The sequence below is a fragment of the Streptomyces sp. NPDC048734 genome, from assembly GCF_043198675.1.
GTDB lineage: Bacteria > Actinomycetota > Actinomycetes > Streptomycetales > Streptomycetaceae > Streptomyces.
The window spans coordinates 363861-420924 of the sequence record NZ_JBICUZ010000002.1; the positions used below are offsets into that span (position 1 = coordinate 363861).

The 57064-nt window shown below is 72.3% G+C and carries 50 protein-coding genes (1 of these 50 running past the window's edge); 25 read left to right on the forward strand and 25 right to left on the reverse strand.

Features of this window, described 5'->3' with window-relative positions; genetic code table 11:
* Window positions 1-158 precede the first annotated feature (158 nt).
* The gene (locus ACGFQC_RS06865; protein ID WP_363092623.1) at window positions 159-1484 is read right to left on the reverse strand and encodes an Nramp family divalent metal transporter; all 1326 of its coding nucleotides are present in this window, start codon (window positions 1482-1484) and stop codon (window positions 159-161) included.
* Window positions 1485-1924: 440 nt separating this feature from the next.
* On the opposite strand from ACGFQC_RS06865, the gene ACGFQC_RS06870 reads away from it, so the two are divergent.
* The gene (locus ACGFQC_RS06870) at window positions 1925-3295 is read left to right on the forward strand and encodes a M14 family metallopeptidase (RefSeq protein ID WP_363092624.1); all 1371 of its coding nucleotides are present in this window, start codon (window positions 1925-1927) and stop codon (window positions 3293-3295) included.
* Between the two features lie 9 nt (window positions 3296-3304).
* Here the strand turns inward: ACGFQC_RS06870 and ACGFQC_RS06875 are convergent, their stop codons facing one another.
* On the reverse strand, window positions 3305-3883 hold the full coding sequence (locus ACGFQC_RS06875; RefSeq protein ID WP_363092625.1) for a hypothetical protein: 579 nt from the start codon (window positions 3881-3883) through the stop codon (window positions 3305-3307).
* Window positions 3884-4037: 154 nt separating this feature from the next.
* Complete coding sequence (locus ACGFQC_RS06880) at window positions 4038-4448, reverse strand: RidA family protein (RefSeq protein WP_363092626.1); 411 nt, start codon at window positions 4446-4448, stop codon at window positions 4038-4040.
* 156 nt (window positions 4449-4604) lie between these two features.
* On the opposite strand from ACGFQC_RS06880, the gene ACGFQC_RS06885 reads away from it, so the two are divergent.
* Both ACGFQC_RS06885 and ACGFQC_RS06890 read left to right on the forward strand, forming a co-directional pair.
* On the forward strand, window positions 4605-5882 hold the full coding sequence (locus ACGFQC_RS06885; protein ID WP_363092627.1) for an amino acid deaminase: 1278 nt from the start codon (window positions 4605-4607) through the stop codon (window positions 5880-5882).
* Window positions 5883-5892: 10 nt separating this feature from the next.
* On the forward strand, window positions 5893-7509 hold the full coding sequence (locus tag ACGFQC_RS06890; RefSeq protein WP_363092628.1) for a D-aminoacylase: 1617 nt from the start codon (window positions 5893-5895) through the stop codon (window positions 7507-7509).
* Window positions 7510-7531: 22 nt separating this feature from the next.
* Here the strand turns inward: ACGFQC_RS06890 and ACGFQC_RS06895 are convergent, their stop codons facing one another.
* Window positions 7532-8443: a serine protease gene (locus ACGFQC_RS06895; protein ID WP_363092629.1), complete on the reverse strand. Its 912-nt coding sequence runs from the start codon at window positions 8441-8443 to the stop codon at window positions 7532-7534.
* Window positions 8444-9407: 964 nt separating this feature from the next.
* Window positions 9408-10061 carry a hypothetical protein gene (locus tag ACGFQC_RS06900; RefSeq protein WP_363092630.1) on the reverse strand — a complete coding sequence of 218 codons (654 nt, stop codon included), beginning with the start codon at window positions 10059-10061 and terminating at the stop codon, window positions 9408-9410.
* Window positions 10062-10185: 124 nt separating this feature from the next.
* Between ACGFQC_RS06900 and ACGFQC_RS06905 the strand changes: the two genes are divergently transcribed.
* From ACGFQC_RS06905 to ACGFQC_RS06935, 7 genes are all read left to right on the forward strand, one after another.
* Window positions 10186-11397, forward strand: a complete 1212-nt coding sequence (locus ACGFQC_RS06905; RefSeq protein ID WP_363092631.1) for a pyridoxal phosphate-dependent aminotransferase — start codon at window positions 10186-10188, stop codon at window positions 11395-11397.
* Between the two features lie 113 nt (window positions 11398-11510).
* Window positions 11511-11924 (forward strand): hypothetical protein, encoded by a 414-nt coding sequence (locus ACGFQC_RS06910; protein ID WP_363092632.1) that lies wholly within the window; start codon window positions 11511-11513, stop codon window positions 11922-11924.
* A 95-nt stretch (window positions 11925-12019) separates the two neighbouring features.
* Entirely contained in the window at window positions 12020-12604 is a 585-nt protein-coding gene (locus ACGFQC_RS06915; RefSeq protein WP_363092643.1) for a Uma2 family endonuclease, read from the forward strand.
* Window positions 12605-12731: 127 nt separating this feature from the next.
* Window positions 12732-13808 (forward strand): hypothetical protein, encoded by a 1077-nt coding sequence (locus tag ACGFQC_RS06920; RefSeq protein WP_363092633.1) that lies wholly within the window; start codon window positions 12732-12734, stop codon window positions 13806-13808.
* Window positions 13809-13825: 17 nt separating this feature from the next.
* Window positions 13826-15001 (forward strand): toxic anion resistance protein, encoded by a 1176-nt coding sequence (locus ACGFQC_RS06925; protein ID WP_363092634.1) that lies wholly within the window; start codon window positions 13826-13828, stop codon window positions 14999-15001.
* Window positions 14998-16563, forward strand: a complete 1566-nt coding sequence (locus ACGFQC_RS06930; protein ID WP_363092635.1) for a VWA domain-containing protein — start codon at window positions 14998-15000, stop codon at window positions 16561-16563. Before ACGFQC_RS06925 ends, ACGFQC_RS06930 begins: the two co-directional genes overlap by 4 nt.
* Entirely contained in the window at window positions 16550-17152 is a 603-nt protein-coding gene (locus ACGFQC_RS06935; protein WP_363092636.1) for a hypothetical protein, read from the forward strand. Before ACGFQC_RS06930 ends, ACGFQC_RS06935 begins: the two co-directional genes overlap by 14 nt.
* 191 nt (window positions 17153-17343) lie before the next feature.
* On the opposite strand, the gene ACGFQC_RS06940 is transcribed toward ACGFQC_RS06935, so the two are convergent.
* Entirely contained in the window at window positions 17344-19167 is a 1824-nt protein-coding gene (locus ACGFQC_RS06940; protein ID WP_363092637.1) for a phosphoenolpyruvate carboxykinase (GTP), read from the reverse strand.
* A 303-nt stretch (window positions 19168-19470) separates the two neighbouring features.
* Here ACGFQC_RS06940 and ACGFQC_RS06945 point away from each other — a divergent pair, with 303 nt between their 5' ends.
* Entirely contained in the window at window positions 19471-20184 is a 714-nt protein-coding gene (locus ACGFQC_RS06945; protein WP_363092638.1) for a hemolysin III family protein, read from the forward strand.
* Between the two features lie 282 nt (window positions 20185-20466).
* Window positions 20467-21198 carry a Mut7-C RNAse domain-containing protein gene (locus tag ACGFQC_RS06950; protein ID WP_363092639.1) on the forward strand — a complete coding sequence of 244 codons (732 nt, stop codon included), beginning with the start codon at window positions 20467-20469 and terminating at the stop codon, window positions 21196-21198.
* On the opposite strand, the gene ACGFQC_RS06955 is transcribed toward ACGFQC_RS06950, so the two are convergent.
* Both ACGFQC_RS06955 and ACGFQC_RS06960 read right to left on the reverse strand, forming a co-directional pair.
* Complete coding sequence (locus tag ACGFQC_RS06955; RefSeq protein WP_393287907.1) at window positions 21195-23687, reverse strand: galactose oxidase-like domain-containing protein; 2493 nt, start codon at window positions 23685-23687, stop codon at window positions 21195-21197. The genes ACGFQC_RS06950 and ACGFQC_RS06955 overlap by 4 nt on opposite strands.
* A gap of 68 nt (window positions 23688-23755) precedes the next feature.
* Complete coding sequence (locus tag ACGFQC_RS06960) at window positions 23756-25162, reverse strand: glycosyltransferase family 39 protein (RefSeq protein ID WP_363092640.1); 1407 nt, start codon at window positions 25160-25162, stop codon at window positions 23756-23758.
* A 778-nt stretch (window positions 25163-25940) separates the two neighbouring features.
* On the opposite strand from ACGFQC_RS06960, the gene ACGFQC_RS06965 reads away from it, so the two are divergent.
* Both ACGFQC_RS06965 and ACGFQC_RS06970 read left to right on the forward strand, forming a co-directional pair.
* The gene (locus ACGFQC_RS06965) at window positions 25941-27167 is read left to right on the forward strand and encodes a glycosyltransferase (RefSeq protein WP_363092920.1); all 1227 of its coding nucleotides are present in this window, start codon (window positions 25941-25943) and stop codon (window positions 27165-27167) included.
* Window positions 27164-28354, forward strand: a complete 1191-nt coding sequence (locus ACGFQC_RS06970; RefSeq protein ID WP_363092890.1) for a glycosyltransferase — start codon at window positions 27164-27166, stop codon at window positions 28352-28354. The genes ACGFQC_RS06965 and ACGFQC_RS06970 overlap by 4 nt, the downstream gene beginning before the upstream one ends.
* Window positions 28355-28994: 640 nt before the next feature.
* Here the strand turns inward: ACGFQC_RS06970 and ACGFQC_RS06975 are convergent.
* The 3 genes from ACGFQC_RS06975 to mca all read right to left on the reverse strand — a co-directional run bounded on the left by ACGFQC_RS06975 (window position 28995) and on the right by mca (window position 32617).
* Window positions 28995-31028: a thioredoxin domain-containing protein gene (locus ACGFQC_RS06975; RefSeq protein WP_363092891.1), complete on the reverse strand. Its 2034-nt coding sequence runs from the start codon at window positions 31026-31028 to the stop codon at window positions 28995-28997.
* 490 nt (window positions 31029-31518) lie between these two features.
* On the reverse strand, window positions 31519-31764 hold the full coding sequence (locus tag ACGFQC_RS06980; protein WP_363092892.1) for a hypothetical protein: 246 nt from the start codon (window positions 31762-31764) through the stop codon (window positions 31519-31521).
* A complete protein-coding gene (gene mca, locus ACGFQC_RS06985) occupies window positions 31757-32617 on the reverse strand; it encodes a mycothiol conjugate amidase Mca (RefSeq protein WP_363092921.1) in 861 nt (286 codons plus the stop codon). Before mca ends, ACGFQC_RS06980 begins: the two co-directional genes overlap by 8 nt.
* 181 nt (window positions 32618-32798) lie before the next feature.
* Between mca and ACGFQC_RS06990 the strand changes: the two genes are divergently transcribed.
* Entirely contained in the window at window positions 32799-33197 is a 399-nt protein-coding gene (locus ACGFQC_RS06990; protein ID WP_363092893.1) for a DUF4307 domain-containing protein, read from the forward strand.
* A gap of 171 nt (window positions 33198-33368) precedes the next feature.
* Window positions 33369-33869: a transcription elongation factor GreA gene (gene greA, locus ACGFQC_RS06995; RefSeq protein ID WP_363092894.1), complete on the forward strand. Its 501-nt coding sequence runs from the start codon at window positions 33369-33371 to the stop codon at window positions 33867-33869.
* A gap of 97 nt (window positions 33870-33966) precedes the next feature.
* Here the strand turns inward: greA and ACGFQC_RS07000 are convergent, their stop codons facing one another.
* The 3 genes from ACGFQC_RS07000 to ilvA all read right to left on the reverse strand — a co-directional run bounded on the left by ACGFQC_RS07000 (window position 33967) and on the right by ilvA (window position 37277).
* On the reverse strand, window positions 33967-34824 hold the full coding sequence (locus ACGFQC_RS07000; RefSeq protein WP_363092895.1) for an ABC transporter permease: 858 nt from the start codon (window positions 34822-34824) through the stop codon (window positions 33967-33969).
* Window positions 34821-35810: an ATP-binding cassette domain-containing protein gene (locus tag ACGFQC_RS07005; protein ID WP_363092896.1), complete on the reverse strand. Its 990-nt coding sequence runs from the start codon at window positions 35808-35810 to the stop codon at window positions 34821-34823. The genes ACGFQC_RS07000 and ACGFQC_RS07005 overlap by 4 nt, the downstream gene beginning before the upstream one ends.
* A 237-nt stretch (window positions 35811-36047) precedes the next feature.
* Window positions 36048-37277: a threonine ammonia-lyase gene (gene ilvA, locus ACGFQC_RS07010; RefSeq protein WP_363092897.1), complete on the reverse strand. Its 1230-nt coding sequence runs from the start codon at window positions 37275-37277 to the stop codon at window positions 36048-36050.
* Between the two features lie 163 nt (window positions 37278-37440).
* Between ilvA and ACGFQC_RS07015 the strand changes: the two genes are divergently transcribed.
* The 3 genes from ACGFQC_RS07015 to ACGFQC_RS07025 all read left to right on the forward strand — a co-directional run bounded on the left by ACGFQC_RS07015 (window position 37441) and on the right by ACGFQC_RS07025 (window position 38837).
* Complete coding sequence (locus ACGFQC_RS07015) at window positions 37441-37947, forward strand: MarR family transcriptional regulator (protein ID WP_363092898.1); 507 nt, start codon at window positions 37441-37443, stop codon at window positions 37945-37947.
* A 141-nt stretch (window positions 37948-38088) separates the two neighbouring features.
* Entirely contained in the window at window positions 38089-38592 is a 504-nt protein-coding gene (locus tag ACGFQC_RS07020; RefSeq protein ID WP_363092899.1) for a sigma factor-like helix-turn-helix DNA-binding protein, read from the forward strand.
* Window positions 38589-38837: a hypothetical protein gene (locus ACGFQC_RS07025; protein WP_363092900.1), complete on the forward strand. Its 249-nt coding sequence runs from the start codon at window positions 38589-38591 to the stop codon at window positions 38835-38837. Before ACGFQC_RS07020 ends, ACGFQC_RS07025 begins: the two co-directional genes overlap by 4 nt.
* A gap of 21 nt (window positions 38838-38858) precedes the next feature.
* Here the strand turns inward: ACGFQC_RS07025 and ACGFQC_RS07030 are convergent, their stop codons facing one another.
* Entirely contained in the window at window positions 38859-40013 is a 1155-nt protein-coding gene (locus ACGFQC_RS07030) for a cystathionine gamma-synthase (RefSeq protein ID WP_363092901.1), read from the reverse strand.
* 130 nt (window positions 40014-40143) lie between these two features.
* Here ACGFQC_RS07030 and ACGFQC_RS07035 point away from each other — a divergent pair, with 130 nt between their 5' ends.
* The 3 genes from ACGFQC_RS07035 to ACGFQC_RS07045 all read left to right on the forward strand — a co-directional run bounded on the left by ACGFQC_RS07035 (window position 40144) and on the right by ACGFQC_RS07045 (window position 42972).
* Window positions 40144-41262, forward strand: coding sequence for a hypothetical protein (locus ACGFQC_RS07035; protein WP_363092902.1), 1119 nt, complete (start codon window positions 40144-40146; stop codon window positions 41260-41262).
* Between the two features lie 175 nt (window positions 41263-41437).
* The gene (msrA, locus tag ACGFQC_RS07040; RefSeq protein ID WP_363092903.1) at window positions 41438-42160 is read left to right on the forward strand and encodes a peptide-methionine (S)-S-oxide reductase MsrA; all 723 of its coding nucleotides are present in this window, start codon (window positions 41438-41440) and stop codon (window positions 42158-42160) included.
* Window positions 42161-42378: 218 nt separating this feature from the next.
* Window positions 42379-42972, forward strand: a complete 594-nt coding sequence (locus ACGFQC_RS07045; protein WP_363092904.1) for a DUF4291 domain-containing protein — start codon at window positions 42379-42381, stop codon at window positions 42970-42972.
* A 142-nt stretch (window positions 42973-43114) separates the two neighbouring features.
* Here ACGFQC_RS07045 and ACGFQC_RS07050 read toward each other — a convergent pair whose 3' ends face one another.
* Both ACGFQC_RS07050 and ACGFQC_RS07055 read right to left on the reverse strand, forming a co-directional pair.
* Window positions 43115-43675 (reverse strand): hypothetical protein, encoded by a 561-nt coding sequence (locus ACGFQC_RS07050; protein WP_363092905.1) that lies wholly within the window; start codon window positions 43673-43675, stop codon window positions 43115-43117.
* Window positions 43676-43919: 244 nt separating this feature from the next.
* Window positions 43920-44963: an NAD(P)-dependent alcohol dehydrogenase gene (locus tag ACGFQC_RS07055; protein ID WP_363092906.1), complete on the reverse strand. Its 1044-nt coding sequence runs from the start codon at window positions 44961-44963 to the stop codon at window positions 43920-43922.
* 168 nt (window positions 44964-45131) lie between these two features.
* Between ACGFQC_RS07055 and ACGFQC_RS07060 the strand changes: the two genes are divergently transcribed.
* A complete protein-coding gene (locus ACGFQC_RS07060; protein ID WP_363092907.1) occupies window positions 45132-46046 on the forward strand; it encodes a helix-turn-helix transcriptional regulator in 915 nt (304 codons plus the stop codon).
* Window positions 46047-46179: 133 nt separating this feature from the next.
* On the opposite strand, the gene ACGFQC_RS07065 is transcribed toward ACGFQC_RS07060, so the two are convergent.
* The 4 genes from ACGFQC_RS07065 to ACGFQC_RS07080 all read right to left on the reverse strand — a co-directional run bounded on the left by ACGFQC_RS07065 (window position 46180) and on the right by ACGFQC_RS07080 (window position 50348).
* Window positions 46180-46863, reverse strand: a complete 684-nt coding sequence (locus ACGFQC_RS07065) for an ABC transporter ATP-binding protein (protein WP_363092908.1) — start codon at window positions 46861-46863, stop codon at window positions 46180-46182.
* 37 nt (window positions 46864-46900) lie between these two features.
* A complete protein-coding gene (locus ACGFQC_RS07070) occupies window positions 46901-48352 on the reverse strand; it encodes an ABC transporter permease (protein ID WP_363092909.1) in 1452 nt (483 codons plus the stop codon).
* A 136-nt stretch (window positions 48353-48488) separates the two neighbouring features.
* Entirely contained in the window at window positions 48489-49736 is a 1248-nt protein-coding gene (locus tag ACGFQC_RS07075; protein ID WP_363092910.1) for an Ig-like domain-containing protein, read from the reverse strand.
* A 234-nt stretch (window positions 49737-49970) separates the two neighbouring features.
* Window positions 49971-50348, reverse strand: coding sequence for a hypothetical protein (locus tag ACGFQC_RS07080; protein WP_363092911.1), 378 nt, complete (start codon window positions 50346-50348; stop codon window positions 49971-49973).
* A gap of 109 nt (window positions 50349-50457) precedes the next feature.
* Between ACGFQC_RS07080 and ACGFQC_RS07085 the strand changes: the two genes are divergently transcribed.
* Together ACGFQC_RS07085 and ACGFQC_RS07090 are read left to right on the forward strand one after the other, a co-directional pair.
* Window positions 50458-50805 (forward strand): LAETG motif-containing sortase-dependent surface protein, encoded by a 348-nt coding sequence (locus ACGFQC_RS07085; protein WP_363092912.1) that lies wholly within the window; start codon window positions 50458-50460, stop codon window positions 50803-50805.
* 42 nt (window positions 50806-50847) lie between these two features.
* Window positions 50848-51645, forward strand: a complete 798-nt coding sequence (locus ACGFQC_RS07090) for a hypothetical protein (RefSeq protein WP_363092913.1) — start codon at window positions 50848-50850, stop codon at window positions 51643-51645.
* 63 nt (window positions 51646-51708) lie between these two features.
* Here ACGFQC_RS07090 and hutH read toward each other — a convergent pair whose 3' ends face one another.
* The 4 genes from hutH to ACGFQC_RS07110 all read right to left on the reverse strand — a co-directional run.
* A complete protein-coding gene (gene hutH, locus ACGFQC_RS07095) occupies window positions 51709-53247 on the reverse strand; it encodes a histidine ammonia-lyase (RefSeq protein ID WP_363092922.1) in 1539 nt (512 codons plus the stop codon).
* Between the two features lie 142 nt (window positions 53248-53389).
* Window positions 53390-54532, reverse strand: coding sequence for a GGDEF domain-containing protein (locus ACGFQC_RS07100; protein ID WP_363092914.1), 1143 nt, complete (start codon window positions 54530-54532; stop codon window positions 53390-53392).
* An 82-nt stretch (window positions 54533-54614) separates the two neighbouring features.
* Window positions 54615-55415 (reverse strand): enoyl-CoA hydratase-related protein, encoded by an 801-nt coding sequence (locus ACGFQC_RS07105; protein WP_363092915.1) that lies wholly within the window; start codon window positions 55413-55415, stop codon window positions 54615-54617.
* A gap of 1187 nt (window positions 55416-56602) precedes the next feature.
* Window positions 56603-57064: the end of an adenylate/guanylate cyclase domain-containing protein gene (locus ACGFQC_RS07110; protein WP_363092916.1), read on the reverse strand. The gene runs 666 nt beyond the window's last position; 462 of the gene's 1128 nt are visible here — the last part of the coding sequence; the start codon falls outside the window, past its right edge; the stop codon is at window positions 56603-56605.

Sequence of the window (57064 nt, forward strand, 5' to 3'; positions counted from 1 at the left end):
CGGGGCGAGCGGGCACCGCCCGCCAGGATCGGCCGCCGGGGCGAGCGGGCACCGCCCGCCAGGATCGGCCGCCGGGGCGAGCGGGCACCGCCCGCCAGGATCGGCCGCCGGGGCGAGCGGGCACCGCCCGCCGGGATCGGCCGCCGGCCGGACGCGGCTCAGAAGAACTCCGACCACGGCTGGTCCGCGACCTGCTTCACGCACAGCACCAGGAACAGCAGCCCGGCCGTCGCGAGCATCCCGTTGCTGAGCCGGCCGTTGCGCCATTCGGCGGGCGTACGGGCCGAGTTGAGCAGCCAGATCAGGGTCAGCGCGAGGAAGGGCAGGAAGGCCGCGCCCAGCACGCCGTACAGGATGACCAGGCGGAAGGGCTGGCCCTGGAAGAGCAGGACCATCGGCGGGAAGGTCAGCCACAGCAGGTACAGGCGGAATGGCCGGGAGCGCTCGCGCCGGCCGGAGGCGACCTCGGCGCCCGTGGCCCGCGCGCCGCCCCGGTGGCGGGCGACGAAGTCGGCGAACATCAGGCTCACGCCGTGCCAGACGCCGATCAGGGAGGTGAAGGAGGTGGCGAAGAAGCCGATGAGGAAGAACGTGGCGGTGGCCGAGCCGTACTCCGCCTCGAGGATGTCGCCGAGCTGCACGAGTCCCTTGTCGCCGCCCGCGATGGCCACGTTCGCGGAGTGCAGCAGTTCGGCGCCGACGAACAGCATCGCGACCACGAAGACGCCGGTGGTGAGGTAGGCGACGCGGTTGTCGAGCCGCATCACCTTCATCCAGCCGGTGTCGGTCCAGCCCTTGGCGTTGACCCAGTACCCGTAGGCCGCGAGGGTGATGGTGCCGCCGACGCCGCCGATCAGGCCGAGGGTGTTGAGGACGGAGTCCTTCTCGTCGGGCAGGACGGGCAGCAGTCCCGCCAGGGCGTCCGCGATGTTCGGCGTCACGCGGACCGCGAGGTAGACGGTCACCACGAACATGACGCCCACCAGGACCGTCATGACCTTCTCGAACACCGCGTACTTGTTGAACCAGACGAACACCAGGCCCACCAGCCCGCAGGCGATGGCCCACCACTCCAGGTCCATCACGCCGGGGAACAGGGCCTGCAGGGGCAGCGCGCTGGACGACATCGCCGCCGCGCCGTAGACGAAGCCCCAGACGACGACGTAGACGAGGAAGAACCACGTCGTCCAGCGGCCGAGGCTCGCCCAGCCGTCGAACAGGGTGCGGCCGGTGGAGAGGTGCCAGCGGCCGGCCGCCTCCGCGAGGGAGATCTTGACCAGGCAGCCGAGGACCGCCGCCCAGAGCAGGGTGTAGCCGAAGTTGCTGCCGGCGATGAGGGTGGCGACCAGGTCGCCGGCGCCGACGCCGGTCGCGGCGACGACGATGCCGGGACCGATGTGACGCCAACTCGACTTACGGGGAGTGGGTTTGTCGCTGCCGGATGATGCCTCGGTGTCAGTGGGGTTTCCCGTGGTGTCCGCCATGCCCCTCAAGAAAGCCGAAGCGGGCGGGTCCGGCAAGGGGCCGTACCCGTCCGCGCGCGCTACTCACACCCACGGGTGCACTTCGCCGGGCCCGCCGCGCGGGACCGGTCACGCGTACGCCACACGGCCGGTCACGCGTACGCCGCGCGGCTGCCGTCGGCGCGTCAACTCCCTTCCGCGCACGGCCGTTCCGTACGATTCCGGCCATTCGACTCCTTGGCCACCCTTGACCTGGCCATGTCATGCCCCGACGATGAGCGGCACCCCGCACCCGTGCACGGCGAGCACACGGCACCGCAGACACACCGCGCCACAGGCACACCGCACCGCAGACACACCGCACCACGGAAGCACCGCACCGCACCTCGCACGCAGCTCCACACCGCTCCATCCCCCACGTGTCCGGCGATCCCGGACTTCTGGAGAACCGAGGAGAACCCATGCGACTCCGCACACGCGGCGCAGGCCTCATCCGCGGCCGCGGCCGCGGCGGCAGACGAACCGCCGCGCTGGCCGCCCTGATGGCCCTCGCCCTCGCCGCGCCGATCTCGGCGACGGCCACGAACGCGGCGGCCGACGGCGCCGTCAAGGCGGCACCCTCCGCCGACGACATCCGCCAGTACGAGATCCACGTCCACCACAGCACGCCCGAGATGCGCACCGCGATCGCCGGGGCCGGGGTGAGCGTGGACGAGGCCGACGAGGAGACCGTCGTCGTCTCCGGCCGCGCGGACCAGATCAGGAAGCTGCGCGCGCAGGGCTACGAGGTCGCCGCGCTGGGCGCCGCCCCGGACCGCACCGCCGAGGGCGAGACCCGGCTCTACGACTTCCCGTCCGCCGACTCGCGCTACCACAACTACGCCGAGATGACCGCGGAGATCGACCAGCGCATCGCGGCCTACCCGAACATCATCAGCAAGCGGGTGATCGGCACCTCCTACCAGGGCCGCAACATCGTCGCCGTCAAGATCAGCGACAACGTGGGCACCGACGAGGCCGAGCCCGAGGTGCTGTTCACGCACCACCAGCACGCCCGTGAGCACCTGACCGTGGAGATGGCCCTGTACCTGATCCGCGAGCTGGGCGCCGGCTACGGCACCGACTCCCGCATCACCAGCATGGTCAACAACCGCGAGATCTGGATCGTGCCCGACATCAACCCGGACGGCGGCGAGTACGACATCGCCACCGGCGCCTACCGGTCGTGGCGCAAGAACCGTCAGCCCAACTCCGGCTCCACGGCCGTCGGCACGGACCTCAACCGCAACTGGGCCTACCGGTGGGGCTGCTGCGGCGGCTCCTCGGGCTCGACGTCCTCCGAGACCTACCGGGGCACGGCGGCCGAGTCGGCGCCCGAGGTGAAGGTCGTCGCCAACTTCGTGCGCAGCCGGGTCGTGGGCGGCGTCCAGCAGATCAAGGCGGGCATCGACTTCCACACCTACAGCGAACTGGTGCTGTGGCCCTTCGGGTACACCACCGCCGACACCACCACCGGGATGACCGCGGACGACCGCAACGCCTTCGCCACGGTCGGCCGTTCGATGGCCGCCAGCAACGGGTACACCCCGGAGCAGGCGAGCGACCTGTACGTCACGGACGGGTCGATCGACGACTACCTCTGGGGCACGCACAAGATCTTCGCGTACACCTTCGAGATGTACCCGGGCTCGGCGGGCGGCGGCGGGTTCTACCCGCCCGACGAGGTCATCGAGCGGGAGACCGCGCGCAACAAGGACGCGGTGCTGCAACTGCTGGAGAACTCGGACTGCATGTACCGCTCGATCGGCAAGCAGGCCCAGTACTGCGGCTGACGGCGCCCGCTAGTCGGCCTCGGGCTCCGCGTCCGGGCCGGCGTCGGACCCGGTGTCCTCGCGGTCGGCCTCGTCCTCGAAGTAGGCGTCGAGGACCGCGTCCAGCTGCTCGTCCCACTCCTTGAAGCGGCCCCTGGCCGTCGCCTCGATCTCGATCGGGTACCAGCGGCGGTCAGGGGTGTGCACCGTGACGGTGAACCGCTTCCCGAACCGCGGGGTCTCCGTCTCGATCGCGCCGATCTCCTCCCAGCGGAACTCGCACTCCTCCTCGTCGAGGCGGAGGCGGACGCCCCGGGCGTCGGCGACGATCCGCGCCCGGCGGTCGGCGGCCTCGAAGACGGGACCGTCCGGCGTCGCCGCCGGCTCCTCCGGCTCCGGCTCCTCCGACTCCCCGGCCGACGCGGTCGCTTCGGCCGGTGCGCCGTCGGAGACGTCCGGGTCGGTGACCGCCCCGTCCTCCTCCGCGTCGCCCTTCGGCCTGGCGTCCTTCGGCTCCGCGGTCACGGGCGAGGTGAGCCCGGGGATGAATGCCGGATCGAATCCGGCGCCCTCCAGGGGCTGGCTGCTCGAACCTATGCGCTGCTCCACAGCGGGCAGTATGGTCGACGATCCTGTGCCGGACACAGCCAGCCCCCAACTTCGTTATGAGACTCCTACACGCGAGCAAGCGGCCGCGGCTGGACGAACAGGCCCAATACGGCCGCCACGGCGAAGCCGGCGACGGACAGCACCGTCCTCGGGATCAGCCCAGGACGGCGAGCGCGTCGATCTCGACGAGGAGGCCCGCGGGGAGACCGACGCAGACGGTCGTGCGCGCGGCGGGCGGGGCGGTGAGCGCCTGCTCCTCGAAGTAGGTGTCGTAGAGGTCGTTCATCTCCGCGAAGTGGTCCACGTCCGTCAGGTAGACGCGGATCATCATCACGTCGTCCCAGCTCGCGCCGCCCTCCTCCAGGACCGCCTTGACGTTGGCGAGGGTCTGGAGGGTCTGCTCGCGCAGGGTGGGGCCGGCCGGTGCGGGGGGCCTGCCCTCCTCGGCGGGCAGGAAGCCGACCTGCCCGGCGACCTGGAGGATGTTGCCCTTGCGCACGCCGTGCGAGAACTTCGCGGGCGGAGTGGTGTGGGTCTTCGGCGTGAGCGCGGTCTTGTCGGCCATGGTCGTACGGTGTCCTTCGCTTCAGGTCCTGCCGGAGTACTCGCCGCTGATGTCGTCCGCCGATGCCGTCCGCGGTGCGGCGCACCCGCGGGAGCGGGGCGAGGAGTTCGTCGGCGGTGTCGCGCACCGCGCAGCACACTACTTCTGGAGGCTCGTATGGCCCTCGGTCCCGGGACCGAAGCGCTCGCGCGGCTCGCGCGGGAGCGCGTCGACCACCGTTTCAAGGGCCTGCCGCCGGACGCCGACGGCCTGACGGTCGGCGAACTGGCCGCCCAGCGCCGCAACCTGTTCACCGGCGGCTTCACCACCCCCGTCCTCGCGCTGTCCGCCGAGCGCCTGGAGCACAACCTGCGGCTCATGGAGACGTACGCCACCCGGCACGGACTCGCGTTCGCCCCGCACGGCAAGACCTCCATGGCGCCCCGGCTGTTCCGGCGGCAGATCGAGCACGGCGCCTGGGGCATCACCCTCGCCGTCCCCCACCAGGTCCGCGTGGCGCGGGCGTACGGCGTCCGGCGGATCTTCCTCGCCAACGAACTGGTGGACCCGGCGGCCCTGCGCGCCGTCGCGGCGGACCTCGCCGCCGACCCCGGGTACTCCTTCGTCTGCTACGTCGACTCCGTGCGCGGGGTGGAGCTGATGGACGCGGTACTGCGCGGGACGGCCCGCCCGCTCGACGTGGTCGTGGAACTGGCCGCGGGCGAGGACGCCCGCACGGGGGTCCGCACGGAGGCCGGTTGCGCGGCGGTCGCGGACGCGGTGGCCGCCGCGCCGGCCCTGCGGCTGGTGGGCGTCGCCGGCTACGAGGGCGAGGTGCCGCGGGCCGACCCGGAGCGCGTGCACGCCTGGCTGCGCCGGCTGGTGGCGCTGGCCGTGGACCTCGACAGGGCGGGGCGGTTCGCCGACGCGGAGGAGATCGTCGTCAGCGCGGGCGGCAGCGCCTGGTTCGACGCGGTCGCGGACGTGTTCGCCACCATCCCCGAACTCTCCCTGCCGGTGCTGAAGTTGCTGCGCTCCGGCGCCTACGTCTCGCACGACGACGGCCACTACCGGAGGGTCACGCCCTTCAACCGCGTCCCCGAGGAGGGCACCCTGGAACCGGCGTTCCGCCTCTGGGCGCAGGTGGTGTCCCGGCCGTCCGCCGGGCAGGCCTTCCTGAACGCGGGCAAGCGGGACGCCGCCCACGACCTCGACCTGCCCGTCGCGCAGGTCGTGCGGCGGGACGGCGACGAGCGCCCGGCGACCGGCGTCGACGTCACCGCCCTGTCCGACCAGCACACCTGGCTGCGGACGGCACCGGACGCCGACCTGGAGGTGGGCGACTGGGTGGGCCTCGGCCTGTCCCACCCGTGCACGTCCTTCGACAAGTGGCAGCTGATCCCGCTGGCCGGGGCGGACGGCACGGTCGTCGACTACATCCGTACGTTCTTCTAGGAGGTCGGTCGTGGAAGCTCTGGTCGTCCGGGACGCGGACGTCGTCGACGGCACGGGCGCGGACTCCTACCGCGCCGACGTGGTGGTCGACGGCGGCCGGATCGTCTCGATCGTCAAGGAGGCCGCGGCCGCGGGCTGCCAGCGCCCGAAGGCGGTCCGCGAGCTGGACGCCGAGGGGCTGGTCCTGTCCCCCGGCTTCATCGACATGCACGCCCACAGCGACCTCGCCCTGCTGCGCGACCCCGACCACGGCGCGAAGGCCGCGCAGGGCGTCACCCTGGAGGTGCTGGGCCAGGACGGCCTGTCGTACGCGCCCGTCGACGACCGCACGCTCGACGGGGTGCGCCGGTCCGTGGCCGGCTGGAACGGCCCCGGCGACGACGTCGACTTCGACTGGCGGTCGGTGGGCGAGTACCTCGACCGGCTGGACCGCGGCATCGCCGTCAACGCCGCCTACCTGATCCCCCAGGGCACGGTCCGCGCGCTCGTCGTCGGCTGGGACGACCGCGAGGCGACCCCCCGCGAACTGGACCGGATGCGGCAACTGGTCGCCGAGGGCCTGGAGCAGGGCGCGGTCGGCCTGTCCTCCGGGCTGACCTACCCGCCCGGCGGGTACGCCGGGAACGCCGAACTGACCGAGCTGTGCCGGGTGGTGGCCTCGTACGGCGGCTACTACTGCCCGCACCACCGCTCCTACGGCGCCGGGGCCCTGGAGGCGTACGCGGAGACGGTCGAGCTGGCCCGCCGGGCGGGCTGCGCGCTCCACCTCGCCCACGCCACCCTGAACTTCGGGGTGAACGAGGGCCGGGCGCCCGAGCTGCTGGCCCTGCTGGACGGGGCGCTGGCCGCCGGGGCCGACATCACCCTCGACACCTATCCCTACACCGCCGGCTGCACCACCCTGGCGGCGCTGCTGCCGGGCTGGGCGGGCGAGGGCGGCCCGCGGGAGACCCTGCGCCGGCTGACGGACGAGGAGGCCGCCGAACGGATCCGGCACGACCTGGAGGCGGTGGGCTCGGACGGCTGCCACGGCGTGCCGGTCGACTGGGACACCGTCGAGGTCTCGGGTGTCGGCAGCGCCGCCCTGGACGCGTACGTCGGCCGTACGGTCCGGGAGTCGGCGGCGCTGCGCGGCGAGGCGCCCTGGACGACCGCCCGCCGGCTGCTGGTCGAGGACCGGCTCGCCACGACGGTCCTCCAGCACGTCGGCCACGAGGAGAACGTCCGCGCGATCATGCGCCACCGGGTGCACACCGGCGGCTCGGACGGCATCCTCCAGGGCGCCAGGCCCCACCCGCGCGCGTACGGCACCTTCCCGCGCTACCTCGGGCGGTACGCGCGGGAGCTGGGGGTGCTGTCCCTGGAGGAGTGCGTCGCCCACCTCACGGGCCGCCCGGCGGCCCGGCTGCGGTTGCCGGACCGGGGCCTGGTCCGCGAGGGGTACCGGGCGGACCTGGTCCTGTTCGACCCGCGGACGGTGGCGGCGGGCTCGTCCTACGACGCGCCGCGCACGCCGCCCACCGGCATCCCGTACGTGCTGGTCGACGGCCGGTTCGTCATCGAGGACGGCCGGCGCACGGACGTACTGGCGGGACGGGCGGTCCGTCGCACTCCCGTGCCCGGGTGACGGACCGCCCCCGCGCGTCGCCCTACGGCTTGGGCAGGGCGCACCCGGCGGCGCTCAGGTTCAGCTGGTTGCCGGTGGTGAAGCAGGCGGGGAACTGGTAGGTCTCCTGGGCGTAGTTGATGCCCTGGCGGACGGTGACGTTGCCGCTCGCGTCGACCTCGCAGGGGTTGTTCACCGTGCAGGACTCGCCGTCCTCGTTGCCGGTGTTGTTGACGGCCACGACCTTGCCGGTGGCCTGGTCGACCACCGGCGAACCGGAGGTGCCGCCGATGGTCTGGCAGGCGGAGGTGTAGCGGACCGAGTCCTTCCAGGTCCAGTCGCCCTCCTTGACGCGGTACACGAACCCGTCGATGTTGCAGCTGTAGAGCCGCTTCCAGTAACCGGAGGCGACGGTGATCGCGGTGCCGGCGGTCGGGTGCGTGTCCTGCACGGTGAGCGCGCTGATGCCGTAGGAGCTGCGGATCGCCGCGTACGTGCTGGTGAGCTGGTAGACCGCCGCGTCCGTGTCGGTCATCGTGCCGTAGGCGAGCTTGCCGGCGCGCAGGGTCGCGACCCGGGTGCCGGCGGAGTTGAGCAGTCCGAAGGTGCGGCTGGAGGTCCGGTTGACGAGGACCTGGCCCGGCGTCGGGAATCCCGTCTCCAGGCAGTGGCCGTTGGTGAGGACCAGTGCCGGGGCGGTGTCCAGGGAGTTCGGGAAGCGGATCAGGGAGCCGGAACAGTTGCTCAGCGCCACGGTCCCGGCCAGGGTGACGGCCTGCAGGGCCGGCGACGCGGCCGCCTTCGTGTCCGCCGCGTCCGCGACGGTCGACGCCGTGCTCACGACCGCCGACGCCTCGCCGGCGGGCGCCTCGCTCACGGGCGCCGCGACCGCGGGCGCCGCGCCGGCCCCGGCGATGGCCAGGGCGATGAACGCGGCGACGAGAGGCTTTCTCATGTGGGGGGTCCCCTCTGACGACAGGACGACCGGAGATCTTCCGGCCGCCGGTGCTGTGTCACGCGCGACGGATCAAGCGCGCTTTTTGTCATGCGCATTGTTGGCGCGGAGGGGGAGGAGGACAAGGGTCACTTTTCAGCCGCGGGGAGGGCGACGGGGCGGGGTGATGGGGGAGCTCGGGGCGGCGGGGGGTCGCCGGAGCGCGCCGGGGCCGGCGGGGGCCGGCGGAAGCAGCCGCGGCCGTCGGACTGCCGCAGGGGGACGCCGGAAGCGGGCGGGGCCCGTCGGACTGCCACAGGGGACGCCGGAAGCGGGCGGGGCGCCACCCCGGGGCGATGAGAACCGACGGAGGGCCGGCACGGGCCGGGGCGGGTCGCCCGAGAGCCGACACCGAGCCGCCAGGAGCCGGCGGGCAACCGGAATCACCGGCAACCGGCGGGAGCCACCTCGGAGCTCCTGCGGAGTCGCCCGGTGTCGGCGGGTGCCGGCGGGTGTCGGCGGGTGTCGGCGGGGCCGGTCGGCCACCGGCGGGCCTCCACCGAGGGCACGGCTGGGAGGCGCCGCCGGCCGACAGGGGCTTGCGGGGCCGACGCGAGCCGACGCGAGCCGGCAAGGGACGCGGTTCGGGACCGCCGGGCAGGTGGGGCCCACGAGCAGGCGGGCCGGGGTGTTGGAGTGCCGACGGCGGGCGGGTGGCCGAAGAGCCGGCAGCAGGCGGGTTGCCGGCGGTAGCCAGGGACGCTAGAGGCGGACCGAGGCTGCCGACAGCCAGGGTTGCCGACGGTAGCCAAGGCCACCAGAAGCGGACCCAGGCTGCCGACAGCCAGGGTTGCCGACGGTAGCCAAGGCCACCAGAAGCGGACCCAGGCTGCCGACAGCCAGGGTTGCCGACGGTAGCCAGGGGCGCCGGAGGCGGCCAAGGTGCCGGTCGATTCAGGGTGGGCCCGCGCTCTCCCGGCCTCCTCTACCTCTGCCCTTTGCCCCGCCCTTTGGCGTTCCCTCTGCCGGAGTCGACGGCCGGGGCGGTACCGGCCTCGGCGGGTGCGGAGCTCGTCGTGGGGCCTGCCGAAGGGGACGCCGCCGTCGGCGGCTCGGACGCCTTGACGCCCGACGGGGCAGTGGGCCGGGCCGCGGTGGGCGACGCCCCGGCCGTCGGCCCGGTGTCCGCCTCCCGGGTGGGGGACGCGGCCCCCTCGTCCCCCGCTCCGGCCGTCCCCTCCGGAGCCGACCGGGTGTCCGCCGGCCGTCCCTGCTCCGCGTCGTCCGGCGATCCGGAGAACGCGAAGCCCGCGACCAGCGCGGCCACGGAGACGACACCGACCGCGCCGACGGCGGCGAGCGCGCGCCGGGGCCGCCGGGCGGCCCGCCGACGGTCCGCGCGGCCGCCGGACGGCTGCGGGTCGAGGACCTGCGGGTCGAAGGCCTGCGGGTCGTGCCCCTGCGGGCCGGACGTCTCCGCGACGCGCGGCAGCTCGCTCGTCTCGTCGTAGGCGTTCTCCCAGCCGTGCGCCGCGGCCGGATCCCGGTACGCCTCGTAGGGCGGCGGGTCGGTCTCGGCGTGCGGGAGGTACACGTTCGGCTGAACCGGGGGGTTCGCGCTCTCACCTGGCCTGGACATGGCCGGGGATTGTAGAGAGGCGGGGGGCCTCCGGGACAGCGGTCGGCGATATCACCGCAAACCCGACGTCTCACGTGGCGGAAAACACGCCCCGCGCGGCGTTACCGAGCCGTAAGCTCGCCCCATGCAGGTGATCCAGTCGACCAAGCTCAGCAATGTCTGTTACGAGATCCGGGGCCCGGTTCTCGAAGAGGCGATGCGCCTGGAAGCGGCGGGGCACCGCATCCTCAAGCTGAACACGGGCAATCCGGCCGCGTTCGGCTTCGACTGCCCGCCGGAGATCCTGGAGGACATCCTCCGCAACGTCTCCTCGGCGCACGGCTACGGCGACGCCAAGGGCCTGCTGGCCGCGCGCCGCGCCGTGGTCATGCACAACCAGACGCTGGGCATCGAGACGGACGTCGAGCACGTCTTCATCGGCAACGGCGTCTCCGAGCTGATCGTGATGGCGATGCAGGGCCTGCTGGACGACGGCGACGAGGTCCTCGTCCCGGCGCCCGACTACCCCCTGTGGACCGCCGCCGTGGCGCTGTCCGGCGGCACCGCCGTGCACTACCGCTGCGACGAGCAGGCCGACTGGATGCCGGACCTCGCGGACATCGAGCGCAAGGTCACCGACCGCACCAAGGCGATCGTCATCATCAACCCGAACAACCCGACGGGCGCGGTGTACGACGAGGCGATGATCCGGGGCCTGACCGACATCGCCCGCCGGCACAACCTGCTGGTCTGCTCGGACGAGATCTACGACAAGATCCTCTACGACGGCGCCACGCACACCCCGACCGCCAAGGTCGCGCCGGACCTGCTCACCCTCACCTTCAACGGCATGTCGAAGGCGTACCGGGTGGCCGGGTACCGGGTGGGCTGGATGTCGATCTCGGGGCCGCGCGCCCACGCCGACTCCTACATCGAGGGCCTGACGATCCTGGCGAACATGCGCCTGTGCGCGAACATGCCGGGTCAGCACGGGGTGGTGGCCGCGCTCAGCGGGCGGCAGACGATCGACGAGCTGGTGCTGCCGGGCGGGCGGCTCAAGGAGCAGATGGACACGGCGTACGAGCTGCTGACGCAGATCCCGGGGGTGACGTGCGTGCGGCCGAAGGGGGCGCTGTACCTCTTCCCGCGCCTGGACCCGTCAGTCTTCAAGATCAAGGACGACCGGCGGATGGTCCTCGACCTGCTGCGCCAGGAGAAGATCATGGTGGTCCAGGGCACCGGCTTCAACTGGCCGGAACCCGACCACTTCCGGGTCGTCACGCTGCCCACGGTGACGGACCTGCGGGACGCGGTCGGACGGATCGGGCGGTTCCTGGACGGTTACGGCCAGCCCTGAGGGCCGGGTCCGCCGACGCCCCTCGGGGGCCGGGGGCGGATTTCAAGATCAACTCAACTTTAGACGAATTCCAAGCTAGGATGGTTTCCTGTCAGCACACGGGAGGCCATCTCATGTACGAACCGATCCGCACCAAATCGGTGCACAGCACGATGGCCGGCACCTCCGACTTCCCCCACCGGACGCGCGAGGAGGAGCTGGACATCCAGCTCGCGGGCCATCTCGCGGCGCTGCTCGCCGTCACCGACGAACTGCGCGCCCGGACCCCGTCCCGCGACCTGGACACCGCGGCCGAACGGCTCGCGCAGCAGGTCGCCCGGCTGCGGGGAGGCAGGCCGCCGGTCCGCACCACGACCCCCGGCACCACCCGGTCCGCGGCCCTGCACCACCGGGCCCACACCCTCGCCGGACGCGCCCTGGTCGTCGCCGCGTCCCGCGCCGACACCGCCGCGGCGATCCTCTCGGCGGAACGCATGGACGCCCACACCGCGGCCCTGGCGGCCGACGCCCTGACCGCCACCGCCTGACCCCCACCGGGGTCCCCCGAACGGCCCCGGTCCGCGTGCACCCGCAGCGACGCGCGGACCGGGCGCCACAGTTTCAGTACGCTGACCGCATGGGCATGGACTACGCGAAGATGCGCGTGATCGCCGAGGAACTCGGAGGCTACGCCGAGCGGCTCGAAGGGGCCTGGAGCGTCGAGATCGGCCCGTCCGGCCCGATACTGGCCATGACGTGCCCGTCGAAACGCCACGAGGGCACGATCCGCCGCATCCGCAATCAGTTGAACGAGCAGATCCCCACCACTCATCCCGGGTACGTCTGCGAGAACGGCCCTGAGATCGAGCATCCCGCGTTGGGCCGCATGCGCCTCCCCGACGCCGCCGTCATTCCCGAGGAAGCCCTTGACGAAGAGGGCCTCGCCGTCGACGCCGTACAGGTGCTCGCGGTCGTCGAGATCGTCTCGCCGTCCAACCCGAACAACGACTACATCGAAAAGCTCTCCGACTACCCCGCCATGGGCATCCCCCACTACCTGATCGTCGACCCTCGCACCGGCACCGTCGAGGCGCACTCCGAGCCCTGCAGGGGCCGGTACACGCGCAAGGACCCGTACATCTACGGCGACAAGGTCCCCTTCGGCCCCTGGACGGTCGACACGGCCGACTTCCGCCGCTATGGCAGGGCGGGCGACGGCGCGGACTGAGCCGACCCCGGCGGCGACCGGCCCGCAACAGGAACGGCTGGTTCCCGTTGCAATCCGGGTCCGGTCCTTCACCCTCCGTTCATCCCGGTCACCCGGGAATGTGCGATTCCGGGAGCACGCTCGCCGCGTGAGACGTATCGCAGGAATCGTCCTCGCGGTGCTGCTGATCGGTGGCGTGGTGGCCGCCGTCGTCGCAGGCCGGGACAACGAGGAGACAGGCACGGCAACGAAGACCGTGCGGATGGTCATCGGATCGGAGAAGGCCGAGTTCTTCGCGGATCCGGACGTGGTGAAGGCCCTGGCCGCCAAGGGCTACACCGTGAAGGCCGAGACCTCCGGGTCCTGGGCCATGGAAGGGCTGGACCTCAAGGGATTCGACCTCGCCTTCCCGTCCAGCCAGGCGCCCGCCGCCGAGCTGGCCGCCAAGTACGAGGTCACGGGGACCCTCCCCCGCCCGTTCTACTCACCGCTCGTCGTCGTGGCCCACCGCGGGGCCGCCGAGGTGCTCGCCGGGAACGGGCTGGCCACGCTCGACGGGAAGAGCCGCGGCCTCCTGGACATGGCCGCCTTCCTCGACGCGGCCGGGGACGACCGCACCTGGCAGCAGCTCAAGGGCGCCGCGGCGTACGGGGAGCTGACCGGCACCCTCTACATCTCCAGCACCGACCCGGAGACCTCCAGCTCCGGCGCCCTCTACCTGGCCGCCGCCTCCTACGTCGCCAACGGCGGCAAGGTGGTCGCGAGCGACGGCGAGGTCGCGGGGACCACGCCGCTGCTGCGCAAGCTGGTCAGCGTGCAGGGTGCCCAGCAGTCCAGCACCGACGCGGCCTTCCGGGACTTCGTCAGCGGCGCCGGCAACCCCCTCGTCCTCGTCTACGAGTCCCAGGTGGCCGCCCTCCTCGACGGGCAGCCCGACCCCCAGGACCTGGTCGTCCTCTACCCGGACACCACGGTCAACAGCGACCACACCGTCGTACCGCTCACCGAGCAGGGCAACGCCGTCGCCGAACTCCTCGGCAGCGACGCGCGGTTGCGCAAGCTGGCCGTGCGGCACGGCTTCCGTCCGCAGGGCGACCTCGCCGAGTTCGCGGCGGCCACCGCGCGGCGCACCGCCTATCTCAAGCAGCAGCTGACCGGCGTCCGCCAGGCGCCCGTGCCCACCTCCGCGGTGCTGCACGAACTGGCACGACGGGCGCGCGGATAAAAGGGGGGACACACCAAGTGAGCACCACGGAAAGCGACTTCACCCTCACCCCGCCGGAGGCCGTCACGGCCGTGCCGCGGGAGAGGGCCGGCGGACTCGTGCCGGTCGACGACCGGGTCCGCACCGACATGGCCGCCAAGGCCGCCGCGTACGTCGACGGCCTGGCCGCCCTGGACGCCCGCTCGCCCGAGTTCGCCGGCAAGGTCGGCGAGATCACCGCGCTGGGTGCCGGCGAGATGCGCACCGCGACCACGCAGTCCAACCGGATGCTGGAGCGCACCGTGCGCAGCCTGCCCGACAAGGGCGGGGACGCCTCGTCGAAGGTGGCCGGCTCGCTCGTCGAACTGCGGCGCGTGGTCGAGGACCTGGACCCGCGGGACCTGCCCGCGAGCAGGGGCCGCAGGCTGCTGTCCCGGCTGCCGGGAGGCAACAGGCTGCGCGACCACGTCGCCAGGTACGCCTCCGCGCAGGGCACGTTGAACAGGATCGTCGGCTCGCTGCGGGGCGGGCAGGACGAACTGCGCCGCGACAACGCCGCGCTGCAGACCGAGCGGGTCCGCCTGTGGGAGACCATGGGCAAGCTCCAGGAGTACGTCGTGCTGACCGAGGCCCTGGACGGCGCCGTCGAGCAGCACATCGCCGGCGTCGGGGCCACCGACCCCGCGCAGGCCGACACCCTGCGCGCCGACGTCCTCTTCCCGGTCCGGCAGAAGCACCAGGACCTGCTCACCCAGCTGGCGGTGTGCGCGCAGGGATACCTCGCCATGGACGTCGTACGCCGCAACAACGACGAACTGATCAAGGGGGTCGACCGGGCGGCCACGACGACCGTGTCGGCGCTGCGGATCTCCGTGATGCTGGCCTCGGCGCTGGACAACCAGAAGAAGGTCGTCGAGCAGGTCAACGCCCTGCGCGGGACCACCGAGGACCTGATCCGGGGCAACGCGGAGATGCTGGCGACGCAGAGCGGGGAGATCCAGCGCATCGCCGCCGACCCGGCGGTGGGGGCCGAGACCCTGCGGACCGCCTTCCAGCAGATCTACCGCACCCTCGACGCCATCGACACGTACAAGGTCCAGGCCACCGAGGCGATGGCGGTGACGGTGGAGAGCCTGACCTCCGAACTCCAGCAGGCGAGCGCGCACCTGGACCGCAGCCGCTCGCAGGGCGCGCTCGAAGGAGGCCTCGGATGAGACGGCCGGCCGCCGCCCTGCTCGCCGCCGTCGCCCTGCTGGGCGCGTGCACGGCCGCCCGGGAGAAGGGGGAGGAGAAGGACGCGGGCGCCCCCGGGCCGGGCACCCTGCGCGTCCTGGCATCCAGCGAACTCAGCGACATGACACCGGTCTTCGAGCAGGTCGAGAAGGACACCGGTGTCACGCTCCGGCCCACCTACATGGGCACCCTCGACGCCGTGGACCTGCTGGCCGGCGGCAAGGCCGACGGCCGCTACGACGCCGTGTGGCTGTCCTCCAACGACTATCTGCGGCTGCGCCCGGACGCGGCGAAGCGGGTCGTCTCGGAGACCTCCGTCATGTCCAGCCCGGTCGCCGTCGGCGTGCGGACCGCCACGGTCAGGAAGCTGGGCTGGAAGCCGGCCGAGGTCACCTGGTCGCAGATCGACGGGGCCGTCCGGGACGGGCGGCTCACCTACGGCATGACCGACCCGGCCCGCTCCAACTCCGGTTTCTCCACGCTGATCTCGGTCGCCTCCGCGCTCTCCGGCGCCCAGTCCGCGCTCACCGACGCGGACGTGACGAAGGCCCGCCCCCGGCTGAAGGAGTTCTTCCGGGGGCAGAAGCTGACCTCGGGCTCCTCGGGCTGGCTGGCGAGCGCGTACGCCCGCCGCGGTGACGTCGACGCACTGCTCAACTACGAGTCCGTCCTCGAGGGCATCCCGGACCTGACCGTGATCCGCCCGACGGACGGCGTCGTCACCGCCGACTACCCCCTCTCCTCCCTCGCCGGCACCGGCACGACGACCCGTGAGGACGTGCGCCGGGTGGCCGAGGCGCTGCGCACGGACGCCGTGCAGCGGCTGATCACCGACCGCACCCACCGCCGTCCGGTCGTCGCCTCCGTACCGCCCGCGACGGGCCTCGACACCGGCCGGCGGCGCGAACTTCCCTTCCCCGGCACCCGGTCCGTCGCCGACGGCCTGCTCGACGCCTACGAGAACGAACTGCGCCGCCCCTCGCGGACGGTGTACGTCCTCGACACCTCCGGATCGATGGAGGGCGGCCGCCTCGACGGGCTGAAGGCGGCCCTCACCGGTCTCACCGGCGACTTCCGCGACCGGGAGGAGGTCACCCTGATGCCGTTCGGCTCGGACGTGAAGAGCGTGCGCACGCACGTCGTCGACCCCGCCGACCCGGACCGGGGACTCGCCGCGATCCGCGGCGACACCGAGGCCCTGGAGGCCGACGGCGACACCGCGATCTTCACCTCCCTGGAGAAGGCGTACGACCATCTCGGCACCCGCACCCGCACCGGCGCCGGCACCGGCACGGACACGTTCACGTCGATCGTGCTGATGACGGACGGCGAGAACACCGCGGGCGCCGACGCGGACGACTTCGACGCCTTCTACCGCGGGCTGTCCGGCGACCGCCGGAACATACCCGTCTTCACCGTCCTGTTCGGCGACTCCGACCGCGCGGAACTGGAGCACATCGCCGAGCTGACCGGCGGCCGCCTCTTCGACGCCCAGCAGGGCTCGCTGGACGGCGCCTTCGAGGAGATCCGTGGCTACCAGTAGGTTCGTGGGCTACCTGGAGTCCCGCAAGAACATCGCCGGCAGCGGGTGCGGGCTGGCCGGCCTGGTGCTGACCTTCACGGGCGCGGCGGGGCCGTACTGGCCGGTCGTGGTCGTCGGCCTGTACGGCGCGGGCGCGCTGATCGCGCCGCCGGAACGGCCCGCGCCGCCGGACTTCCCGGACCCCTCCGCGCAGCTCGACGAGGTGCGCGGCGACTTCCGCCGGCTTCAGACCTACCTCGCGGACGTCGAACTGCCGCCCGCGGCGGCCGGCCGGCTCACCGAACTGACGGAGCTGCTGACCGCGTTGCTGGACCCGGGCTGGGTCACCGAGATCCTCGCCCAGGACCCGGAGGCGGTGCACGCGCTGTCGCGGGCGGTGCGCCAGGACGTGCCGGAGGCGGTCGACACGTTCGTGCGGACCCGCTGGTGGACACGGCTCGCGCCGGGCCAGGAACCGCCCGAGCGGCACCTGGAGCGGCAGTTGGCGCTGCTGCACGAGGAGGCGGAGCGGCTGGCGGCGGGGCTGCGCGAGACGGAGGCGCGGCGGCAGGAGTCGCACACCCGGTACCTGGAGGACCGCTCGAAGTAGGGCACGACAAGGGGCGAAGGCCTGCCGCCGCCCGTCCCGTCGGGGCTGACGGGTGGGCGACGACAGGCCCTGGGCCCCCCACGCCGTTGTGCGGGGCCTCGCCGGTCCGTGGTGCTGTCACCGCGGCCGGCCGTGACGATGTTGCTGGTCAGGGCACGATCGGAACCGGCCGCGGCGTATTCGGGGGCTGGTCAGCCCAGGCGCTGCACCAGAGCGCGGTACTCGTCCCACAGCTCCTTCGGCGTGTGGTCGCCGAAGGTGTCGAGGTGGTCGGGGATCAGGGCGGCCTCCTCGCGCCAGATCTCCTTGTCGACGGTGAGGAGGAAGTCGAGGTCCTTCCCGTCCAGGTCGAGGCCCTCGGTGTCCAGTGCGCCCGGCGCCGGCAGGACGCCGATCGGCGTCTCGACGCCCTCGGCCCTGCCGTCCAGGCGCTCCACGATCCACTTCAGGACGCGGGAGTTCTCGCCGAAGCCGGGCCAGACGAACCTGCCGTCGTCGTCCTTGCGGAACCAGTTGACGTAGTAGATCTTCGGGAGCTTCGCCTGGTCCTTGCCCTTGGCGACGTCGACCCAGTGGCCCATGTAGTCGCCCATGTTGTAGCCGCAGAACGGCAGCATGGCGAAGGGGTCGCGGCGCAGCTCGCCGACCTTGCCCTCGGCGGCGGCGGTCTTCTCGGAGGCCACGTTGGCGCCGAGGAAGACGCCGTGGTTCCAGTCGAAGGACTCCGTCACCAGCGGTACGGCGGTGGCGCGCCGGCCGCCGAAGAGGATCGCCGAGATCGGCACGCCCCTGGGGTCCTCCCACTCGGGCGCGATGATCGGGCACTGCGAGGCGGGGACGGTGAAGCGGGCGTTGGGGTGGGCGGCCGGGGACTGCGACTGCGGGGTCCAGTCGTTGCCCTTCCAGTCCGTGAGGTGGGCGGGCGGCTCCTCGGTCATGCCCTCCCACCACACGTCGCCGTCGTCGGTGAGGGCGACGTTGGTGAAGACCGCGTTGCCCCACAGCGTCTTCATCGCGTTGGCGTTGGTGTGCTCACCGGTGCCGGGCGCGACGCCGAAGAAGCCCGCCTCGGGGTTGATGGCGTACAGCCGACCGTCCTCGCCGAACCGCATCCAGGCGATGTCGTCACCGATGGTCTCGACGGTCCAGCCGCGGGTGGTCGGCTCCAGCATGGCGAGGTTCGTCTTGCCGCAGGCGCTCGGGAAGGCGGCGGCGACGTACTTCGGCTCGCCGTGCGGAGGGGTCAGCTTGAGGATCAGCATGTGCTCGGCGAGCCAGCCCTCGTCGCGGGCCATGACGGAGGCGATGCGCAGGGCGTAGCACTTCTTGCCGAGCAGGGCGTTGCCGCCGTAGCCGGAGCCGTAGGACCAGATCTCGCGGGTCTCGGGGAAGTGCGAGATGTACTTGGTGGTGTTGCACGGCCAGGGGACGTCCGCCTCGCCCTTCGCCAGCGGCGCCCCGAGCGTGTGCACGGCACGCACGAAGAAGCCGTCGGAGCCGAGTTCGTCGAGGACGGGCTGTCCCATGCGGGTCATGGTGCGCATGGACACGGCGACGTAGGCGGAGTCGGTGATCTCGACGCCGATCGCGGAGAGGTCCGAGCCGAGGGGGCCCATGCAGAACGGGACGACGTACATCGTCCGGCCCTTCATCGAGCCGCGGAAGACGCCCTTCTCACCGGTGAAGATCTCCCGCATCTCGGCGGGGGCCTTCCAGTGGTTGGTCGGGCCCGCGTCCTCCTCCTTCTCGGAGCAGATGAAGGTGCGGTCCTCGACCCGGGCGACATCGGTCGGGTCGGACGCCGCGTAGTAGGAGTCGGGGCGCTTGACGGGGTCGAGCTTGCGGAAGGTGCCCTTCTGCACCAGCTCCTCGCACAGCCGCCGGTACTCGGCCTCGGATCCGTCACACCAGACCACGTTGTCCGGCTGCGTCAGTTCGGCGATCTCGTTGACCCACGAGATCAGTTCCTGGTGCTGGGTGGGGATGACGGGGGGAGCCGCGATGTCGCGCGCCACGATCGCTCCTAGGTGAGGGATTTTGTCCTTTTCTGCCCCGTGGGGGCCGCGACCCGGATGCTTCGCAGCGAGCTGCTGAGCGCTCATCCGGTGCCGACCGCACTCATTTGATCATCCGACGCGCGCACGCATCTGTCCAGAGGGCGTCACAGATGAGCGGCGTGAGGCTCGCCACGTACGCCCCCGCCGACCCCTGCCGCGCCCTCGGGCACCCGGCGGGGGGCATGAGACGATGACCACTCCTCGCCGTTCGTCCCACCCCGCCGATCCGTAACTTACGGTTCCGTAGGTACGATGGAAGGCATGACTGCGTCCGTCCCCGACGCGCGTACGGACACGCCGGCCGCCGGCCGCGGTCCCGTCGCGCTCTCCCTGCCGCATCCGGTCAAACCCAAGCTGCGCGGCTGGCTGCACCTCGCCATGTTCCCCGCCGCCCTGGTCGCGGGCCTCGTGCTCACCGCCCTCGCCGACTCCACGAGGGGCCGTATCGCCTGCGGCGTCTTCGCCCTCACCGCCTGCCTGCTGTTCGGCGTGAGCGCGCTCTACCACCGGGGCGACTGGAGCCCTCGCATGGACGGCGTCCTGCGGCGCCTGGACCACGCCAACATCTTCCTGATCATCGCGGGCACCTACACGCCGCTGACGATGCTTCTCCTGCCGGGCGCCAAGGGCGAGGTGCTGCTCTGGTGCATCTGGGCCGCCGCCGCGGCGGGGATCGCCTTCCGGGTCTTCTGGGTCGGCGCCCCGCGCTGGCTCTACACGCCCTGCTACATCGCGATGGGCTGGGCGGCCGTCTTCTTCCTGCCCGACTTCATGCGCACGGGCGGCATCGCCGTGCTGGTCCTGGTCGTGGTCGGCGGCCTCCTCTACAGCGCGGGCGGCGTGATCTACGGCATCAAGCGCCCGAACCCGTCACCGCGCTGGTTCGGCTTCCACGAGGTGTTCCACTCCCTCACCCTGGCCGCGTTCATCACGCACTACGTGGGCATCTCGCTGGTCGCCTACCAGCACGGATAGACCCCACCGCCTCCCCGAGGGCCACGGCCTGCGAGCCGTGGCCCTCTTCCGTGCTCGCTTCCGTGCTCGCTTCCGTGCTCGCTTCCGTGCACGAAACGGCGGACGGGCGCGGCTGAGGCCCCTCAAGCGTCCCCCGTGCGCTCTCGGACGACGGAGAGCACCTCGGTCACCGGCCGCATGATCCGCGTCGCGCTCGTCGACCGCGCGCCGAGCGTCCTGGAACACGGCCCCGGGAAGGGAAACCCCCGAGGACCCGTCGCCCGCCCGTGCCATCCTGACCGGGTGAACGCACCCGAGATCCGTGTCGAAGTCGCCCCCGGACTGGCCCTGTTCGTCCCGCCCGCCCGGCGGTCCGGCGCCACCGCCCTCGCCGTCGACGGCGTCTCCACCCTCGGCCACGTCGTCGAGTCCCTCGGGGTGCCCCTCACGGAGGTCGGCACCCTGTTCGTCGACGGCCGCGAGGTACCGGTCTCGCACGTCCCGGCCGACGGCGAGTCGGTGGAGGTGCGTCCCGTCGCCCGCCCCCAGCGGGTGCCGGGCGCCCCGCTGCGCTTCCTCCTCGACGTCCACCTCGGCACCCTCGCCCGCCGGCTGCGGCTGCTCGGCGTGGACACGGCGTACGAGTCGGCCGACATCGGCGACCCGGCCCTCGCGGCCCGCTCGGCGGCCGAGCGGCGGGTCATGCTGAGCCGCGACCGCGGTCTGCTGCGCCGCCGCGAGCTGTGGGCGGGCGCCTTCGTCTACAGCACCGCCCCCGAGGAGCAACTCCGGGACGTCCTGGACCGGTTCGCCCCCGAGCTGCGCCCCTGGACGCGCTGCACCGCCTGCAACGGGCTGCTGCGCGAGGCCACCAAGGAGGAGGTCGCCGACCAGCTCAAGGGCGGCACCCGGAAGTCGTACGACGTGTTCGCGCGGTGCCTGGACTGCGGGCGGGCGTACTGGAAGGGCGCGCACCACGAGCAGCTGGAGGCCATCGTGGAACGCGCCCTTCGGGACTTCGCGGGCGACCGCTAGCGCCGCTTCGTCCTCGCGTCGCCCTTTCCGCAGGCGATGCCGTCCCTGTCGCGGTCCAGGCCGTGGCGGTCGCGGCCGGAGACCTTCAGGGGCGTGCCGTAACCCTTCTCCTCCAGCCAGTGGCAGCGTTCGGCGACGGTGTTCGCCTTCTTCGGGAAGGTCCAGGGCACGCACTGGCCGACGGTGCCGTAGGAGTGGTCGCAGCCGTCGAAGCCGGCGGGCATCCCGACGCCCTCGTGGCCCTGGTGGTCGCGGTGGTCGCCGTGGTCGGTGCTCGGCGGTACGGCGGTGCCGGTCTCGCTCGCGGGGACGGCCCGCAGGTCCTCGGCGAAGTCCTGGACGCGGGCCGCCGCGACCTGGCCGGCCGCTCCGATCCGCACCCACGTCGACACCGACGGCACGCCGTTCGCGTCGACGACCGACAGCATGTACCAGCCGGGCGGGGCCAGGTTCGGGTTGCTGGTGAGGCTGAGGTCGACGGTGTCGCCGTGGACGGTCATCGGCAGGTCGACGTAGCGCTGGTTGGGGTCGGAGGAGTGGGTGACGGCCGCCGGGCGGATCAGGGACGCCTTGACCACCGGCTTGTCGACCGTGATGCGCTGGTCGGTGCCGTACGCCCAGGTGGTGTTCGCGACCGAGGTGATCCGCGGGCGGGCGCCCTTGAACAGGTACGGCGGTTCGTAGAGGGACACCCGCTGGTCGAAGGAGCCGTCGCCCGGGTTGTCGCCGACGCTCAGGACACGGCCGTCGGGCAGCAGCAGGGACGAGGAGTGGTAGGTCCGCGGGACCGGGTCGGTCGCCAGGCCCGCCCGGAAGGTGTTGCTCGCCGGGTCGTACATCGACGCCTCGAAGACGGGGTCCTCGCGGTAGGTGTGCAGGGCGCCGCCGGTCTCCAGGACCTTGCCGTCCGGGAGGATGACCGCGGAGACGTACACCTTGCCCTCGTCGCCGGTCTGCGGGGTGCCGTCCTGGTAGTGGCCCTGCGGCAGGTCCGGGCCCGGCACGTACCGCGGCGCGTCGGCCTTCATGTCGATGACGTCGACGAGCCGGTGCGCGTCGGGCGACACGGTGTGGTTGCCGCCGCCGATCGTGACGACCTTCTGGTCCTGGGCGGGCGGCAGCAGCACCGACATGGACTGGTCCCGCTCGTCCTTCCTGCGCAGGCCCGGCACCTCGGCGATGGTGCCGGCGTCGTAGTCGTACACGGAGGCGCCGGTGCCGGGCAGGCCGTTGCCGAAGACGTGGCTGCCGGTGTAGAAGAGGCGGCCGTCCTGGAGCAGGATCATCGACGGGTACAGCCCCCAGAAGGACCAGGCCTGCTTGGCCTCGCCGAGCGGCAGCCACTTGTTCTGGGCGTGGGAGAAGTGCTCGTTGACGACGGTGCCGGAGGAGTCCTCGGCGAGGCCGCCCAGCGAGATCACGTCGCCGTTGCCCATCGCGGTGGCCGACGGGTACCAGTGGCCCGCCAGCATGTCGTTGACCTTGGTGTAGGTGTTCTGGTCGGGGTCGAAGACGTAGCTGGTGCGCAGGCCCTTGTAGCCGACGCTGCCGTCGGGCGCGGCGTAGTCCTTGTTGCCGCCGACGACCAGCACCCGGCCGTCGGGGAGCTGCACGTGCCCGGCGCAGAAGAAGTCCTCGGGCGTCGGGATGTCGGTGTAGGCGCCGGTGACGGGGTCGTAGAGCGAGGTCCTGAAGGTGCCCGCCTCGAACATGTCGAGGTCGTTGCCGGAGCCGGCGATGAGCAGGACCTTGCCGTTGTGCAGCAGCACCGAGTGGATGGCGCGGACGGGCGCGTGGGTGGTCTGGACGGTCCACCTGCCCGTGCACTCCGGTCCGGTGCCGCCCGTGGCGCAGGGGTCGGGGCCTGCGGGGACGGTGGCGTCCGTCATGGCGTAGTCGTCGGTGGTGAGGGTGCCGACGCCGTAGAGGGAGCCGCCCCAGGTGATCCGGTCGGTGTTCGGCGGGACGATCGGGGTGCGGACCTCGGTGCGGGTCCAGCCGGCCGACTGCTCCAGGGTCTTGAGGTCGGTCCAGTAGACCCAGCCCTGGACGGTGTCGTGGCGGAAGAGGGTGAAGGCCACGTCGGGTGTCGTGGACCTGTACCAGAACGACAGGTCGTACTGGTGGGCCGGGGTGACCTGCGGGGCGCAGGTGTTCTCCAGCATCATCGTCTTGCGGTCGCCGTCGGCGCGCCGGGTCAGCTCGACGCGTACGGCCCGGCTGCCGGAGTGGGCGTCGTCGGTGACGGTGAAGGAGAAGTCGTTGTCGCCCCAGCCCGACTTCTCGAAGCACTGCGGGAACCCGGACGTCCCGTCGAGGATCTCCAGGCCGGGGTTGCTGACCAGGTTGGTGGCGGCGGTGGCGGGCTGGGCGCCCAGCGGGCCGAGCCCGAGGGCGGCGGCGAACAGCATGAGGGCGGTGAGCAGCAGACGCGGTGTCCTTCCGGGTGGAAGGGTCCGCCGCCCCGGTCGTCTTCGGGCTCCGTACATGGTGGTCCCCCCTTGTCCACGAGCCCCCGCATCACGGGTGGTGCGTCACGGATGGCTCGTCACGGGCGTCATTCGTCGTTCTCGATGCGGAGGATGTCGATCCGGCCGCCGCCCTCGCCGAAGGTGGCGACCGGCGTGCCGTGCGCGAACAGGTCCCGCAGGGTGGGGAGATGCTCGCGCTCGCCGCGCAGGGCCGGGGTGGAGACGACGTAGTCGATGTCCTTCCAGCCGTGCGGCAGCGTCTTGGTGACCGCCGGGTCCTGGTCGAGCTTGTAGTGCCAGATGACGCCGGTGCCCGGCCGGTAGCCGGCGTCGACCGCGTCCAGCCAGAGCACGCCGTCGGTGACGACGCGCACCTGGTCGCGGTCTCCGACGGGCGTCTCGCGCAGCCAGCGGGCGGCGTCGTGGTACACGCCGTTGTCGTCGGCCCGCATGGCGGCGCGGTCCTGCTCGTACCAGTGCGGTGCGGTGACCACCACGGCCAGCGCGACGGCCGCCAGGGAGGCGGTGGTGCGCGGCCCCGGCCGGGCGGGCAGCCGCCTCGCCGCGGCCCCGGCGGGCCCCGCCGCGGGACGCGGCCTGCCGGGCAGCCTGCTCACCGCGGCCTCGGTCAGCCCGGCCACGGCGAGCGCCAGGAAGGGCAGGACCTGCACGACGTACATCTGCGGCAGGTAGCCGCCGGGCCGCAGCGCGACCAGCGCCAGCACCAGCACGGCGAGGGCGACGGGCCGCAGCCGGCGTACCGCGAACGCGCAGCCGGCGGCCGCGGCACCGCCGATCAGCAGGTACGGGTCCCGGTCCAGCCAGCCGGTGACCAGCTGGTGGGCGTCGGTGCCCTCGGCGAACACCGATCCGCTGCCCTCGCGCCCGCCGAGCTGGAACTTGAGCGTGCCGAGCAGCGAGACGTGTCCGGCGCCGGGGAACAGCTCGCCCTTGAGCAGGGCGTACAGCGGATAGAACAGGCCGGTGAGGACGAACCCGGAGCCGAAGCCGGCGAAGGAGAACTTGCGGGTGCTGGGGTGGCTGCCCTGCCAGAGGGTGACCAGCAGCACGGGCAGCAGGACCGCGATGGTCTCCTTGGAGAGCACGGCCACGGCGAACGCCATGCCGGCCGCGGCGTGGTGCCACAGGTGGCGGCGCGGCGACAGGGCGAAGGCGAAGGACACCAGGACCCACAGGACGGCGAAGTTGTCCAGGTAGATCTGCCGGTGCAGGACCACGGCGAGCGGTGACAACGCGTACAGCAGCATCGCCGCGGCGGCCGTGGGGCGGGCCAGGCCGAGGCGCCGACCGATGACGAAGACGAGGACCATCGACGCCGCGGCCACCGGCAGCATGGCGATCCGGCCCTGGACGAACGTGGGCAGGTCGGGCAGCAGCCGGTCGGGCAGCCAGGACACGGAGGCGAGCTGCATCCAGCCGAGCGGCGGGTGGTCGTACCAGTAGGTGTAATGCGCGAGTTCGCCGTGCTGCACCGCCCACGCCTGCGCGAGATAGGTGCCCTCGTCATCGTTCGGGAAGGGGTAATTGCCGATTCCGAGAATCCTCGCCAGGAGACCGGCGAAGAGAACGGGCGCAACCCAGAGATAATCGCGCCGTAACACACTCTCGCGCAGGGAGGTGCGATCGGTCGCGGAATCCCCGGGCGCCGGCCGGGAAACGGAAGGAGTGCCTTCGGAAAGGTTTGTCTTGGACTCGTCACGCGCACGCGTTTTCGGCACGGCAGCCCCCATGCGGAATCCCCCCACCCACTTCTCGGCCTGACGGCAGCCGGGGGACTCCCCCTTGAAACCCCCCGGAATCAGGCATGCCGGAGCATCATGGCATACGTCCGGGCGGCGCATGAGCAGAACCCATGACTCCGCTTGAGGCGGGGATCATCACGCCGAGGCCACATTGCGAGGGAAATACCGAACCTGCTAACTTCGGCCCTGGTTTGCTCGTGGGCCCGAATTGATCATGCGCGAAAACTCCGCGATATCCGTGATACCGGAGTGGGAAACCGGCTGGGAACCGGCCCCTCGCCAAGGGCCGCCACACATCACGAGCATCACACGGAACACCGTCCGCCGGGGGGCCGCAGACGGACGGTTCTTTCCGAAGAACACCGGAGAACACTGAAGTACACCGGAGAACGCCTGAGAACGCCGGGTCGCGCCCGGTGAAACACCATGTTCCGACAAGGATGACCAAGAAAGACCGAGGGGGGAATTCGTGGTCTCCGCCATTCTGTTCATCGATTCGATCGTCCTCATGGCCGCCGCCGGCGTGACCCTGTGGTGGATGCTCCACGCCTGGCGCACCCCGGAGACACTGGAGTCGACGGCCTTCGCCACGCCCGACGGCAGGGCGGAGCTGTCCTTCTCACTGCTGGTCCCGGCCCGCCACGAGGAGGCCGTCCTGCGGCACACGGTCGAGCAGATGCTCCGCATCGACCACCCGGACTACGAGATCCTGCTGATCGTCGGCCACGACGACCCCGGCACCGCCGCCATCGCCCACGAACTCGCCGCCGAGCACCCCGGCAGGGTGCGCACGGTCGTCGACACCCACACCAGGAAGAACAAGCCCCGCGCCCTCAACACCGCGCTGCCGCACGCCCGCGGCGAGGTCGTCGGGGTCTTCGACGCCGAGGACGTCGTCCACCCCGAACTGCTCGGCCACGTCGACTTCGCCTTCCGCCACGAGAACGCCGACGTCGTCCAGGGCGGCGTCCAGTTGATCAACTACCGGAGCAGCTGGTACAGCCTGCGCAACTGCCTGGAGTACTTCTTCTGGTTCCGCAGCCGGCTGCACCTGCACGCCCGCAAGGGGTTCATCCCGCTCGGCGGCAACACCGTCTTCGTCCGGTCCGCGCTGCTGCGCGACACCGGCGGCTGGGACGGCGACTGCCTCGCCGAGGACTGCGACCTGGGCGTCCGGTTGTCCAGCGGCGGCGCCAAGGTCGTCGTCGCCTACCACTCGGCGCTGGTCACCCGCGAGGAGACGCCCGGCTCCATCAGGGCGCTCTACAAGCAGCGCACCCGCTGGAACCAGGGTTTCCTCCAGGTCCTGCGCAAGGGCGAATGGCGTCGGCTGCCCGGCTTCGGCCAGCGGATGCTCGCCCGCTACACGCTCAGCACCCCGTTCGTGCAGGCCGCGACCGGCGTGATGATCCCGCTGGGCATCCTCTTCGCCCTCGTCGGCGGAGTCCCGCTGCCCTTCTCGATGTTCGCCTGGCTGCCCATGCTGCCGATGGCAGCCATGATCGTCTTCGAGGCGGTCGCCCTGCACGACTTCGGCCGCGAGTACGGCTTCCGCATCAGCCCGCGCCAGTACGCGGGGCTCGTCCTCCTCGGCCCCGTCTACGCCGTGATCCTCGCGGCCGCCGCCCTGCGCGCCGTGTGGCGCGAGTACACCGGGCGCCGCGACTGGGAGCTGACCTCCCATGTCGGCGCACACCTCCCCGCCCACACCCCGCAGCCCCAGGAGGCACGGTGACGGCCCTGCCCGCCGACGTGTCCATCGTCGTCCCGACCTTCAACGAGGCCGACAACATCCACGAGTTGCTCGCCCGCATCGGCGCCGCGATCCCCTCGGGGACCCGCGCGGAGGTCGTCTTCGCCGACGACTCCACCGACCACACCTGCGAGGTCATCGAGGAGGCGGCCCGCCGCAGTGCCGTCCCGGTCGTCCTGCACCACCGGCCCGTCCCCGAGGGCGGTCTCGGCGGTGCCGTGGTCGAGGGCGTCGCCCGCGCCTCGGCACCCTGGATCGTCGTCATCGACGCCGACCTCCAGCACCCGCCCGAACTCATCCCGCACCTCGTCGCCCGCGGTACGGCGACCGGCGCCGAACTGGTCGTCGCCAGCCGTTACGCGGACGGCGGGGACCGCGGCGGCCTCGACGGCGGCTACCGCAGACTCGTCTCCAGCTCCTCCACCCTCCTGACCAAGTCCCTCTTCCCCCGCGCCCTCAGCGGCCTCACCGACCCGATGAGCGGCTTCTTCGCGATCCGCCGCACGGCGGTCGACCGCGCCTCGGCACAGGACGAGGGCCTGCAACCCCTCGGCTACAAGATCCTCCTCGAACTGGCGGTACGGTGCCGCCCGCGCGGCATCGCCGAAGTCCCGTACGCCTTCGGGGAACGGCACGCCGGGGAGTCCAAGTCGACGGCCCGCGAGGGCATGCGCTTCCTGCGTCACCTGATCACCCTGCGCACCGCCGACCCCCGCGCCCGCGCCGTCGTCTTCGGCCTCGTCGGCCTGTCGGGCTTCGTCCCCAACCTGGCCCTGCTCTGGCTGCTCACCAGCCAGGCCCCCGGTCTGCACTACGCCCCGGCGGAGATCATCGCCAACCAGGCGGGTCTGCTGTGGAACTTCGCCCTCGTCGATTCCTTCGTCTACCGCAACCAGCGGCGCCATCACCGGCGCGGGATACGGCTCCTGACGTTCGCCGCCGTCGGCAACGCCGACCTGGTCGCCCGCATCCCGCTCGCCGCTCTCCTCATCGGCGCCGCCGGCATGACCGCCCTGCCGGCGACGGCACTCGCCATGGCGATCGTCTTCACGGCCCGCTTCCTGGTCGTGGACCGCTGGCTGTACCGCCGCCTGCACACCACCCTTCCGCCCCTCCCCCGCGTCACGCCGGACCCGGTCCCGGACCCGGTGCCGGACCCGCTGGGGTGACGGCGGGCGCTGGAGCGACGGCCGTCACGAGGCGTGAGGAACGGCCGGGGCGGGGCGTGAGGAACGGCCGGGGCGGGGCGTGAGGAACGGCCGGGGCGGGGCGTGAGGAACGGCCGGGGCGGGGCTTCGGCCACGACCGGGGCGAGGCTTCGGCCACGACTGAAGCGACGGGGTCCGGCTCGGCCCGGTCGGCCGTCGGCCGGGTCCCGTCGACGGCCGGGGCCGGGCCCCGTCGGCCTCAGAGGTCGAACCCCGTCAGTGTCCGAGGTCGAGCCCCGTCGGCGTCAGGGACCGGCAGTGACACGGCCGCGACCGGCCGGCCGCCCGCTGGGCCCCGTCGGCGTCCGAGACCGGGCCCCGTCGACGTCCGAGGACGAGCCCCGTCGACGTCCGAGGTCGAGCCCCGTCGACGTCAGGGACCGACGATGACACGGCCGCGACCGGCCGGAAGCAGGTCCGTCACCTGCGCGGCTCCACCCCGGTCCGCCGAACCACCGGGCCGGGCCCCGTCGGCGGGCGCGGCCGACGGTGACACGGCCGCGCCCGTCGGGGCGGGCGGTGCCGTCACCCGTGCCGCTCCGCCGCGGGGCGCGACCGGCTCCCGCCGCGCCTCCCCGTGCCGCAGACGACGCCCACCGCCTCACGGGGTGAGCTTCGCGCGCAGCGCGTCCACCTCCGTCACCGGCAGATCGCACACGAACCCGCGGCAGACGTACGCCGTCGGCGCCCCGCCCACCAGCACCCGGTCGGCGAGCAGCGGAAACTCCTCGCTCCCCGGCGTGCCACAGGCGACCACCGCTCCCGGCGCGGTCGCCAGCAGCGCGGCACGATGCAGCTCGCCCGTGCCGGGATCGTCGAGCGAGGGTCCGACGACGGCCACCTCGCGCGGCCCGTCGAGCAGCGCCTCGGCGGCGGCCAGACCCCATCCGATGAACCGCGGCACCCGCGGCCCGAGCGCCTTCACGACCCCCAGCGCCTTCTCCGCGGCGGCGCGGTGCGCCTGCGAACCGGTGTGGGCGGCGTACGACAACAGCGCCCCGGCAGCCGCCGACCACCCGGAGGGCACCGCGTTGTCGGTCGGGTCCTGCGGACGCCGGATGAGCCGCTCGGCGTCCGACGCCGTGTCGTACAGGGACCCCGACTCCGGGTCGGTGAAGCGCGCGAGCACGTGGTCGAGCAGGAACCCGGCGAAGTCCAGCCAGACCCCCTCGCCCGTCACCCCGGCCAGCGCGAGGAAGCCCTCGGCGACGTCGGCGTAGTCCTCCAGGACGCCCGCGTTGGTCCCGGCCCTGCCGTCCTTGCTGGTCCGGGTGAGCCGCGCCTGGTCGTCGAGGTGCACCCGGACGAGGAGGTCCGCGGCGGCGAGGGCCGCGTCCACCAGGTCGGGCCGGTCGAAGTAGGCGCCGGTCTCGGCGAGCGCGGCGACGGCGAGACCGTTCCAGGCGGCGACGACCTTGTCGTCCCTGCCGGGTGCGGGCCGCTCCGCCCGCGCGGCCAGCAGCCGCTCCTTCACCGACGCGATCTTCTCCGCGTCGAACACACCTTCCCGCTGGGGCAGTTGCAGCACGGAGGCGCCCTCCTCGAAGGTGCCCTCGTCGGTCACCCCGAAGTGGGCGGCGGCCAGCGCCGCGTCCTCGGCGCCCAGGACGTCGGTGAGCTGCTCGGGCGTCCAGACGTAGTACGCCCCCTCCACGTTCCGCCCGCTCCCGTCGTCGCTGTCGGCGTCCAGCGCGGAGGCGAACCCGCCCTCGGCGGTGCGCAGTTCCCGCACCATGAAGTCGGCGGTCTCCAGCGCGACCCGCCGGGCCTGCTCGGACCCGGTCGACCGCCACAGGTGCGCGTACACCCGGCACAGCAGTGCGTTGTCGTACAGCATCTTCTCGAAGTGCGGCACGGTCCAGTCCCGGTCGACGGAGTAGCGGGCGAAGCCGCCGCCGAGCTGGTCGTAGATCCCGCCGCGGGCCATCCGCTCGCAGGTGTCCCGCGCCATCTGCAGGGCACCGTCGGCCCCGGTGCGCGCGTGGTGGCGCAGCAGGAACTCGATCACCATGGACGGCGGGAACTTCGGCGCCCCGCCGAACCCGCCGCGCTGCGGGTCGTACTCCCGGGTCAGCCCGAGCAGTGCCTGCGCCAGCTGCTGCTCGCCGGGCGCCATGCTGTCCCCGTAGGAGATCTCGCGTCCGGCGAGGTCGCGCACGATCTTCCCGGCGACCTCGGCCACCTCGTCCCGCCGCTCGCCCCAGGCCTGCCGCACGCCCTCCAGCACCTGCCGGAAGGACGGCATGCCCTGCCGGGGCGCGGGCGGGAAGTAGGTGCCGAAGTAGAACGGCTCGGCGTCCGGCGTGAGGAACACGGTCATGGGCCAGCCGCCCTGCCCGGTCGCGGCCTGCACGGCCTCCATGTAGACGGCGTCGACGTCGGGCCGCTCCTCACGGTCGACCTTGACGCTGACGAAGTGCTCGTTGAGGTCGTCGGCGGTGGCCTGGTCCTCGAAGGACTCGTGCGCCATGACGTGGCACCAGTGGCAGCTGGAGTACCCGACGCTGAGCAGCACCGGCACACCCCGCCGGCGCGCCTCCTCGAACGCCTCCGCCGACCAGGGCCACCAGTCGACCGGGTTGTCGGCGTGCTGGAGCAGGTACGGGGACGTCTCATGGGCCAGTCGGTTCGCCATAAGGTCCATCCTGCCGCAGGCCCCGTCCCGGAACGCGTCCGACGCCCTCCGCCGACCGGGGCGCGGATGCCCCACCGACCGCTGCCGACTGCTGCAGACCACTGCCGGCGCGGGCCGGCGCCGTCACGGCTGCGCAAGGCCGGAGGCCGAAGGCCGGAGCCGTCTTGGCTCCACGAGCCGGGGGCCGCCGCGCCGGCGTCTTGGTTTCACGGACCGAGGGCCGCCGCGCCGCCGTCGTGACTCCACGAACCAAGGGGCCGGAGGCCGAGGCCACCGTGACCCCACAAACCGGGGCCGGAGGCCGGGACCGTCGCGCCACCGCGGGCCGAGGGGCCGAAGGCCGGGACCGTCGCGCCACCGCGGGCAGGAGGGCCGCCGACGACGACGGGCGCGGCCCGCGGGGCCGCACGGGCCGGCGCGGCGCAGGCCGCCGGCACCGCTGCCCGCGCGGGCGGGCGGCGGTGCGGGCGGTCCAGAGGTGCGGCCCTGCTCAGCCCTTGGCGGGCGTGGGCTTCTCCGTGGTGGTCTCGCCGGAGGCGTCCTGTGGGGTTTCCACGAAGTCGACCTTGCCCATGCGGCGGTTCATCGACTTCATCAGGCCCCAGACCGCGATCGCCATCGCCGCGAAGACGATGAAGCCGAGGACGCCGGGGGTGACCTTGTTCTCGTCGACCTCCTTGGCGAGGGGGACGAGGTGCGTCATTGCCAGGCTCACGCTTGCGCTCATGTCAGGCATTGTCGCGGATGCCCGCAAAGAGGTCGTCCTCGGGGAGGGAGGTCTCCACGAGTGACTTCGCCAGCTCGTACTCCTCGGTCGGCCAGACCTCCCTCTGGAGTTCCAGCGGCACCCGGAACCAGCCCCCGTCGGGGTCGATCTGCGTGGCGTGCGCGATCAGCGCCTTGTCCCGGATCTCGAAGAAGTCGGCGCACGGAACGTGCGTGGTCAGCGTGCGCTCGACCCGCTCGAACTCGCTCCAGCGCTTGAGCCAGTCCCCGTACGGCGACTCCAGGCCGCGGTCGAGCATGGCCTGGTGCAGCGCCTCGGTGCGCGGACGGTTGAAGCCCTGGTTGTAGTAGAGCTTCAGCGGCCGGTACGCCGGCCCGAACTCGCTCTCCGGGTACTTCGCGGTGTCGTCCGCCCCCTCGAAGGCCACCATGGAGATCTTGTGGGTCATGATGTGGTCGGGGTGCGGATAGCCGCCGTTCTCGTCATAGGTGGTGATCACCTGGGGACGGAAGGAGCGGATCTGCTTCACCAGCTCACCGGCCGCCTTGTCGACGTCCTCGAGGGCGAAGCAGCCCTCGGGCAGCGGCGGCAGCGGGTCGCCCTCGGGCAGTCCGGAGTCGACGAAGCCGAGCCACTCCTGCTTGACCCCGAGGATCTCGCGGGCCTCGTCCATCTCCTTCTTGCGTACCTCGTGGATGTGCTCCTCGATGTACGTGTCGCCCTGGAGCTTCGGATTGAGGATGGAGCCGCGCTCCCCGCCCGTGCAGGTCACGACCAGCACGTCCACCCCCTCGGACACGTACTTCGCCATGGTGGCCGCGCCCTTGCTCGACTCGTCGTCGGGGTGGGCGTGCACGGCCATCAGTCGCAGCTGGTCAGTCAAGACTCAAATCCTCAGTAAGTCGGCGCCCCCGTGGGACGGGGTGCGATCGGCGGCTTCTATAGTGACCGAATCGGGGGGCCAATAATTCCGTGGTCCTGCCCCGGCAGCCCACTTTCGGACCTTCGCCCGACCGGCCGGAGGCCTTGCCGAGAGGACGATCATGAGTACGGCGAGCACGCGACCGCCCGAGGGCCGTTACGGCCGTTCCTCGGACGAGCGCGCGGACCGCACGCTCAAGGTGGCCGGCGCCGTCCTGGGTGCGCTGCTGCTCGCGTTGATCGGCTACTTCGCCTATCACTACGTGGGCCAGAACAAGATCAGCGGCGAGATGATCACCTTCCAGGTCGCGGACGACTCGGTGCGAGTGCACCTCGAGGTCCGCAAGGACGCGGGGGTGAGCGGTTACTGCACGGTCCGCTCGCAGGCCGAGAACGGCACCGAGGTGGGCCGCGCCGACTTCCGCTTCTCCGGCCCGGACACGCGGATCGACAAGGTGGTCACGCTCCGTACGACGTCCCGGGGCACCACGGCGGAATTGCTGGGTTGTCACGCGGACTGATCACCGTCCGCAATACGTGGATGCCGACCTGCGTCGACGTAAGTCTTACGGCTTATGTCCTCCCCTTTGGGCCGCTGAATTGTTAGGCTCGTGGTTTCGCCCATCTGTGGAGGAACATGCTTCCAGGTAGGGCGATACTTTGTTATTCCCAGTACCGACGAGGAGCACCCTGTGACCCAGACCAGCGAGAACGTCACCTGGCTGACCCAGGAGGCGTACAACAAGCTCAAGGACGAGCTTGAGTACCTTACTGGTCCTGCGCGCACCGAGATCGCCGCCAAGATCGCGGCCGCGCGCGAGGAGGGCGACCTGCGTGAGAACGGCGGGTACCACGCTGCCAAGGAGGAGCAGGGCAAGCAGGAACTCCGTGTCCGCCAGCTCACCCAGCTCCTGGACAACGCCAAGGTGGGCGCCGCCCCGGCGTCCACGGACGGCGCGGTGGCGCCCGGCATGGTCGTGACGATCGCCTTCGACGGTGACGAGGACGACACGCTGTCCTTCCTGCTGGCCTCGCGTGAGTACGCGAGCTCCGACATCGAGACCTACTCGCCGCAGTCGCCGCTGGGCTCCGCCGTGATCGACCACAAGGTCGGCGAGGACGCGGAGTACGAGCTGCCGAACGGCAAGAAGGCCTCCGTGCGCATCCTCAAGGCCGAGCCCTACAACGGCTGACGGACCCCAGCGGTCCGCACCGCACCCCCCGATTCCCGATCGGACCCCCGGCGCCCGTGGCGCCGGGGGTCCTCTCGTGCCCGGTGGCCCGGCACGGTCATGCGGTGGCCGAGCGGTACTTGCGTACCGCCAGGGTGCGGAACACGAGGATGATCAGCACCGAGTAGATCAGCGAGGCCCAGACGGGGTGCTGCATGGGCCAGGCGTCGGAGGTCGACTGTCCCGGGTTGGCGAACAGGACGCGGCAGGCCTGGACGGTGGCGCTGAAGGGGTTCCATTCGGCGACATGGCGCAGCCAGGGCGTCATGTTGGCGGTGTCCACGAAGGCGTTGGAGATGAAGGTGACCGGGAAGAGCCAGATCAGTCCGCCGGAGGTGGCCGCCTCGGGGGTGCGGACGGACAGGCCGATGAGGGCGCCGATCCAGGTGAACGCGTAGCCGAGGAGGAGCAGCAGGCCGAAGGCGGCCAGGACGCGTGCGGCGTTGGTGCTGCCGTCGGAGCCGACCCGCCAGCCGACCAGGAGCGCGACGACGGCGAGGACGAGCAGCGTCAGCGCGGTCTGCACGAGGTCGGCGAGGGTGCGGCCGGTGAGGACCGCGCCGCGGGCCATGGGCAGGGAGCGGAACCGGTCGATGAGGCCCTTGTGCATGTCGTCGGCGATGCCCGCGCCCGCTCCGGCAGTGGCGAAGGTGACGGTCTGCGCGAAGATCCCCGCCATGAGGAAGTTCGTGTAGTCGGTGGCACTGGTGCTGCCGCCGACCCGCATGGATCCGCCGAAGACGTAGGTGAACAGCACCACGAACATAATGGGCTGGATGAGCCCGAAGATGACCATCTCGGGAATCCGGCTCATGCGAATCAAGTTGCGTTTTGCAACGACCAGGGAGTCCCGGACGCTCTGCCCGAGCGGGTTGCCCGGGGCCGCGCCCGGGACGGCGTCGCTGACGGCGCTCATTTCACGGCCTCCTTGCCGCTGTCCTCGGACTTGCCCTCGAGCCTGCCCTCGGCGGCGTGTCCGGTGAGGGACAGGAAGACGTCGTCGAGGGTGGGGCGGCGCAGGCCGATGTCGTCGATCTCGATGCCGCGGACGTCCAGCTCCCGGATGACCTCGGCGAGGAGCTTGGCGCCGCCGGTGACGGGCACGGTGAGCTTGCGGGTGTGCTCCTCGACGGCGGTGTCGCCCTTGCCGAAGCCGGCCAGGACCTCGAGCGCGGTCGGCATGTGCTCGCGGTCGTGCACCACGACCTCCACGCGCTCGCCGCCGGTGCGGGCCTTGAGCTGGTCGGAGGTGCCGCGGGCGATGACCTTGCCGTGGTCGACGACCGCGATGTCGTGCGCGAGGTGGTCGGCCTCCTCCAGGTACTGGGTGGTCAGCAGCAGCGTCGTGCCGCCGGAGACGAGGCGCTTGATCACCTCCCACAGCATCTGGCGGTTGCGCGGGTCGAGGCCGGTCGTCGGCTCGTCCATGAACATCACGGGCGGGGAGACCACGAGCGCGGCGGCCAGGTCGAGGCGGCGGCGCATGCCTCCGGAGTAGGTCTTCGTGATGCGGTCGGCGGCGTCCGCGAGGTCGAACTGGTCGAGCAGCTCGGCCGCCCGGGCCTTCGCGGCCCTCGCCCGCATCTGGTAGAGCTGCCCGACCATCTGGAGGTTCTCGCGGCCGGTCAGGTACTCGTCGACGGCGGCGAACTGACCGGAGAGGCCTATCGAGCGCCGGACCTCGTTGGGGTGCTTGAGCACGTCGAGTCCGGCGACCACGGCCCGGCCGCTGTCCGGGCGCAGGAGGGTGGTCAGGCAGCGGACCGTGGTGGTCTTGCCCGCGCCGTTCGGCCCGAGGAGGCCGAGGACGGTGCCCTCCGGGACGTCGAGGTCGACGCCGTCCAGAGCCCTTACGTCGCCGAAGGTCTTCACCAGCCCTTCGGCATGGATGGCGCCTGGCATGTGAGTCTCCACGTCGTTGGGGATTCTTCGGAAATACTAGGTTTGCGCATTTCGCTCCGCTCGACCTGGACACGTCGAGCACGTCGGCGAGGTGGCGTGATCCACACCATAACGCGATGTATCGCGTCCCTCAACGGACTTACCCGAACGAGTGGCCAAGAGGATTCCGGCCCGGCGCGCGGCGCCGGCCGGCGCACGGCACCGACGCTTGCCGGCACCGGTCGAGGGGCGCCGACGTCAGTCGATGACGGTGTAACCGGCCTCGCGCAGGGCCTGGCCGACTTCGGCGCAGTGCACCGGTCCCTTCGTCTCCAGGTGCAGCTCCACCTCCGCCTCCGTGAGCCCGAGCCGCGGGTCGGTCCGTACGTGGCTCACGTCGAGGACGTTGGCGTCCACCGTCGACAACACCCCGAGAAGCGTCGCGAGCGCGCCGGGCCGGTCCGTCAGCCGCAGCCGTACGGCCAGGTAGCGGCCCTGCGCGGACATGCCGTGCCGCAGGACGCGCTGCATCAGCAGCGGGTCCACGTTTCCGCCGGAGAGCACCGCGACCACCGGTCCCTCGAAGGCGTCCGGCGCGCTCAGCAGCGCCGCCACCGGACTCGCCCCGGCCGGCTCGACGACCAGCTTGGCCCGCTCCAGACACAGCAGGAGGGCGGCCGCCAACGCGTCCTCCGACACCGTGCGCACCTCGTCCACCAGGTCGCCGACGATCCCGAAGGGCACGTCACCGGGACGGCCGACCCTGATGCCGTCCGCCATCGTCACCGGACTGCGCAGCGACACCGGCCGGCCCGCCGCCAGCGAGGGCGGATACGCCGCCGCGCCCTCCGCCTGCACCCCCACGATCCGCACGTCGGGCCGCAGCGCCTTCACCGCCACCGCGATGCCCGCCGCGAGTCCCCCGCCCCCGAGCCCCACGACGATCGTCCGCGCCTCCGGGCACTGCTCCAGGATCTCCAGACCCACCGTGCCCTGCCCGGCGATCACGTCCGGGTGGTCGAAGGGATGGATGAACACCGCGCCGGTCCGTGCCGCGTGCTCCTGCGCGGCCGCCAGCGTCTCGTCGACCACCTGCCCGTGCAGACACACCCGCGCGCCGTACTCCCGGGTCGCGCTGATCTTGGGCAGCGGGGCGCTCGTCGGCATGAACACCGTGGACCGCACGCCCAGCAGGGTGGAGGCAAGCGCGACACCCTGCGCGTGGTTGCCCGCACTCGCCGCGACGACCCCGGCCGCCCGCTCCTCCGGCAGCAGGCCGGCGATCCGGACATACGCGCCGCGCAGCTTGAACGAGCCCGTCCGCTGGAGGTTCTCGCACTTGAGGTGCACCGGCGCCCCGACGAGCTGGGACAGGTGCCTGCTGCCCTCCATCGCGGTGGTCCGCGCCACCCCCGACAGCATCTTCTGTGCGCCGCGCACATCGTCGAGGGTGACGGCCCGCAAGGAGTCAGCCGTGCCATAGCTCATGACACCAGCATCGCAGTTCACAGGCGGGAACGACCGCCGCGACCAACCGCCGGGACCGGTTTCCGCAGCGCCGGTACGACCCGCCTCCGGGCCGCGTACCCTGTCCCCCAACCCAGCACCCCTTTCATGAAGTGAGCCCCCGGCCATGCCCACAACACCTGAAATGTCGATGGACATGACGACCGTCGGTGACACCGGTCTTCTGGACACGCTGCAGCACCAGGTCGCGGTCTTCGCGCGCCGCGCCGAACAGACCCGGCTCGGCGGCGTCGGGCAGGTGCGCAACTCCATGGACCGTGCCGCCTACCTGCTGCTCAACCGCCTCGACAAGGAAGGCCCGATGGGCGTCAAGGCGCTCGCCGCGAGCATGGGCATCGACTCCTCGACCGTCACCCGGCAGGTGGCGCCGCTGGTCGACACCGGTCTGGTCAAGCGCACCTCGCACCCCGAGGACGGGCGGGCCGTGGTGCTCCAGCTGTCCCCGCGCGGGCTGTCCCGGCTGGACGAGGTACGGTCCTCCAGACGTCAGCTGATGGCCGAGCTGACCGACGACTGGAGCCCGCAGGAGCGCGAGGCGTTCTGCACGCTCCTCACCCGCTTCAACACCGCGCTGTCCACCAGGATGGCCTCCCCCGGCCTCCCCGGCACGGAGCCCGCACCGGCTTCCTGACCCCCGCGCGCGACCGCGCCCCGCGCGTGCGCGGCTCTTGACCGACGGCCCGCCCCTGGCCTCATATGAGACCGGGCCCCCGTTCGCCACAGCCGGCCGGGGTCCGTTCCCAGGGGGTCGCCGGCAGGCGGGAGGCGCGCGGTGCGGGCACGGCATGCGGGCCAGGACGCCCGTCGGGCCAAGGACTTCGAGGCGTTCGTGGCGGGCGCGGGCGGGCGGCTGACGCAGACCGCCACCCTGCTCACCGGGGAACCGTCCGACGACAACCCGCGCGCGCGACGGCTGCTGACGCACGCCCTCGCGCACACCTACGCGTACTGGGACCGGCTGCGCGGCGAGGACCCCTACGACCACGCCCGTCGGCGCCTCGCCGTCCGCTTCGCCGACACCGCCTGGCACCGGCACGCCGCCCTGGGCCGGCCCCGCCGGCACCTCACCGGCCCGCTGGCGGGCCTCACCCCGCGAGAACGCCTCGTCCTGGTCCTCAGGCTCCACGAGGGCGTCGGCGAGGAACAGGTCGCGGCCCTCCTCGGCCTGCCCGCGGAACGCGTCCACACCCTCTGCGACCGGGCGACGGCGACCGTCCTGCACCCGCCCCCGGCACCCTCGCCCCGTCCCCCCGCGGCTAAGGCGGCGCCGACGTGAACCGGCCCCAGCGGGAGGCCGCCGTACGGCAGATCATGGAGCGGACGGTGCCCCGGCTGCCACCCGGGCTGTGCACGGACGCCGTCCGCCGCGGCAGCCGTATGCTCCGCCGTCGCACCCTGGCCCGGCGCCTGCTGTGGCTGCTGCTGTGGGCGGCGGCCGTCGCGTTCGCCGTCTGGGCGGCGGTGGCCGAGCCGTGGGTGGAGCCGCCGTCGGAGACGACCCCACCCCTGACCGGCTGGTGAGACCCGGCCCGTGGCCGGGTCCTAGCCGAGTGCCTGCTGGAGGTCCGCCAGGAGGTCGTCGACGTTCTCGATGCCGACCGAGACGCGCACCAGGTCGGCCGGGACCTCCAGGGCCGAACCGGCCGCGGACGCGTGTGTCATGCGCCCGGGGTGCTCGATCAGCGACTCCACGCCGCCCAGGGACTCGCCCAGCGTGAACACCCTGGCGCGGTTGCACACCTCGACCGCCGCCTCCTCGCCGCCCGCCACCTGGAACGACACCATGCCGCCGAACGCCCGCATCTGCTTGGCGGCGACCTCGTGACCGGGGTGGTCCGGCAGGCCCGGGTAGAGGACGTTCGTCACGCGCGCGTGCCGGGTGAGCATGTCGGCGACCTTGGTCGCGTTCTCGCTGTGCCGGTCCATGCGCACCGACAGCGTCTTCGTGCCCCGCAGCACCAGCCAGGAGTCGAACGGCCCGGCGACCGCGCCCATCGCGTTCTGGTGGTACGCCAGCTCCTCGCCGAGTTCCCGGTCGCCCGTGATCAGCGCGCCGCCGACGACGTCCGAGTGGCCGCCCATGTACTTGGTCAGCGAGTGCACGACGACGTCCGCGCCGAGCGCCAGCGGCTGCTGGAGGTACGGCGTGGCGAAGGTGTTGTCGACGACGAGCCGGGCGCCCGCGTCCCGCGCCACCTGTGCGACGGCCGCGATGTCGGTGATGCCGAGCAGCGGGTTGGAGGGGGTCTCCACCCACACCGCCTTCGTCTTCGGGGTGATCGCGGCCCGTACGGCGGCCGGGTCGCTGGTGTCGGCCACCGACCACTCCACGCCCCACCGGGAGACGACCTTCGCGAACAGCCGGAAGGTGCCGCCGTACGCGTCGTTGGGGATCACCACGTGGTCGCCGGGGCTGAGCAGCGTACGCAACAGGCAGTCCTCGGCCGCCAGTCCGGAAGCGAACGCCAGACCCCGGACGCCGCCCTCCAGGGCGGCCAGGTTCTCCTCCAGGGCGGTCCTGGTCGGGTTGGCGCTACGGCTGTACTCGTAGCCGCCCCGCAGGCCGCCGACGCCGTCCTGCTTGTAGGTCGAGACCTGGTAGATCGGCGGGACGACCGCGCCGGTGAGGGGATCGGCGGTGTTGCCCGCATGGATCGCCAGGGTCTCGAAGTGCTGACTGATATGCCTGTCGCTCATGGGCACCGAGCGTAGTGCGCCGGAGGCGAAGGTGCGGGACCGCGGGGTGCCCGCCGCCCCGCCGGGAGGTTTTCCACAGGCCGGCGGAGGTGGTTGGCCAATTGTCGGCGGTGTCTGGAACCCTTGGGGCATGGAAATTCTCTGGGTCCTGATCGCGCTGGTCATGCTCAGCTTCGTGCTGCTGCCGTTCCTGCGGCGCAGGCGCGGCGGGATCGAGCAGGTCCCGGCCGGCCACCCCGACGCCGCGGACCCCGCGGAGTACGGCTTCGTCCGCGAGGAGGAGCTGGACATCCGCATGCCCGGCCCCGACCAGGACCTGCTCGACGTCCTGAACGTGGTGCAGCGCACCCAGGACTACCGGGCCGCCCTGCAGCTGTTGGCCGGCACCGAGGTCGAGGGCGAGCGGCGCTGGCAGCGCGTGCAGGCCTTCGCGGGCGCCGCCGCGCTGGAGCTCCGGCAGCGGCCCGGCGGGGTCGGTGACACGCCGGGCGGACAGTGGCTGCGGGTGTGGCGCGCCGAGGCGCCCAAGGACCCGGGCGGGGCGGCGGTGCACGCCGAGTTCCTCGTCCAGCAGGCGTGGCGCACCTCGACGCCGGGCACGGACGACTTCCGGATCATCATGGAGGAGGCGAAGGACGCCTGCGGGCAGGCGGCGCTGCTCGCCCCCGGTGACCCGATCCCGTACGTCGTCGAGCTGTCGGTGGCCCGCGGTCTGGCCTACTCGCAGCGCGAGTTCGAGCAGCTCTGGCTGAAGATCCTGGACCGTGCCCCCGCGCACATGGGCGCGCATCTGGCGGCCCTGCACTACTGGTGCGAGAAGTGGCACGGCTCGCGCGAGACGGCGATGTCCTTCGCGGAGGCCGCGGCGGCGCGCGCCCCCCAGGGTTCCCTCCTCGCGGCGATGCCCCTCTTCGCGGTGTTCGAGCACCTCCCCGAGGTCAACCTGGTCACCGGTTTCTACCAGAGCGAGGTCGTGACCAAGGCGATCCACGGCGCCCTGTTCGCCGTCCACGCGGCCCGCCCCGACGACCCCATGCTGGCGCACGTGCGCCACCTCCTGGTCTTCTTCCTGGTGCGCGCCGAACGCTGGTCGGAGGCGGTGAACCAGCTGATCCACGTCGACGGCCACGTGGGCGCGCTGCCCTGGACCCTGTCCACCGACCCGGCGGGCGAGTTCGCGGTGTACCGCGCGCTGGCCGTGGCGGGATACGAGGCCAACGGCGGCAGCCCCGCGTCGCTCCCGCACTGAGCCCGGGCCGGGGTCCGGCCGCGGACCGGTCCCCCGGGCACGGGCTGGACTCCTGCCGCGAGCCCGGTCCGCTCCGGTCCGCTCCGCTCCGGTCCGGTCCGGGGGCCTGCTCCCGCACCGGAATGCGCCGCGGACCACCGGCGTTGACATGCCCGGACCCCTGATTGGAGACCGCATGTTCCCGCACAGCCGCACGCCCCGGCTCCCGGCCCCCGAGCAGGCCCTGCCCGGCCGCACCGAGCCGGCCTTCTCCGTCCCCGGCCGCCACACCGTCCTCGGCACCCCGCTGCTCGGCCCCTACCCCGAGGGCCTGGAGACCGCCGACTTCGGCCTGGGCTGTTTCTGGGGCGCGGAGCGCAAGTTCTGGCAGCTCCCGGCGGGTGTGTGGACGACGCTGGTCGGCTACCAGGGCGGCCACACCGAGAACCCCACGTACGAGGAGGTCTGCTCGGGCCTGACCGGCCACACGGAGGTGGTCCGCGTGGTCTTCGACCCGGACGTCATCTCCTACGAGACCCTCCTGAAGACGTTCTGGGAGTCCCACGACCCCACCCAGGGCTTCCGCCAGGGCAACGACGTCGGCACCCAGTACCGCTCCGCGATCTACACCCACACCCCCGCCCAGTCCGCCACGGCCGAAGCCTCCCGCGACGCCTACCAGCGGGTCCTCACCGCGGCGGGCCACTCCACGATCACCACGGAGATCCTCCCGGCGCGGGACCGGACGTTCTACCCGGCGGAGGGCTACCACCAGCAGTACCTCTCCGACGCCAAGAACCCGAACGGCTACTGCGGCCTCGGCGGGACGGGCGTCAAGCTGGGTGACCCGTTCGAGACGAACTGGGGGGCGTCCTGCCCGACCGGCGTTGCCCCTGCTCCGGCGGTCACGGAGAAGTAGCCCACCCGAAGCACAGAGCCACCAACCGGCCGTGGTGCCCGTCACGCACGGCATCACGGCCGACTCGGTGTGGTCAGGGCGGTCGGGACGTGGGTCGTCAGCCGTCGTGGGGCGCACTTCCCGTCAGGCCGATCTGCCGCCGGCGGCACTCTCCGGCACGGCGAACGGCACTCGAAAATCAGTGGCCGCCCGAACCGGCCGCCTCCACGCTGTACGCCATGGAAGAACCGCAACGCCGGATCCGCGCCGTCCACACGGAGTCCACGGTCACCGTCTACCAGGCGTACCCACCGGAGATCGGCGTGCCCGCCGCCCGTGACGGCCGCTTCCCCACCGCGTGGAAGCGGGACCGGATGACCTGGATCAAGCCGTCGTTCCTGTGGATGATGTACCGCTGCGGCTGGGGCACCAAGGCGGGGCAGGAGACCGTCCTCGCCGTCGACATCACCCGCGACGGCTTCGAGTGGGCGCTGCGCCACGCGTGCCTGTCGAGCCATGTCCGCGGGGTCCACGCCGATCACGCCGCCTGGCGGCGCCAGTTGAGGCGCGCGCCCACCCGCGTGCAGTGGGACCCCGAGCGGGACCTGCGCCTCCAGCCCCTGCCGTACCGGTCCCTGCAGCTCGGCCTCACCGGCGAGGCCGCACGACGCTACGCGGACGAGTGGACGGTCGCCATCCGCGACGTGACCCCGCTCGTCCACGAGATCCACGCTCTCGTCGACGGCGGTGACGTGGACTCCGCCGCCCGGCTGCTGCCCCGGGAACGCCCCTATCCCGCCGGAGACGGCGCTCTCGCCCACCTCCTGGGCTGACCGGCCGGGACCGAGGAGTTGCGCGGCAGAGCCCGATCGGCACGTCGCCCCCGGTGTGTCCGACCGGGCCGGACCGGGGCGGACGGCAACGTCGTTCCCGTCGCACCGGCAGCAGTGCGCCGTGTGCGGTGCGGCTTGCACGTCACAGTCCGGCCGCCTGGAGCAGTGACGCTCGTTCGTCATCGCCCAGCTGGAGGTCCGCCGGCAGTCGGCCGTCGGCCAGCAGACGTCGCACCCATGCCGCGTCGGCGACGAACGCCGCCCGGCAGAGGGCCCGTTCGGGGTGCTCCTCCTCGGGGCCGCCGACTGTCAGGCCCCCCGTGCCGTCGGGGCGGGCCGGTGCGGACAGGGCGGCGGCCACGAGGAGGAGACCGAACAGTTCGTTCCGTCGCGGGGTCGACGGATCGGCAGCCAGCCGCAGCAGGTACGGGACGACCGCCGGCATCGTGGCGCTGATGGACAGCGGTCCCGACATCACCAGCCAGTCCAGCGCCCGTTCGGCCATCTCGGCCGCGTCGGCGTCGAGGAGCCCGCGCAGGACGACAGGGACGTCGACCGGGAAGCCGGTGACGGACGACCAGTCCACGTCCTCGCACCCCGCCAGTGCCGGGTGCGGAGAAGCCCCGTCCCCCAGATGCGGGTGGGCCGCCGCCAGTGCCGCCGTCGCGGCCACCGCCGCGGCCCGGTGATCCACCTTGCACACCGCGATGCCTCCCGTCCGCCCCCTGCGCCGTCCCCGGCGAACACCCGCCGCATCGACGCCCTGAGTCTATTCACGTCCCCCTCCACGCACGCGGTCCACCCACCCGGCGCACGCTCCCCACTACGGCGGTGTGCCCGCCGGACACCGCGGAGGCCCGGAGGACCCGGTGGGGCCGCGGGCGGGCGGCGTACGACGAGGGGCCCCGGCGCGTGCGGCCGGGGCCCCTCGAAGGTGGCGCGGGACGTCAGATGGTCGCCGTGTCGATCACGAAGCGGTAGCGGACGTCGCTGGCGAGCACCCGCTCGTACGCCTCGTTGACCTCGGAGGCGCTGATCAGCTCGATCTCGGCGCCGAGGCCGTGCTCGGCGCAGAAGTCCAGCATCTCCTGGGTCTCCCGGATGCCGCCGATGCTGGAGCCGGCGAGGGTCTTGCGGCCGCCGATCACCGAGAACAGGTTGAGCGCGACGGGCTCCTCGGGGGCGCCGACGTTGACGAAGGCGCCGTCCGTGCGCAGCAGGGCCAGGTAGGCGTCCAGGTCGAGCGGGGCGGAGACGGTGGACAGGATCAGGTCGAAGGTGCCGGCCAGCTCCTTGAAGGTCTCCGGGTCGCTGGTGGCGTAGTAGTGGTCGGCGCCCAGCTTCAGGCCGTCGTCCTTCTTGCGCAGCGACTGGGAGAGCACCGTCACCTCGGCGCCGAGGGCGTGCGCGATCTTGACGCCCATGTGGCCGAGGCCGCCCATGCCGAGGACGGCGACCTTCTTGCCGGGGCCGGCGTTCCAGTGCTTCAGCGGGGAGTAGGTGGTGATGCCGGCGCACAGCAGCGGGGCGGCCACGTCGAGGGCGAGGCCGTCGGGGACGCGGACGACGTAGTTCTCGTCGACGACGATCTTCTGCGAGTAGCCGCCGTAGGTGGGCGCGCCGTCCTTGCCGACGGCGTTGTACGTGCCGATCATGCCGCCGCCGGTGCAGTACTGCTCCTGGCCGGCCTCGCAGTTGTCGCACTCGCGGCAGGAGTCGACCATGCAGCCGACGCCCACGCGGTCGCCGACGGCGAACCTGGTCACACCGGGTCCGACCTCGGAGACGACGCCCGCTATCTCGTGGCCGGGCACCATCGGGAAGATGGCCTCGCCCCAGCCCTCGCGGGCCTGGTGGATGTCGGAGTGGCAGATGCCGGCGAACTTGATGTCGATCAGGACGTCGAACTCGCGGACCTCCCGCCGCTCGATCGTCGTGCGCTCCAGCGGAGCCTTGGCGGAGGGTGCGGCGTACGCGGCAACAGTGGTCATGCCGGGGTTCTCCTAGCAGTCGTACGCCCGGTCTGCCTTCGGACCGGGCACGGCGTCCAGCCTGCCCCGGATCGCGGCGTCCACCCAGCCCCCGCCTGTGCCTACGTCCGCCGTGCCTACCACTGGCGGGGTCAGGTTCGCCTGCGTACGACCGTGAATACTGGACGCATGGACGAACAGGCCGATGCCGTACCCCAGCCCGGCGGGCGTCTGGACCGGCGTGCCGAACTCAGCGAGTTCCTGCGCACCCGGCGCGCCCGGCTGAAGCCGGGGGACGTGGGGCTGCCCGACTTCGGCCGGCACCGCCGGGTGCCGGGGCTGCGGCGCGAGGAGCTGGCGCAGCTGGCCGGGGTGTCGGTGGCGTACTACACGCGCCTGGAGCAGGGCAACGGGCGGAACGTCTCCGCGGAGGTGCTGGACTCGATCGCCCGCGCGTTGCGGCTGACCGATGCCGAGCACGCGCACCTGACCCATCTCGCCAAGCCGAAGCAGCACAAGAAGAAGCCGGCGGCGCGGGCGCGGCAGGTGCGTCCGGCGCTGCGGGAGCTGCTGGGCCTGATGGACACGGTGCCCGCGTACGTGATCGGGCGGCGGTCGGAGATCCTCGCCTGGAACCGGATGGCGGCGGCCGTGTTCGGGGACTGGGGCGAGCTGCCGGTCGCCGAGCGGAACTGGGCGCGGCTGGTGTTCCTGCGGCCCGACTACCGCGATCTGTTCGTGGACTGGGAGCAGAAGGCGATCGACATCGTGTGCGCGCTGCGGATGGACGCCGGCTGCTATCCGGACGACCCGCGGCTGTCGACCCTGGTGGGTGAGCTGTCGGTGAAGAGCGAGGACTTCCGGCGGCTGTGGGCGACCCACGACGTCAAGGACAAGGCCTACGGCGTGAAGCTGCTGCACCATCCCCTGGTGGGTGAGCTGTCCCTGAACTTCGAGGGGTTCCGGCTGCTCGGGGAGAGCGAGCAGACGATGGTGACGTATCACGCGGAGCCGGGGTCGCCCTCGGCCCAGGCGCTGCGGCTGCTGGCCAGCTGGGGCGCGGACGCGAGCCGGGTGGGGACGGACTCCCCGTCGTCGGTGTGACGACGCCCGCGCCTTCCTGAGCCGGGCGCGAACGGCCCGCCGGAGGCCGGTGCTCCGGGGAGCCGGTGTTCCGGGGGCCGTTCGCTCGGCGTGTCGTGTCGCGTCGCGCCGTGTCGTGGGACGCCGTACCGCGTCAGGAGACGGCGTTCTCCTTGACGGTGATCTTCCCCTTGCGGATGGTGGCCACGCGCGGGGCCTTCTTCGCGATGGTGGAGTCGTGGGTGACCATGATGAAGGTCAGGCCGTGCTCCTTCCACATGGTGTGCAGTACGTCCATGATCTCGTCGCGCATGCCCTCGTCGAGGTTGCCGGTGGGCTCGTCGGCGAGCAGCACCTTGGGCTGCTTCACCAGCGCGCGGGCGATGGCGACGCGCTGCTGCTGGCCGCCGGACATCTCGCCGGGGAGGTGTCCGAGCCGCTCGCCGAGGCCGACGGACCTCAGGGCCTCGGCGGCCCGTTCGCGCCGCTCCCCGCCCTTCACGCCGAGGGGGACGAGGGCGGTCTCGACGTTCTCCTGCGCGGTGAGCGTGGGGATGAGGTTGAAGGCCTGGAAGACGAAGCCGATGTTCTCGCCGCGCACCTTCGTCAGCCTGGCCTCGGACAGTGCGGCCAGGTCGGTGCCGTCGAGGACGACCTCGCCCGCGCTGGGCCGGTCGAGCCCGCCGAGCATCTGCAGGAGGGTGGACTTGCCGCCTCCGGTGGGGCCCTGGATGACGAGCCGGTCGCCGTCCGGGATGGTCAGGTCGACCCCGTCGAGGGCGTGGACGGTGTCCTTGCCGCGGGTGTAGCGCTTGGTGACGCCTCTGAGTTCGTACATGGGGACAACAACTCCTGGGATGGGTGGGGTGGGTTGGCTACTCGACGCGTCGCAGCGCGTCGGCAGGCCGCAGCCGGGACGCCCGCCAGCCACCGAACGCCCCCGCGATCAGACCGCCGGCGACGGCGAGTCCGACCGCGACGGCCACCGTCGTGACGCTCACCGGCGCCGTCAGCGCCACGTCGAGGGTGCGGGCCGCGGCCTGCCGGCCCGGACCGCCGAAGCCGCCGCCACCGGGACCGCCCTGGCCGGCGCCGGCGGAGCCGCCCGTCTCGGCCTGGAGGGTGGGGCTGACGGCGGTCACGACGTAGGCGCCGCCGAGGCCCAGCGCGATGCCCAGGGCGCCGCCGAGGAGGCCGTTGACCATGGCCTCGCCGACGACCTGCCGGGTGACCCGGCCCGACTTCCAGCCGAGCGCCTTGAGCGTGCCGAACTCGCGCACGCGCCGGGACACCGCGGAGGAGGTGAGGAGTCCGGCGACCAGGAACGCGGCGACGAGGACCGCGACGGACAGCCACTTGCCGACGCCGGCGGCGAGCGAGGAGGCCGTGGAGAGGGAGCCGGAGACGGTGTCGGCGAGGTCCGCGGAGGTCGTCACCGTCGTGCCCGAGACGTTCTTCTGGATCGCGGACTTGACGCTGTCGATCTTCTGCGAGTCGGTCGCCCGGACGTAGACCGTGGTGACCTTGTCCTTGGCGTCGCCGATCGTCTGAGCCTGCGTCAGCGGGATGTAGACGTTGGCGGCGGAGTCCCCGCTGTCGGCGGTGGCGATGCCGATGACGTTGAACTCGACGCTCTTGATGGTGACCGTCGAACCGGCCTTGAGCTTCTTCTCCTTGGCGTAGGCCGAGTCCACGACGGCGACCTTCGCGTTCGCCTCGGTGGTCTTGAAGGTACGGCCGCTGGTGATCTCGGAGGAGGTCAGCGGGCCGAGCGCGGGCTCGGTGACGTCGGTTCCGTAGACGGAGTAGTTGTCGACGTCGAAGTCGGCGCCGCCGCCCTGGACCTCGCCCTGCGGCTGGCCGTCGCCGCCGCCGGGTCGGCCCTGCCCACCGGCCTCGCCCTGCTGGAACTGACCGCGGGTGAACTGGCCGTCGACCTTGATGACCGTCAGGCTCAGTCCGCCGACCGCGTCGGAGACGCCGCTCTGCCTGCCGACCTCGGTGACGGTGGCGGCCGACAGGGTCTGGAAGCCCTGGACCATGACGCGGTCGCTGCTCTGCTCGGTGTCGGAGTCGCCGTCCTGCGCGTCGAACCGGAACCGCGGGCGCTCGGAGGTGTCGGCGGCGGGCTCGGCGGCCTTGGTGACCGTCATGTCCGTGCCCAGGCCGTAGAGGGACTGGAGGACCTTGTCCTGGGCCTTGCCCATGCCGGCGGACACGGAGGTGACGACGATGACCAGCGCGATGCCCAGGGCCAGTCCGGAGGCGACGACGAGGGCCGCTTTTCTGCGGCGGCGCAGTTCGCGCCTCAGGTAGGTGAAGAACATGGCCGCAAGCTAGGTACGGGCCGTGATGAAGGCGTAAGGCTGCCATAAGAGAAGCATGAGAAGGCTGTGCCCGGCCCCGGAAACACCGGTGCCGCCCCTGGGGGGCGGCACCGGTGGACTGTGTGCGGGATGTGCGTCAGGCGGCCGAACCGGCCTTCCACTGCGCCCAGTCCATGTTCCAGCCGTTGAGGCCGTTGTCCGGCGAGACGGTCTTGTCGCCGGTGTTCTGGACGACGACCACGTCACCCACGATCGAGTTGTTGTAGAACCAGGCGGCCGGCGTGTTCGGGTCGTCGGCGCCCTTGGTGTCGGACAGGCCGACGCAGCCGTGGCTGGTGTTCACCGAGCCGAAGATGGACTTGGCGCCCCAGTAGTTGCCGTGCAGGAAGGTGCCGGAGCTGGTCAGACGCATGGCGTGCGGCACGTCCTTGATGTCGTACTCGCCCTTGCCGTCGTCGTCGGTGAAGCCGACCGTCGCGCCGTTCATCCGGGTCTCCTTGAACTTCTCGGAGATCACCATCTGGCCCTCGTACGTCTTGTTCTCGGGCGAGCCGGCCGAGATCGGGATGGTCCGCACGGTCTTTCCGTCCTGCGTGACCTTCATCTGCTTGGTCTTCGCGTCGACGTACGTGACCTGGTTGCGGCCGATCTTGAAGGTGACGGTCTTCTGCTGGACGCCGAAGACACCGTCGGCACCCTCGACCCCGTCGAGCGCGAGCTTCAGCGTGACGGTGGAGTTCTCCTGCCAGTACTCCTCGGGCCGGCAGTCCATGCGGGTGGTGCTGAACCAGTGGCAGGCGACTTCCTGACCGCTGGTGGTGTTGACCGTGACGCCCTTCTGGACGGCGGCCTTGTTGGTGATCTCCTTGTTGAAGTTGATGGAGACCGGCATGCCCACGCCGACGGTCGAGCCGTCCTCCGGCGTGAAGTTGCCTATGAAGCTGTTGTCGGGGGAGACCGTGGTGAAGGAGGCGTTCTCGTGGGCCTCCAGGCCCTTGGAGTCCTTCGCGGTCGCCGCCAGCTTGTAGGTGGTCGAGCGCTCCAGCTGTCCGCTGGGCTTCCAGCTGGTCTTGTCGGCGGACAGCTCACCCGCCACCGTGCTGCCGTCGGCCGCGGTCATCGTCACCTCGGTGAGCGTGCCCTTGCTCACGGTGACGGTCGCGGAGTTGTTGATGGAGGCGTTGTTCGAGCCGTCCGCAGGTGTGATCTTGATCTGGGCCTCGGAGGACTTCTGGGCCGCCGCCTCGTCGGCCTTGGCCTGTGAGGAGCCGCCTCCGCCGTCGGCCGCGTCACTGTCGCCGCTCGAGCACGCAGAGAGCACCAGAACACCACCGAGCAGTGCGGACGCGGTCATGAGACCCCTGCGCCGCCTACCGTCCGTCATCACACGCTTCTCCATCGTCGCCGATTCCCGGTAACCTCCGGGAGTCCCCGTCAAGACCTTTAACGCTACGACCGGTTCGTCCCGTTCCACATATGCCTGATGTGTGGGCCACACCACGTCCGCGGGCGCTCGGTCCCCCGGGGCCCCTGGTGCGGGTGTCGGTCGGCGCGTCACCTGAGACGACGAAACCCCGGGCGGCGGTTGCCCCCCGGGGTCACGAATTCCCCGAGACGCTCAGCCGATGCCGCCCGCGCGGCCGTCCTCCCCGGCGTCCGCCGCGCCGCCCCGGTCGTCATCATCCTCGTCGAGGTCCCAGTCCGGCGAATCGGGGTCGTACTCGACGGGCTCGGTGGACCAGGAGGCCTGCTGGAGTTCGACGCCGGGGATCTCACCGACCAGGTCGAACGGGTCCACGAGGCAGGCGAGGGCCTCGGCCGTGTCTTCCGTCACAGCACTCTCGGCCTGCGCGCGCTCACTCTCCGGAACCTCCGGGTCCGCGGCCTCCTCCGCAAGTCGCCGCAGCGCGGCCGCGGTCAGGGCGCCCTCGTCGTCGATCTCCAGGACGAGTTCAAGACGAAGGCGGACAAAATGGGATGTCTTTTCGGTAGTCATCCCCGGAGCGTACGGCTACCGGCGCCCACGGCTTTCCCGCGACCCGCGCCGTTCATTAGCATCGGTGCACACGGCCAATTCGCCAGCACCACAAGGGGATCGATATTCCGTGTCATCCGCTCGCCGTCCGTTGCTGACCGCCACCGCCGCGGGAACCCTGCTGGGTGCCCTGTGGTTCGTCCCGAACGCCCAGGCGACACAGGACGAGCCCACCAGAACGGCCGTGACGACGCAGGTCACCACCCAGGCGCGGGCCGCGTCCGCGGACATCACCGGTACCGCCCTCACCGCCGATGCCGCAGGCACGGCCGACACCTCCGCCGCTTCCGACGGCCCCCGCCTCGCCGACACCGGAAGCTTCGACACCACCCCGTACATCGCGGGCGGGACGACCCTGCTCGCCCTCGGCGCCGGTTTCGTGGTCTATTCCGTGCGCCGGGAACGTCTGGGTTTCTGAATTGATTTGACGCTTACTTGACCCGACCTTCATAGTCCGCTCATGAAGAGATCATCGGGGGCGCGGCTGTGCGCCACGGCCGCTGTCGGCGCACTGTCGCTCGCCCTCATCACGGGCTGTTCGGACGAGGGGTCGAAGAAGGACTCCAAGGGATCCTCGAAGGGTTCCGGCACCTCCTCGTCGGCGGCCCCGGCCGCGAAGGCGCTGACCTCGGCCGAGCTGGAGAAGCTGCTGCTCGCCCAGGGCGAGGTCGAGGGGTACAAGGTCGACGCGGCCGACGCCAGCCTGCCGGCGTCCAAGAGCGCGGCGAAGGTCGACAAGTCCGCGTGCGAGCCGCTCGTCTACGCCATGTCCGCCCTCCCGCCGGGTGACACGGACGCGAGCGCGCGGAACACCGTCACGGAGGACAAGTCCGCCCAGGGGAGCACCAAGTCGCCGGAGGACATCAGCGAGGCGGACATCGAGGACGCCTTCAACGTCACCGCCACGCTGGTCGGTCTCTCGTCCTACGAGGGTGACGGCGCCGAGAAGACCATGAAGGCCGTCACCGACGGCGTCACGGCCTGCTCCGGTGGGTTCGGCATGACGGCCGACGGCGAGACCCAGAAGGTCACCAAGGTCACTTCGGCCAAGGCCTCGGGGCTCGGCGAGGAGTCCGTGGCGTTCACCGCCGTCGCCGACATGGACGGCGACGGTACGGCCACCTTCCAGGTCGAGGTGGTGCGCAGCGGCAGCACGGTCGCCACGTTCTACGGGATCAACCTCGGTGCGCTGGCCAAGGGCGGGGAGTCCAAGGTCCCGGCCGCCGTCGCCCAGGCCCAGGTCGCCAAGCTCAAGTAACCGAGCACACCGGGGCCCCGCCGAAAGCGCGCACGCACGGCGGGGCCCCTTCCGTGTCGTCGGCTAGCGGAGCGGTCCCGTCACCGTCTCCACGGCCGCGACCAGCCGTCCGTCGCGCACGACGGCTTCGGCCGCGGCGAGGTCGGGGGCGAGGAAGCGGTCCGGTCCCGGGCCCTGGACTCCCGCCTCGCGTACGGCGGCGAGGACCGCGCGGGTCGCGGGCGCCGGCGTCAGCCCCTCGCGCAGCTCGACGGCGCGGGTGGCGGCGTACAGCTCGACGGCGATCACGCGCGTGAGGTTGTCGACGGCGGTGCGCAGCTTGCGGGCCGCCGACCAGCCCATGGAGACGTGGTCCTCCTGCATCGCGGAGGACGGGATGGAGTCGGCGGAGGCGGGCACCGCCAGCCGCTTCAGCTCACCGACCAGCGCGGCCTGCGTGTACTGGGCGATCATCAGGCCCGAGTCGACACCGGCGTCGTCGGCGAGGAAGGGCGGCAGGCCGTGGCTGCGGTTCTTGTCCAGCAGCCGGTCGGTGCGGCGCTCGGCGATCGACGCGAGGTCGGCGGCGGCGATGGCGAGGAAGTCGAGGACGTAGGCCACCGGGGCGCCGTGGAAGTTGCCGTTGGACTCGACGCGGCCGTCGGGGAGGACCACCGGATTGTCCACGGCGGAGGCCAGTTCGCGCTCGGCGACGAGGCGGGCGTGGGCCATGGTGTCCCGTCCGGCGCCGGCGACCTGCGGGGCGCAGCGCACGGAGTAGGCGTCCTGGACGCGGGGCGCGTCGTCCTGGTGGTGCCCGGTCAGCTCCGAACCGGCCAGCACGGCCAGCATGTTGGCGGCGGAGTCGCCCTGGCCGGGGTGCGGGCGGATGGCGTGCAGCTCGGGCGCTAGGACCCGGTCGGTGCCGAGGAGCGCCTCCAGCGTCAGGGCGGCCGTGACGTCGGCGGACTTGTAGAGGCGGTCCAGGTCGGCGAGGGCCATGATCAGCATGCCGAGCATGCCGTCGGTGCCGTTGAGGAGGGCCAGGCCCTCCTTCTCACGCAGTTCGACAGGGGCGATGCCGTGCTCGGCGAGCAGTTCGCCGGCGGGCCGTACGGTCCCGTCCGGGCCCTCGGCGTCCCCCTCGCCCATGAGGGTGAGGGCGCAGTGGGAGAGCGGGGCGAGGTCGCCCGAGCAGCCGAGGGAGCCGTACTCGTGGACGACCGGGGTGATGCCGGCGTTGAGGAGGTCGGCCATGGTCTGCGCGACCTCGGACCGTACGCCGGTGTGTCCGGAGCAGACGGTCTTCAGGCGCAGGAACATCAGGGCGCGGACGACCTCCCGCTCGACGCGCGGCCCCATGCCGGCGGCGTGCGAGCGGACGATGTTGCGCTGGAGCCGGGCGCGGAGTTCCGGACTGATGTGCCGGGTGGCGAGGGCGCCGAACCCGGTGGAGACGCCGTAGACGGGCTCGGGCTTGGCCGCCAGCGCCTCGACGATCTCGCGCGCCGCGGCGAGGGCCGCCACCGCCTGCTCGGAAAGCTCGACCCGGGCACCGTCGCGCGCCACGGCGAGCACGTCGGACGCGGTCACGCCGGCCGTTCCCACCACCACAGTTCCCACCACCACAGTGTGCATATCCATATTCAGGAGCGTACGCAGTGAAGATGAAGATGTCACCAGTGGGGACGGGCTCCGCCCCTTACCGGGGCGCCGCAGCCACTCGGCGACGCGTCTCGGCCGTTCACCGACGCGTCGCCGCCGCTCAGTGCCGCCCGCGGAAGCGCCGCCGCTCCCCGGCCGGCCCGTGCGGCGGCTCGTCGGCGAGGCGGACGACCGGGTCGTCGGGCCCCTGCCGCCCCGCGACGACCGGCCGGGCGGCCCGGACGGCCTTGGCACGGTACTGGGCCGCGTCCGCGAGCCGGAAGAGACGGCGGGCCGACCGCACCGGCCCGATCGGGTCCCCGGTGGAGGCGACCCCGCAGGCCACCCCCTCGCCCAGCTCCAACTCGGCCGCCCGGCGGCACAGTTCGTCGGCGACCTTCACCACGTCGTCGGCGGCCGGGCCGACGGCGAGCAGACAGAACTCGTCCCCGCCGAGCCGGGCGGCCAGCCCGCCGGGCAGCATGGCCCCGCACAGCGACAGCACGGACCCGAACCGTTCCAGGAGCCGGTCGCCGACGGCGTGCCCGCAGGTGTCGTTCACCCGCTTGAGCCCGTTGAGATCGCACACGACGAGACTCACCACGTCCCCGTGCGCCCGGTGCCGCTCCACCGCCTCCTCCAGGCGCACGTCGACGGCGCGGCGGTTGGCCAGGCCGGTCAGGGAGTCCGTGAAGGCGAGCCGGCGGGCCTCCTCCAGCCGCTCGGTCTGCGCGAGCCCGGCCGCGACCACGGCCGCCAGGACGGTCGCGAAGTCGGCGTCGCCGCGGTCGAAGACGGGGGTGCCGGAGGAGCGGGCCACATACAGCTCGCCCCACGCCCGGCCGTGCAGCACGATCGGCGCGACCACACAGGAGCCGCGCCCGCGCCGACGCAGGGCCGCAACACGCTGATGGCAGTACCCGGGGCGGCCGGCGGCCGGCCCCTGGGCCGTCTCCACCCAGGCGTCGGGCTCGCCGCCCGCCATCCAGCGCTCGTGCAGGAACTCGGTGATCTCCGGGAACCGGTGCACCGGATAGGCCTCGTGGTCCGGGAACTCGTCCTCGTCCGGCGCCCGGTCCCCCACGTTCACGAGGACGCGCAGCAGCCCGAGGTCGCGCTCCCAGACCGACAGCGCGGCGAAACCGCCGGCCAGCGCCCGGCAGGCGCCGAGCGCCGCCGCGCGCCACGACTCGCGGGGCGTGCGCGCCGCCGCCATCCCCTGCGCCAGCGCCACCACGGCCGCGAGGCGTCTGTCCTCACCCATCTCCCCAGGCTAGGGACATTTGATTACAAAGGGGACTCGGGGTCGGTGCCGGGAGTGACGGCCCCACCTCTCCCGGACCGGTTCACTCCCCCGGCCACTGCGGCTTCCGCTTCTCGTTGAAGGCCGCGACACCCTCGGCCCGGTCCCCCGAGAAGGCCACCGTCCGCCAGGCCGCGTCCTCCACCTCCAGCCCCGCCCGCAGGTCCAGCCCCTGCCCCAGCCGCAGGGCCCGCTTGGCCGCCCGCAGTCCCACCGGCGAGTTCGCCCCGATGCGCTCCCCCAGCGCCAGCGCCTCCTCCCGGTCGCGCCCCTCGTCCACCAGGACGTCCACCAGCCCCAGCTCCCGCGCCTCGGCGGCCTCGACCCGCCGCGCGGAGAAGATCAGCTCGGCCGCGCGGGCCGCGCCCACCCGGCGGGGCAGCAGCTGGGTCCCGCCGCCGCCCGGGATCACCCCGACCGACACCTCGGGCAGCCCCACCACGGCCGTCCGGTCGGCCACGATCACGTCGCAGGCCAGCGCCAGCTCGAAGCCGCCGCCCAGCGCGAACCCGTGCACCGCCGCGACCGTCGGCACGGGCAGCTCCAGCACACCGGTGTACGCGCCCCGCGCGACCGGCCGCTGCCGCACCAGCTCGGCGTCGGAGAAGGAGTTGCGCTCCTTGAGGTCGGCCCCGACACAGAAGGCCCGCTCGTGCGTCGAGGTGAGCACGACCACCCGTACGTCCCGGTCGTCGCCCAGTGCCGCACAGGCGGCCCCGACGGACCGGGCCATCTCGGTCGACACGGCGTTCATGGCCTTGGGCCGGTCCAGGGCCAGCTCCGCGACGTGTCCGTCCCCGTGCCGCCGCACCAGCACGAACTCCCCGAACCGTTCCTCACTCATGACACCCTCCGGGTTAACGCGGGTTAACAAACCTGGCTCGCCCGATCATCGCAGCCGCGCCGCGCCGGGAAAAGACCCGGCCGCGTCCCGCCCGTATCGCACACGCCCCGCCCACCCGTTCGAGTGACATCCCGCCCGACTCCACCCGCACCGCCCAAGGGAACGCATAACGTGCGTCCGCCACGGCGCAGAGGGGGCGCGACGACATCGGGAAGGGCACGCGATGACGACCACACCGGTGAGGACCCGGACCAGAAGCGCGAGAGCGGACTGTGCCGAGGAGGCCACGGGGGCGGCGGCGACCCGCCTCGGGCCGGCCCGCCGCACCCGCGGGCGGCATCGCCGGCCCCGGCCCCGGAGGGCGCTGTTCGCCGCGGGCGGGTTCGCGCTGGCGGTGGGGGCCCTGAGCCTTCTGCGGCCGGGCTCGGACTCCGGCGTGGACACCGCCGAGGCCGGACCCCGGCTCCGGCCCACCGCGGACACCGGACCGGAGACGGCCACGGGCCATCCGGCCGACGCGACCGACACGGCGTCCCCGGCCCCCGAGTCGACGCCCACCACTCCCGTCCCGATGGACGGCACCCCCGCCTCCCCCGCGGCCGCCGCCATCTCCCCGACCTCCGCGGTCAGCGCCCCCAGCGGCCCCTACGGCCCGCGCACGACGCCACCGGCCGGGGCACGCCCGCGCACAGCGGCGCCCACGGCCTCCCGGAGCGCGGCTCCCCGGCCGCCCCGCGATTCCGGGCCTTCCGGGCCCGCGGCGCCCGGCCCGGCCACCGTCCCGGCGCCTCCCGGGCCGACAGGCGGTCCCGGACTCTGCCTGCCGGTCGTCGGACTCTGCGTGGACACGCCGGCCGACCCGGCGGACTGAACCGAGAAGCAGGACCCGGAGCCGGCCCCGCGGTCGTACCGGAGACACGGGACCCGGAGCCGGTCCGGCGGTCGTACCGGAGACACGGGACCCGGAGCCGGTCCGGCGGTCGTACCGGAGACACGGGACCCGGCACTCCCACCTCCGGACGGGTGCCGCCAGCGGCGCCGTCCTCGGTCGCCGGCTCCCGACGTCCGGTCGCGTTCACGCGAGGGCCCCGCCGCGCAGCCGGACGTACCGGGCCCCGCCCGCCCGGACCGAAGGGCGCCGCCGGTCCCCCGGACCCGATCCGCCGCCCCGATCCGCCGGACCGGCCCTACGCGCCGCCGCCGTTGCGCCGCGTGAGCAGCCAGGGCTCGACCACGCCGAGCCCGCGCACGGGCCGCTGCCACATCGGCTGGAGCGCGAACCGGTACCCGGGCGGCTCCTCGCCCTCCTTCTCCGCGGCGGCCGCGGCCTCGGCGGCCTCCGCCTCCGAGGCGGGCGCGTCACCGGTGCGGACCAGTTCCTCGGCGAAGGCGCTGTCCACGAGCACGGCGTCCCGGGGCGCTATCGACGTCAGCCGGGAGGCCAGGTTGACGGTCGTGCCGAAGACATCGCCCATCCGGGTGGTCACCGTGCCGAAGGCCATGCCGACCCGCAGCTCGGGCATCGTCGGGTCGTTGCTCATCGTCTCGACGAGCAGCAGCGCGATGTCGGCGGCGACGCCGGCGTCGTCGGCCGCGTACAGCACCTCGTCGCCGAGGGTCTTGATCAGCCGTCCGCCGCGGGCCGCGAC

Coding starts and splice junctions, on each gene's coding strand:
- ACGFQC_RS06895 (WP_363092629.1), bottom strand. CDS start 8,443: ATGAGAAAGCCTCTCGTCGCCGCGTTCATCGCCCTGGCCATCGCCGGG.
- ACGFQC_RS06880 (WP_363092626.1), bottom strand. CDS start 4,448: ATGGCCGACAAGACCGCGCTCACGCCGAAGACCCACACCACTCCGCCC.
- ACGFQC_RS07080 (WP_363092911.1), bottom strand. CDS start 50,348: ATGACTACCGAAAAGACATCCCATTTTGTCCGCCTTCGTCTTGAACTC.
- ACGFQC_RS06870 (WP_363092624.1), top strand. CDS start 1,925: ATGCGACTCCGCACACGCGGCGCAGGCCTCATCCGCGGCCGCGGCCGC.
- ACGFQC_RS06900 (WP_363092630.1), bottom strand. CDS start 10,061: ATGTCCAGGCCAGGTGAGAGCGCGAACCCCCCGGTTCAGCCGAACGTG.
- ACGFQC_RS07065 (WP_363092908.1), bottom strand. CDS start 46,863: ATGTACGAACTCAGAGGCGTCACCAAGCGCTACACCCGCGGCAAGGAC.
- ACGFQC_RS06885 (WP_363092627.1), top strand. CDS start 4,605: ATGGCCCTCGGTCCCGGGACCGAAGCGCTCGCGCGGCTCGCGCGGGAG.
- ACGFQC_RS07105 (WP_363092915.1), bottom strand. CDS start 55,415: ATGAGTGAGGAACGGTTCGGGGAGTTCGTGCTGGTGCGGCGGCACGGG.
- ACGFQC_RS06980 (WP_363092892.1), bottom strand. CDS start 31,764: ATGCCTGACATGAGCGCAAGCGTGAGCCTGGCAATGACGCACCTCGTC.
- ACGFQC_RS07015 (WP_363092898.1), top strand. CDS start 37,441: ATGTCGATGGACATGACGACCGTCGGTGACACCGGTCTTCTGGACACG.
- ACGFQC_RS07045 (WP_363092904.1), top strand. CDS start 42,379: ATGGAAGAACCGCAACGCCGGATCCGCGCCGTCCACACGGAGTCCACG.
- ACGFQC_RS06910 (WP_363092632.1), top strand. CDS start 11,511: ATGTACGAACCGATCCGCACCAAATCGGTGCACAGCACGATGGCCGGC.
- ACGFQC_RS07060 (WP_363092907.1), top strand. CDS start 45,132: ATGGACGAACAGGCCGATGCCGTACCCCAGCCCGGCGGGCGTCTGGAC.
- ACGFQC_RS06915 (WP_363092643.1), top strand. CDS start 12,020: ATGGACTACGCGAAGATGCGCGTGATCGCCGAGGAACTCGGAGGCTAC.
- ACGFQC_RS06905 (WP_363092631.1), top strand. CDS start 10,186: ATGCAGGTGATCCAGTCGACCAAGCTCAGCAATGTCTGTTACGAGATC.
- ACGFQC_RS07030 (WP_363092901.1), bottom strand. CDS start 40,013: ATGAGCGACAGGCATATCAGTCAGCACTTCGAGACCCTGGCGATCCAT.
- ACGFQC_RS06865 (WP_363092623.1), bottom strand. CDS start 1,484: ATGGCGGACACCACGGGAAACCCCACTGACACCGAGGCATCATCCGGC.
- ACGFQC_RS06975 (WP_363092891.1), bottom strand. CDS start 31,028: ATGGCGAACCGACTGGCCCATGAGACGTCCCCGTACCTGCTCCAGCAC.
- ACGFQC_RS07035 (WP_363092902.1), top strand. CDS start 40,144: ATGGAAATTCTCTGGGTCCTGATCGCGCTGGTCATGCTCAGCTTCGTG.
- msrA (WP_363092903.1), top strand. CDS start 41,438: ATGTTCCCGCACAGCCGCACGCCCCGGCTCCCGGCCCCCGAGCAGGCC.
- ACGFQC_RS07090 (WP_363092913.1), top strand. CDS start 50,848: ATGAAGAGATCATCGGGGGCGCGGCTGTGCGCCACGGCCGCTGTCGGC.
- ACGFQC_RS07000 (WP_363092895.1), bottom strand. CDS start 34,824: ATGAGCGCCGTCAGCGACGCCGTCCCGGGCGCGGCCCCGGGCAACCCG.
- ACGFQC_RS06955 (WP_393287907.1), bottom strand. CDS start 23,687: ATGTACGGAGCCCGAAGACGACCGGGGCGGCGGACCCTTCCACCCGGA.
- ACGFQC_RS07075 (WP_363092910.1), bottom strand. CDS start 49,736: ATGACGGACGGTAGGCGGCGCAGGGGTCTCATGACCGCGTCCGCACTG.
- mca (WP_363092921.1), bottom strand. CDS start 32,617: ATGGCCGTGCACGCCCACCCCGACGACGAGTCGAGCAAGGGCGCGGCC.
- ACGFQC_RS06930 (WP_363092635.1), top strand. CDS start 14,998: ATGAGACGGCCGGCCGCCGCCCTGCTCGCCGCCGTCGCCCTGCTGGGC.
- ilvA (WP_363092897.1), bottom strand. CDS start 37,277: ATGAGCTATGGCACGGCTGACTCCTTGCGGGCCGTCACCCTCGACGAT.
- ACGFQC_RS07055 (WP_363092906.1), bottom strand. CDS start 44,963: ATGACCACTGTTGCCGCGTACGCCGCACCCTCCGCCAAGGCTCCGCTG.
- ACGFQC_RS06965 (WP_363092920.1), top strand. CDS start 25,941: ATGGCCGCCGCCGGCGTGACCCTGTGGTGGATGCTCCACGCCTGGCGC.
- ACGFQC_RS07070 (WP_363092909.1), bottom strand. CDS start 48,352: ATGTTCTTCACCTACCTGAGGCGCGAACTGCGCCGCCGCAGAAAAGCG.
- ACGFQC_RS06990 (WP_363092893.1), top strand. CDS start 32,799: ATGAGTACGGCGAGCACGCGACCGCCCGAGGGCCGTTACGGCCGTTCC.
- ACGFQC_RS06945 (WP_363092638.1), top strand. CDS start 19,471: ATGACTGCGTCCGTCCCCGACGCGCGTACGGACACGCCGGCCGCCGGC.
- ACGFQC_RS07005 (WP_363092896.1), bottom strand. CDS start 35,810: ATGCCAGGCGCCATCCATGCCGAAGGGCTGGTGAAGACCTTCGGCGAC.
- ACGFQC_RS07100 (WP_363092914.1), bottom strand. CDS start 54,532: ATGGGTGAGGACAGACGCCTCGCGGCCGTGGTGGCGCTGGCGCAGGGG.